At 72.8% G+C, this 57,671-nt stretch carries 32 protein-coding genes and 31 pseudogenes (1 of these 63 running past the window's edge); 34 read left to right on the top strand and 29 right to left on the bottom strand.

The window, feature by feature from the left end; translation table 11 throughout:
- From FF86_RS54230 to FF86_RS54220, 3 genes and pseudogenes are all read right to left on the bottom strand, one after another.
- On the bottom strand, positions 1-724 hold the 5' portion of the coding sequence (locus tag FF86_RS54230) for a branched-chain amino acid ABC transporter permease (protein WP_242419229.1). It extends 380 nt beyond the left edge of the window; only the first 724 of its 1,104 coding nucleotides appear in the window; its start codon is at positions 722-724; its stop codon lies beyond the left edge, outside the window.
- Between the two features lie 96 nt (positions 725-820).
- Positions 821-1,630: pseudogene (locus FF86_RS54225) on the bottom strand (branched-chain amino acid ABC transporter permease); the annotation flags it as partial.
- Between the two features lies 1 nt (position 1,631).
- Positions 1,632-1,807 (bottom strand): hypothetical protein (locus FF86_RS54220; RefSeq protein ID WP_242419228.1); only part of this gene is annotated, 176 nt, incomplete at its 3' end.
- 168 nt (positions 1,808-1,975) lie between these two features.
- Here FF86_RS54220 and FF86_RS21245 point away from each other — a divergent pair.
- Positions 1,976-3,211: an ABC transporter substrate-binding protein gene (locus FF86_RS21245; RefSeq protein ID WP_044886561.1), complete on the top strand. Its 1,236-nt coding sequence runs from the start codon at positions 1,976-1,978 to the stop codon at positions 3,209-3,211.
- Between the two features lie 161 nt (positions 3,212-3,372).
- Here FF86_RS21245 and FF86_RS67330 read toward each other — a convergent pair whose 3' ends face one another.
- Both FF86_RS67330 and FF86_RS67325 read right to left on the bottom strand, forming a co-directional pair.
- Entirely contained in the window at positions 3,373-4,323 is a 951-nt protein-coding gene (locus FF86_RS67330; protein WP_396229985.1) for a S8 family serine peptidase, read from the bottom strand.
- A 19-nt stretch (positions 4,324-4,342) separates the two neighbouring features.
- The coding region (locus tag FF86_RS67325; protein WP_396229982.1) for a protease pro-enzyme activation domain-containing protein at positions 4,343-5,007 on the bottom strand (665 nt) is incomplete at its 3' end.
- Positions 5,008-5,232: 225 nt separating this feature from the next.
- Here FF86_RS67325 and FF86_RS21235 point away from each other — a divergent pair.
- The gene (locus FF86_RS21235) at positions 5,233-5,676 is read left to right on the top strand and encodes an SRPBCC domain-containing protein (protein ID WP_052681231.1); all 444 of its coding nucleotides are present in this window, start codon (positions 5,233-5,235) and stop codon (positions 5,674-5,676) included.
- A 147-nt stretch (positions 5,677-5,823) separates the two neighbouring features.
- Here the strand turns inward: FF86_RS21235 and FF86_RS21230 are convergent.
- The 3 genes and pseudogenes from FF86_RS21230 to FF86_RS54215 form a co-directional block, all read right to left on the bottom strand.
- Positions 5,824-7,673, bottom strand: a 1,850-nt coding sequence (locus FF86_RS21230) for an ABC transporter ATP-binding protein (RefSeq protein WP_242419227.1), incomplete at its 3' end; no start/stop codon positions are given.
- 44 nt (positions 7,674-7,717) lie between these two features.
- Positions 7,718-8,909: pseudogene (locus FF86_RS21225) on the bottom strand (ABC transporter ATP-binding protein); the annotation flags it as partial.
- A 1-nt stretch (position 8,910) separates the two neighbouring features.
- Positions 8,911-9,451: ABC transporter transmembrane domain-containing protein (locus FF86_RS54215; RefSeq protein ID WP_242419222.1), on the bottom strand; the 541-nt coding region annotated here is incomplete at its 3' end.
- A gap of 1,967 nt (positions 9,452-11,418) precedes the next feature.
- Here FF86_RS54215 and FF86_RS21215 point away from each other — a divergent pair.
- Complete coding sequence (locus FF86_RS21215; RefSeq protein ID WP_044886564.1) at positions 11,419-11,835, top strand: ferritin-like domain-containing protein; 417 nt, start codon at positions 11,419-11,421, stop codon at positions 11,833-11,835.
- Between the two features lie 118 nt (positions 11,836-11,953).
- On the opposite strand, the gene FF86_RS21210 is transcribed toward FF86_RS21215, so the two are convergent.
- Entirely contained in the window at positions 11,954-12,343 is a 390-nt protein-coding gene (locus FF86_RS21210; protein ID WP_044886565.1) for a YccF domain-containing protein, read from the bottom strand.
- A 324-nt stretch (positions 12,344-12,667) separates the two neighbouring features.
- Here FF86_RS21210 and FF86_RS21205 point away from each other — a divergent pair, with 324 nt between their 5' ends.
- The 8 genes and pseudogenes from FF86_RS21205 (at position 12,668) to FF86_RS33505 (ending at position 22,171) form a co-directional block, all read left to right on the top strand.
- Positions 12,668-14,068, top strand: a complete 1,401-nt coding sequence (locus FF86_RS21205; RefSeq protein ID WP_044886566.1) for a cystathionine beta-synthase — start codon at positions 12,668-12,670, stop codon at positions 14,066-14,068.
- Between the two features lie 9 nt (positions 14,069-14,077).
- Positions 14,078-15,059: pseudogene (locus FF86_RS21200) on the top strand (cystathionine gamma-synthase); the annotation flags it as partial.
- A 1-nt stretch (position 15,060) separates the two neighbouring features.
- A partial coding sequence (locus tag FF86_RS54210) for a PLP-dependent transferase (protein WP_242419221.1) occupies positions 15,061-15,268 on the top strand: 208 nt, incomplete at its 5' end.
- Between the two features lie 1,714 nt (positions 15,269-16,982).
- Positions 16,983-18,086: a carbohydrate kinase family protein gene (locus FF86_RS21190; RefSeq protein ID WP_157866966.1), complete on the top strand. Its 1,104-nt coding sequence runs from the start codon at positions 16,983-16,985 to the stop codon at positions 18,084-18,086.
- 110 nt (positions 18,087-18,196) lie between these two features.
- Positions 18,197-18,406 carry a hypothetical protein gene (locus FF86_RS21185; protein ID WP_011602017.1) on the top strand — a complete coding sequence of 70 codons (210 nt, stop codon included), beginning with the start codon at positions 18,197-18,199 and terminating at the stop codon, positions 18,404-18,406.
- 348 nt (positions 18,407-18,754) lie between these two features.
- Positions 18,755-19,075, top strand: a pseudogene (locus FF86_RS54205) (NADPH-dependent FMN reductase); the annotation flags it as partial.
- Position 19,076: 1 nt separating this feature from the next.
- A pseudogene (locus FF86_RS54200) lies at positions 19,077-19,306 on the top strand (NADPH-dependent oxidoreductase); the annotation flags it as partial.
- A 2,574-nt stretch (positions 19,307-21,880) separates the two neighbouring features.
- Positions 21,881-22,171: a hypothetical protein gene (locus tag FF86_RS33505; RefSeq protein WP_128423344.1), complete on the top strand. Its 291-nt coding sequence runs from the start codon at positions 21,881-21,883 to the stop codon at positions 22,169-22,171.
- 458 nt (positions 22,172-22,629) lie between these two features.
- On the opposite strand, the pseudogene FF86_RS54195 reads toward FF86_RS33505, so the two are convergent.
- From FF86_RS54195 to FF86_RS54180, 4 pseudogenes are all read right to left on the bottom strand, one after another.
- Positions 22,630-23,028 (bottom strand): annotated as a pseudogene (locus tag FF86_RS54195) (DNA alkylation response protein); the annotation flags it as partial.
- Between the two features lies 1 nt (position 23,029).
- Positions 23,030-23,547 (bottom strand): annotated as a pseudogene (locus FF86_RS54190) (acyl-CoA dehydrogenase family protein); the annotation flags it as partial.
- Position 23,548: 1 nt separating this feature from the next.
- Positions 23,549-23,829 (bottom strand): annotated as a pseudogene (locus tag FF86_RS54185) (acyl-CoA dehydrogenase family protein); the annotation flags it as partial.
- 1 nt (position 23,830) lies between these two features.
- Positions 23,831-24,372, bottom strand: a pseudogene (locus tag FF86_RS54180) (DNA alkylation response protein); the annotation flags it as partial.
- A gap of 1,939 nt (positions 24,373-26,311) precedes the next feature.
- Here FF86_RS54180 and FF86_RS54175 point away from each other — a divergent pair.
- The 6 genes and pseudogenes from FF86_RS54175 to FF86_RS21145 all read left to right on the top strand — a co-directional run.
- Positions 26,312-28,857: pseudogene (locus tag FF86_RS54175) on the top strand (diguanylate cyclase domain-containing protein); the annotation flags it as partial.
- A gap of 1 nt (position 28,858) precedes the next feature.
- On the top strand, positions 28,859-29,425 hold a 567-nt coding region (locus FF86_RS54170), incomplete at its 5' end, for a GGDEF domain-containing protein (RefSeq protein WP_242419220.1).
- 181 nt (positions 29,426-29,606) lie between these two features.
- The gene (locus tag FF86_RS21155; protein ID WP_044886571.1) at positions 29,607-30,599 is read left to right on the top strand and encodes a ribokinase; all 993 of its coding nucleotides are present in this window, start codon (positions 29,607-29,609) and stop codon (positions 30,597-30,599) included.
- A gap of 21 nt (positions 30,600-30,620) precedes the next feature.
- Positions 30,621-30,913: pseudogene (locus FF86_RS64275) on the top strand (hypothetical protein); the annotation flags it as partial.
- 1 nt (position 30,914) lies between these two features.
- Positions 30,915-31,139: pseudogene (locus tag FF86_RS54160) on the top strand (response regulator); the annotation flags it as partial.
- A 329-nt stretch (positions 31,140-31,468) separates the two neighbouring features.
- The coding region (locus FF86_RS21145) for a histidine kinase (protein WP_242419219.1) at positions 31,469-31,963 on the top strand (495 nt) is incomplete at its 5' end.
- A 24-nt stretch (positions 31,964-31,987) separates the two neighbouring features.
- Here FF86_RS21145 and FF86_RS54155 read toward each other — a convergent pair.
- From FF86_RS54155 to FF86_RS54130, 9 genes and pseudogenes are all read right to left on the bottom strand, one after another.
- Positions 31,988-32,334, bottom strand: a pseudogene (locus tag FF86_RS54155) (response regulator); the annotation flags it as partial.
- A 1-nt stretch (position 32,335) separates the two neighbouring features.
- A pseudogene (locus FF86_RS54150) lies at positions 32,336-33,183 on the bottom strand (ATP-binding protein); the annotation flags it as partial.
- Position 33,184: 1 nt separating this feature from the next.
- The coding region (locus tag FF86_RS54145) for a PAS domain S-box protein (RefSeq protein WP_242419226.1) at positions 33,185-34,027 on the bottom strand (843 nt) is incomplete at its 3' end.
- A gap of 86 nt (positions 34,028-34,113) precedes the next feature.
- Positions 34,114-34,702: pseudogene (locus tag FF86_RS67320) on the bottom strand (FAD-dependent oxidoreductase); the annotation flags it as partial.
- 1 nt (position 34,703) lies between these two features.
- Positions 34,704-35,023, bottom strand: a pseudogene (locus FF86_RS67315) (FAD-dependent oxidoreductase); the annotation flags it as partial.
- 1 nt (position 35,024) lies between these two features.
- Positions 35,025-35,589: FAD-dependent oxidoreductase (locus tag FF86_RS67310; protein WP_396229981.1), on the bottom strand; the 565-nt coding region annotated here is incomplete at its 3' end.
- Positions 35,590-35,954: 365 nt separating this feature from the next.
- A pseudogene (locus FF86_RS54140) lies at positions 35,955-36,197 on the bottom strand (phosphatase PAP2 family protein); the annotation flags it as partial.
- A gap of 1 nt (position 36,198) precedes the next feature.
- A pseudogene (locus FF86_RS54135) lies at positions 36,199-36,285 on the bottom strand (hypothetical protein); the annotation flags it as partial.
- 1 nt (position 36,286) lies between these two features.
- On the bottom strand, positions 36,287-36,763 hold a 477-nt coding region (locus tag FF86_RS54130; RefSeq protein WP_396229980.1), incomplete at its 3' end, for a phosphatase PAP2 family protein.
- Between the two features lie 533 nt (positions 36,764-37,296).
- Between FF86_RS54130 and FF86_RS21125 the strand changes: the two genes are divergently transcribed.
- Positions 37,297-38,055, top strand: coding sequence for an SDR family oxidoreductase (locus FF86_RS21125; RefSeq protein WP_044886575.1), 759 nt, complete (start codon positions 37,297-37,299; stop codon positions 38,053-38,055).
- Positions 38,056-38,080: 25 nt separating this feature from the next.
- Here the strand turns inward: FF86_RS21125 and FF86_RS21120 are convergent, their stop codons facing one another.
- Positions 38,081-38,410, bottom strand: a complete 330-nt coding sequence (locus FF86_RS21120) for a hypothetical protein (protein ID WP_242419218.1) — start codon at positions 38,408-38,410, stop codon at positions 38,081-38,083.
- A gap of 411 nt (positions 38,411-38,821) precedes the next feature.
- Between FF86_RS21120 and FF86_RS54125 the strand changes: the two are divergent.
- Together FF86_RS54125 and FF86_RS21115 are read left to right on the top strand one after the other, a co-directional pair.
- Positions 38,822-39,094, top strand: a pseudogene (locus tag FF86_RS54125) (short-chain dehydrogenase); the annotation flags it as partial.
- A gap of 1 nt (position 39,095) precedes the next feature.
- On the top strand, positions 39,096-39,772 hold a 677-nt coding region (locus FF86_RS21115), incomplete at its 5' end, for an SDR family NAD(P)-dependent oxidoreductase (RefSeq protein WP_242419217.1).
- A gap of 251 nt (positions 39,773-40,023) precedes the next feature.
- Here FF86_RS21115 and FF86_RS21110 read toward each other — a convergent pair.
- The gene (locus FF86_RS21110; protein WP_044886577.1) at positions 40,024-40,938 is read right to left on the bottom strand and encodes a TIGR03854 family LLM class F420-dependent oxidoreductase; all 915 of its coding nucleotides are present in this window, start codon (positions 40,936-40,938) and stop codon (positions 40,024-40,026) included.
- 207 nt (positions 40,939-41,145) lie between these two features.
- Positions 41,146-42,396 (bottom strand): thioesterase domain-containing protein, encoded by a 1,251-nt coding sequence (locus FF86_RS21105; RefSeq protein WP_044886578.1) that lies wholly within the window; start codon positions 42,394-42,396, stop codon positions 41,146-41,148.
- A 488-nt stretch (positions 42,397-42,884) separates the two neighbouring features.
- Here FF86_RS21105 and FF86_RS54120 point away from each other — a divergent pair.
- The 7 genes and pseudogenes from FF86_RS54120 to FF86_RS54095 all read left to right on the top strand — a co-directional run.
- Positions 42,885-43,268, top strand: a pseudogene (locus FF86_RS54120) (hypothetical protein); the annotation flags it as partial.
- 2,538 nt (positions 43,269-45,806) lie between these two features.
- On the top strand, positions 45,807-46,970 hold the full coding sequence (locus FF86_RS21090; RefSeq protein WP_044886603.1) for a TAXI family TRAP transporter solute-binding subunit: 1,164 nt from the start codon (positions 45,807-45,809) through the stop codon (positions 46,968-46,970).
- A 104-nt stretch (positions 46,971-47,074) separates the two neighbouring features.
- Positions 47,075-47,182, top strand: a pseudogene (locus tag FF86_RS62925) (hypothetical protein); the annotation flags it as partial.
- 1 nt (position 47,183) lies between these two features.
- The coding region (locus FF86_RS21085) for a serine/threonine-protein kinase (protein WP_242419215.1) at positions 47,184-48,667 on the top strand (1,484 nt) is incomplete at its 5' end.
- 208 nt (positions 48,668-48,875) lie between these two features.
- Positions 48,876-49,287 (top strand): annotated as a pseudogene (locus FF86_RS54105) (protein kinase); the annotation flags it as partial.
- Position 49,288: 1 nt separating this feature from the next.
- Positions 49,289-50,296: pseudogene (locus tag FF86_RS54100) on the top strand (protein kinase); the annotation flags it as partial.
- A 1-nt stretch (position 50,297) separates the two neighbouring features.
- Positions 50,298-50,909 (top strand): annotated as a pseudogene (locus tag FF86_RS54095) (serine/threonine protein kinase); the annotation flags it as partial.
- Positions 50,910-50,927: 18 nt separating this feature from the next.
- Here FF86_RS54095 and FF86_RS21075 read toward each other — a convergent pair.
- Positions 50,928-51,905: a helix-turn-helix domain-containing protein gene (locus tag FF86_RS21075; protein WP_242419225.1), complete on the bottom strand. Its 978-nt coding sequence runs from the start codon at positions 51,903-51,905 to the stop codon at positions 50,928-50,930.
- 422 nt (positions 51,906-52,327) lie between these two features.
- Here FF86_RS21075 and FF86_RS54090 point away from each other — a divergent pair.
- The 7 genes and pseudogenes from FF86_RS54090 to FF86_RS21050 form a co-directional block, all read left to right on the top strand.
- Positions 52,328-52,781 (top strand): annotated as a pseudogene (locus FF86_RS54090) (class I SAM-dependent methyltransferase); the annotation flags it as partial.
- Position 52,782: 1 nt separating this feature from the next.
- A pseudogene (locus FF86_RS54085) lies at positions 52,783-53,099 on the top strand (class I SAM-dependent methyltransferase); the annotation flags it as partial.
- A 684-nt stretch (positions 53,100-53,783) separates the two neighbouring features.
- Positions 53,784-54,251, top strand: a pseudogene (locus FF86_RS64270) (OmpA family protein); the annotation flags it as partial.
- Position 54,252: 1 nt separating this feature from the next.
- A pseudogene (locus FF86_RS54075) lies at positions 54,253-54,341 on the top strand (OmpA family protein); the annotation flags it as partial.
- A complete protein-coding gene (locus FF86_RS21060; RefSeq protein ID WP_044886586.1) occupies positions 54,338-55,213 on the top strand; it encodes a hypothetical protein in 876 nt (291 codons plus the stop codon). The pseudogene FF86_RS54075 and the gene FF86_RS21060, both read left to right, overlap by 4 nt.
- Positions 55,214-55,575: 362 nt before the next feature.
- On the top strand, positions 55,576-55,904 hold a 329-nt coding region (locus FF86_RS67305; RefSeq protein WP_396229977.1), incomplete at its 5' end, for a hypothetical protein.
- A gap of 65 nt (positions 55,905-55,969) precedes the next feature.
- Positions 55,970-57,046, top strand: a complete 1,077-nt coding sequence (locus FF86_RS21050; RefSeq protein ID WP_044886587.1) for a hypothetical protein — start codon at positions 55,970-55,972, stop codon at positions 57,044-57,046.
- Positions 57,047-57,324: 278 nt separating this feature from the next.
- Here the strand turns inward: FF86_RS21050 and FF86_RS54070 are convergent.
- From FF86_RS54070 to FF86_RS54055, 3 pseudogenes are all read right to left on the bottom strand, one after another.
- Positions 57,325-57,438: pseudogene (locus FF86_RS54070) on the bottom strand (HNH endonuclease signature motif containing protein); the annotation flags it as partial.
- Between the two features lie 36 nt (positions 57,439-57,474).
- Positions 57,475-57,537 (bottom strand): annotated as a pseudogene (locus FF86_RS54060) (hypothetical protein); the annotation flags it as partial.
- Positions 57,538-57,544: 7 nt separating this feature from the next.
- Positions 57,545-57,671 (bottom strand): annotated as a pseudogene (locus FF86_RS54055) (HNH nuclease); the annotation flags it as partial.

The raw sequence follows: 57,671 nt of genomic DNA, 5'->3' as shown, positions 1-57,671 counted from the left end.
CGCCGAGCCCGGCAACGCGGTCCAGCGCCGTGAAGGCCAGCCCGCCGGGGGCGAGCAGCCCGCCGGCCAACGCCCCGCCGACGCTGGTCACCCCGCCGACGGCCGCGATGGCAAGGAAGAACAGCGAGGCGGTGACCCCGAACGAGTCGAAGGACAGCCGGCCCTGGCCGTACCCGATGAGGCAGCCGCCGAGGCCGGCAAGCGCTGCGGACAGCGTGAATGCCAGCACCTTCGTCCGGCGTACATCGATCCCGGCCGCGGCCGCCGACCGCTCGTTGGCCCGCACCGCGAGCATCCGCCGCCCGAGGTCGGCGGTGCGCAGGCGGGCCACACCGTAGCCGCCGGCGGCGAGCACGGCCAGCGCCAGCAGTCCGTACTGGACCCGGGGAAAGCCGGCCCCGGACAGTCCGAGGTCCAGACCGAAGATCTTCGGATTGGGCACGGACGAGCCGGCGAGCCCGCCCGTGATCAGCGGGTTGCCGAACACCGCCTCCTGGATCGCGACCCCGGCGACCAGCGTGATCAGGGCCAGATCCACGCCGCGCAGCCGGCGCGACACCACCCCGAGGAACAGCCCCGCGACCGCGGCCGCGAACGTGGCGATCAGGGGGGCGATCGGGAAGGGCACGCCGAGCTCGCCCTCCAGCCGGGCCAGCAGGAAGCCGGCGACGCCGGCCAGCGACATCTGCGCCAACGAGAGCTGGCCGACGTAGCCGGTCAGCACTACGAAGGACAGGCACACCACGGCGCCGGCGAGGCTGCGTTCGAGCCCGAGCCGCCAGGAGCCGGTGAGCAGGAGCAGCGCGACCACTCCGACGGNCACGCCGAGCAGCAGCCCGCCGAGCGGGCGCCGAGCGGGCTCGACCACGGGCAGCGGCACCGACCCGACGGCCCCGGCCGCGCGCCCAGGGATCAGCGTCCCGCGCCGGCCCGCCACGGCGAGGACGAGGATCATCGGCAGCAGCGCCCGCAGCCCCGGCTGGTTGAGCCAGCCCACGTCCTGCTGCAGCGGGAGCAGGAACCCCTGTGCGACGCCGAGGCCGAGCGCACCGGCGACGGTCAGGCCGAACGAGGACAGCCCGCCGAGCAGGGCCGCGGCGAGCGCGGGCACGACGAACAGCGAGTAGCTCGTCGGGTTCAACGCGCTGATGGGGGCGACCAGGATGCCGGCCAGCGCGGCGAGCACCGCCGCCAGCATCCAGTTCGCCGCGGCGATCCAGCCCGGCCGGCGGCCGAGCAGCGCGGTGGTCTCCGCATCGTCGGCGACGGCCCGGGTCGCGAGGCCGAACATGGTCCAGCGCGACATCGCCCACAGGCCGGCGGCGGCCACGACGACGAGGCCCGCCAGCAGCAGCCGGTCACTCGGCACGGTGACGCCGAGCAGGTGCAGCGGCGACTGGGGCAGCACGGGGTCGAGGAAACGGTTGTCCGAGCCGAACTGAACGACGGCGACGGCCTGCAACGCGATGGTGAGGCCGACCGCGGCGACGACGGTCATCGTCGGCTGGGCCCGCCGCAACGGCCGGAAGACCAGCAGATAGGACGCCAATGCCAGCAGGGCAGCCATCGCAAGAGAAACCGACAATGCCAACCCGAACGTGGGGGTGTCGGTAAGATGAATTCGCGGCGGNAATCCGACGACAGGCAGGACGAGATCACCGACCTCGCGCAGCTCGGCATACTGATAAGTGGCGTACATGGCGAAGGCGCCGTGCGCGATGTTGATGACGCCGGAGGCTCGGTAGGTGAGCACGAGTCCGAGTCCGAGCGCCGCGTACACCGCACCCGGGCCGAGGCCCAGCAGCATTGCAGCTACATAGGTGGTCACGGGGCTCCCGAGCACATGTCCAACGTCGAAGCCGACGGACGGGCGGCAGGTCGGAAGTGTGGGCGAGCGGTCACCGAATCACTCCCGTCCCGCCGGCCGGCGGTCTCACCCAGGAACCGGGTGAGTTGGAGTGTAGCTTGAACGCCCGTGAGACAAGCTTCCCGCGTCCTGCTCGCGTTCTCCGTCGCCCTGTCCGTCGCCATCGCCGGCGCCGGCTGCACGAGCCAGCGCGGTGGCTCGTCGGGTGGCGCAGCAGCCGGCGCCTCGGCGACCCACCTGACCGGGCCACCGGTGACCCTGGGCTTCGTCACCATCGAGAACAGCACTCTTGGGTCATACCCGGAGCCACGGCGGGCGGCGCAGGCCGCCGTGAACTATGCGAATGCCGCGCTCGGCGGCGTCGGCGGGCGTCCGCTGCGGCTGGCGACCTGCGCCACCGATGGTTCCCCGGAATCCTCTCAGAACTGCGCCAACCGGCTGGTCGCGGAAAAGCCGATCGCGGTGGTCGGCGGCGTCGATTTCGGCACGCAGGCCGCGATGCCGATATACGAGGCGGCCCACATCCCCTATGTCACCGGTTCCCCGCAGCTCAGCGGGGAACTCGATTCCAAGAACGCGTTCGCGCTTTCCGGTGGCTCGGTCGCGGAACTGCTCGGCCTCACCGACTACCTCACCGCCACCCGGCACATCCGCAGCGCCCACGCGTTGTACGTGGACCTTCCCGGGCTGCTCACCGCCGCCATCAAGGGATCCCAGAACGTTCTGCGCAAGAAGGGTGTGACCGACGTCCGACTGATCACCGAGAAATCTGACGCGGCGGACTTCGCGCCGGCGCTCACCCAGGCCGCCGCCGGCAACCCGGACGCCATCATCGTCGTGTTCCAGGCGGCGGCGTGCGCCCGGATCGTCCAGGCCGCGGCGGCACTGAACATCCGCAGCGACATCTACTTCGTCGGCGCCTGCGCCACACCCGCGGTGCCGCGGGCCGCGGGTGGCCGCACCGACCACCTCTACTTCGCCTCCAGCTACCTCCCCGTCGGATCCAGCGGCGGGGACGCCGACACGGTGGCCTACCGCAAGGCCGTGCCGGAGGCGGACCGTACCTCGGCGTCACAGGGCGCCTTCTCGGCCGTGCTCGACCTGCGGGTACTGCTGGCGAAGACCCCGCAGCCGACCTCGGACGGCCTGCTCACCGCGCTGCGCGCCACCCACGACCAGCCCAACGTCATGGCCCACCCGTACACCTGCGACAACAAGCAGATCGACATTTTCCCGGCCATCTGCAACACGGGCATACGGCTGCTGCGTTGGAAGGACAACTCCTTCTCCGACGTGACCGGAACCTGGCAGGACGGCCGCCAGCTCATCACCCTGATCAACTGACCGCCCCGCCGCTCAGGGTCGGAGATGACCGAATTGCAGGAGGTTGTGGACGGATTCGGGCAGCCGAACGGCTGACAACCTCCATGCAATTACCCGCCAGGCTCGGCATCTCTGGGCAGTTCCCCTGATGCCGGGCCTGGCGACTCGCGGAAAGGGCGCGGTCAGGCGAGGCTCTTGGCCTGGGCCCAGGCCCGGACCGCCTTCGCGGCCCTGGCGTTCGCGCCCGTGTGGGTGCCGCCCGCCCAGGTGGCGACGGCGGACCACAGCGCCCTGTCCGCAGCGTCCACCGCCTGCGTCGGCGGGGTCGTCGGCGGCGGGGGCGGAGTCGTCGGGGGCGGGGGCGGAGTCGTCGGGGGCGGGGTCGTCGGCGGCGGGGGCGTCGGGCCGCCGACCGCGGTGAGCAGCTTCGTGCCGACCGGGCTGCCGAGGCCCGATGCCGGGTCCCACCCGGAGCGCGCCTGGTAGCCCTGGTTGTCGCCGGCGGTGACGTCGGTGAACGCGGCGGGATTGGCGTAGGCCACGGCGGCGAGGTCCGCGACGGGGGCGCCGGTAAGCTGCGCGAGCCGGGCGACGAGTCCGGCGAGCAGCGGCGCGACGGCGGAGGTGCCGCCGACGACCGCCGGCTGGCCGTCCACGACGATGCGGTAGCCCGTCTGCGGATCGGCGTTGCCGCTGATGTCGGGCAGGCCGCGGTAGCGGCCGACGGCGGCGGGCTGCCAGGCCGGCCGGGTGAACGTCGCCGAGTAGCCGCCGCCGGTCGCCGAGTCGGCGCCCTCGTTCCACACCACCTCGCTGGCCCGGGCGCCGGCGGCGTCGATGGTCAGCTTCGTGCCGCCGCAGGCGATCACGTTCGGCGAGCCGGCCGGAAAGTCGGCGACGAGCCGGTCGGTGGCGTCGTCGGCGCCGGCGTCCCCGGCGGCCGCGAGGACGGTGATGCCGGCGGCGCGGGCGGCGGCGAACGCCTGGTCGTAGGCGCGCATCGCCTGCGCGGTCCAGGACGACTCGGGGCCGCCCCAGCTAATGCTGATCGCCGCCGGGCGGGGGGTGGCGGCGGCGGCCGCGTTGATCGCCGCGAGGAAGCCGGCGTCGGTGTTCGGCGCGAAGTAGACCACCTGGGCGGCGCCGGGGGCNACGGCCCCGGCGACCTCGATGTCGAGCAGCACCTCGCCGTCGGCGCCGTCCGGATCGCCGCCGGGGACGTTGGCGGCGCCCTGCACGCCGACGGCGGACACCGTCGGGGTCCGCAGGCCCAGCCCGCCGAAGTAGGTGTCGAGGTCGGCCTGGCCGAACCCGCCGCCGAGCTCGATGACCGCGATGGTCTGGCCCTCGCCGGTCGCGGCGGGGAAGTCGTAGGCCCGCGCGACCTGCAGGGCGGTCAGGCCCTGCCGGGGGGAGGCCGCGGGCTGGAAGCGTGGCCGGGCGGCGGGACGCTCGTCCAGGCCGAGCACGGCCACGACCCGGTCGTCGAGCTCGTCGGGCAGGCCGAGGTCGCCCTCCCGGCCGCGGATGGTCCGACCGCCGGAGTCGTAGAGGGCCAACGGGGTGTCGAAGGCCGTGCGCGCGCGGGCGGCCGGGCCCCGCAGGCGGACGGTGCGTGCGGGCTCGTCGACCTCGGCGACGTCCAGCCCGGCCCGCCCGGCGAACGCGCGCACCGCGGCGACGTCGTCCGGGGCGGCGCGGAAGTCGTCCGCGGTGGCGGGGCGCAGCACGACCGTGACGTCGATCGGCTGATCGTCGGGAACCGGCCCGACGGGCGTCCCCAACGATGGTCGGTACGAACCCTGAAGGCGGCCCATGAATCCTCCTGACCTGCGGTAATCGACCGGAGACCGACATTCGGCGCGCAGGCGTCATTCCCCTGCTTCGGCCCGTACACCGTCGTGCCGCCGATCGGGCCCCGAATGGCCCGAAGGTGACCCCCGTCGGCCCCTTGCCGCCGCCCGGCCATCTCCGGAGGATGGGAGCGGACGCCGCTCCAGTCCGTTACGCACAGCGAGCGCGCACGCAGTCGGGAGAGACCGATGGAGAAGGTGTTCGAGATCTACATCCGCACCACGGCGTGCCGTCTCTGGGCCGCGATCACGGCGCCCGACACGAGCGTCACCCGTGACCTGGGCGCGCGGATGACCTCGGACTGGACCCCCGGTTCCGGCTTCGAGCTGCGCCACCCGGGAACCGGGGCGCGGCTCGGTTCCGGCGTCAACCTGGAGGTCGTACCGCCCCGGCGGCTGGTCCAGCGCACGGTCGCGCTGTGGAGTGACGACGTGCGCGACGCGGGCATCACCCGCGTGACCTGGGCCATCGAGACCGTGGGCGATGCCTGCCGGCTCACCGTCGTGCACGACCAGATCCGCGACGGCGCCGACCACGACCTCTACAGCGGGTGGCCCTCGACGCTGTCCAGCCTCAAGGCGCATCTGGAGACCTGCCGGTCGCGGGCCGGCCTGCCGGCGTCCGCGCGCTAGCTCTCCCGCGCGCTCGCTTCTCCCGCGCGCTAGTCCTCCCGCGCGCTGGATCTCCCGCGCTCTAGATCTCCCGCGCCCTAGATCTCCACGGCGGCCTCGGCGAACTGCGACTGGTAGAGCCGGGCGTACGCGCCGCCCGCGGCGAGNAGGCCGGTGTGATCGCCCTGTTCGACGATCGCCCCGTTCTCCATCACGAGGATCGTGTCGGCGTCGCGGATGGTCGACAGCCGGTGGGCGATGACGAAGGCGGTCCGGCCCGCCCGCAGCGTCGACATCGCCTGCTGGATGAGGACCTCCGTGCGGGTGTCCACCGAGCTCGTGGCCTCGTCGAGGACCAGGATCAGTGGTTCGACCAGGAACGCGCGGGCGATGGTGATGAGCTGCTTCTCGCCGCCGCTGACACCGGTCCCCTCGTCGTCGAGCACCGTGTCGTAACCGGCCGGCAGGGTGCGGACGAACCGGTCGACGTGGGCGGCCCGGGCCGCCGCCACGACCTGCTCACGGGTGACACCCTCGGCGCCGTAGGCGATGTTCTCGGCGATGGTGCCGCCGAACAGCCAGGTGTCCTGCAGCACCATGCCGATCTGGGCGCGCAGCTCGTCGCGGGTCATGGCCGCGATGTCGACGCCGTCGAGGGTGATCCGCCCCGCGGTCACGTCGTAGAAGCGCATCAGCAGGTTGATCAGCGTCGTCTTACCCGCTCCGGTGGGGCCCACGATCGCGATCGTGTGGCCCGGCTCGGCGATCAGGGACAGATCCTCGATCAGCGGCTTGTCCGGCTTGTAGCGGAACGCGACGTGCTCGAACGTGACCCGGCCGCGCAGCCGCTCGGGCCGTGCCGGCGCCTGCGGGTCGGGCTCCTGCTCGGCGGTGTCCAGCAGGTCGAACACCCGCTCGGCGGAGGCCACCCCGGACTGGACGAGATTCGCCATGCTGGCGGCCTGCGACAGCGGCTGGCTGAACTGGCGCGAGTACTGGATGAACGCCTGGACGCCGCCGATCGACAGCGCCCCCGAGGCCACCCGAAGCCCGCCGATCACGGCGACCAGGACATAGTTGAGGTTGCCGATGAACATCATGGCCGGCTGCATGAACCCGGAGATGGACTGGGCCCGCCAACTGGCGGTGTACAGCTGCTCGTTGTATTCCTGGAAGGTCCGCGCCGATTCCTCCTGACGGCCGAACGCGCGGACGAGGGTGTGCCCGGTGTACATCTCCTCGACGTGGGCGTTGAGCCGGCCGGTGATCTTCCACTGGGCGACGAACTGCGGCTGGGCGAGCTTGCCGACTCGCGTGGCCACCACGACCGACAGCGGCACCGTCACCAGCGCGATCAGGGCGAGCAGCCAGGAGATCCAGAACATCATCGCCAGCACGCCGAGGATGGTCAGCCCCGAGACGACGATCTGCGACACGCTCTGCTGGAGGCTCTGACCGAGGTTGTCGATGTCGTTGGTGACCCGGCTGAGCACCTCCCCGCGCGGCTGGCTGTCGAAGTAGCGGGTGGGCAGCCGCGAGATCTTCCGCTGCACGTCCTCGCGCAGCTCGCCGATCACCCGCTGGATCGCCAGGTTGGTCAGGCGGGCCTGCAGCACGCCGCAGATCCCGGCGAGGGCGTAGATGATGGCGACCCACAGCAGCACCGTGCCGATCGCGCCGAAGTCCATCCCGCGGCCGGGGGTGACGTCCAGCGAGGCGAGCAGGTCGGCCTGGGTGCCGTGCCCGGCGGCCCGCAGCGCGGCGACGTTCTGCTCCTTCGTCGTCCCGGCGGGCAGCCGCCGGCTGAAGATCCCCGCGAACACCAGGTCGGTGGCATGGCCGAGCAGCCGGGGTCCGGTCACGGTGAGCCCGACGCTCACCGTCGCCAACCCGACCGCGACCGTCAGCAGCAGCCGCTGCGGCCGCAGCAGGCGCAGCAGCCGCCGGCTCGAACCGGCGAAGTCCGCGGACTTCTCGGCGGCACCCTGACCGCCGAGGAAACGCGCCGGCCCGGCCATCGGGGCCGGGCCGCGGCGCGGTGCCGGGGTCGGAGCGGTCCCGCTCACGCCGCCTCCTGTTCGGTGAGCTGCGAGAGCACGATCTCGCGGTAGGTCGGGTTGTCGGCCATGAGCTGGTGATGGGTGCCCACCCCGACCACCTCGCCGCCTTCCAGCACGACGATCTGGTCGGCGTCGCGGATGGTGGCCACCCGCTGGGCGACGATCACGACGGTGGCGTCGGCCGTCTCCCGGGCGAGTGCCGCGCGCAGGCGGGCGTCGGTGGCGTAGTCGAGGGCCGAGAACGAGTCGTCGAACAGGTAGATCTCGGGGCGGTGGACCAGCAGCCGGGCGATGCAGAGCCGCTGGCGCTGCCCGCCGGAGACGTTCGTGCCGCCCTGCGCGATCGGGGCGTCGAGCCCGTCCGGCATCGCCTCGACGAACTCCTTCGCCTGCGCCGTCTCCAGGGCCCGCCAGAGCTCGTCGTCGGTGGCGTCGGGCTTGCCGTAGCGCAGGTTCGACGCGATGGTCCCGGAGAACAGGTAGGGCCGCTGCGGCACGACGCCGACGGTGCGCGCGAGCACGGCGGGATCGATGTCGCGCACGTCGACACCGTCGACCACCACGGCGCCCTCGGTCGCCTCGGCGAGCCGCGGGACGAGGCCGAGCAGGGTCGTCTTCCCGCTGCCCGTGCTGCCGATGACGGCGGTGGTCTGGCCGGGGCGGGCGGTGAGGCTGACGCCGCGCAGCACCGGATCCTCCGCCCCCGGGTAGTGGAAGCCCACCCCCCGCAGCTCCAGCAGCCCGTGGGCGCGCAGCTCGCGCACCGGGTTGTCCGGCGGCCGCAGCGAGGAGTCCGTCGCCAGGACCTCCTGGATGCGCTCGGCGCAGACCTCCGCGCGCGGGATCATCATGAACATGAACGTCGCCATCATGACCGACATGAGGATCTGCATGAGATAGCTGAGGAACGCGGTCAGCGCGCCGATCTGCATGTGGCCCGCGTCGATGCGGTGCGCCCCGAACCAGAGCACGGCCACGCTGGAGAAGTTCACGATCGTGAGCACGAGCGGGAACATCAGTGCCATCAGGCGGCCGAAACGCAGCGAGACGTCGGTCAGCTCGGCGTTGGCCACCCCGAACCGCTGCCGTTCGTGGTCGTCGCGGACGAAGGCCCGGATGACCCGCAGCCCCGTGATCTGCTCGCGCAGGATCCGGTTGACCGTGTCCAGACGTTCCTGCATGGCCCGTCCGAGCNGGCGCATCCGCCGCACGATCAGCGTGATGATGACCGCGAGGATCGGGACGATCACGACCAGGAGCAGGGACAGCCCGGCGTCCTGGTTCACCGCGAGGATGATCCCGCCGATGCACATGATCGGCGCGGAGACCATCAGCGTGAAGCTGAGCAGCACCAGCATCTGCACCTGCTGGACGTCGTTGGTCGCCCGGGTGATGAGCGAGGGAGCACCGAAGCGGCCGACCTCGCGGGCCGAGAACGCCTGCACCCGGTCGAACACCGCCCCCCGCAGGTCCCGCCCGATCGCCATCGCCGTGCGCGCGCCGAAGAAGACCGCCGCGGCCGCGCAGACGAGCTGCACGATGCTGACGCCGAGCATGAGTGCGCCGATGCGCAGGATGTAACCCGTGTCGCCGACCACCACCCCGTGATCGATGATGTCGGCGTTCAGGGTCGGCAGGTACAGCATGCCGATCGTCGAGACCAGTTGCAGGGTCACGAGGATCGCGATGGGCCGCCGGTAGCGGGCCAGATGCGCCCGCAGAAGTCGGATGAGCATGCGGTCCCTCTCGTGNGGCGGCGATACCCGGTAGACCATGGCGTCCCGCAGCCGTCACGGAGACGCCGAGCAGGCCTCCCACCGTCATGACGGCCACGGCGGGCGGCGACCCCCATGATCCACCGCCGGGTGCCTGGGTGACGGGACAGCGGTCGCACGCTCCGCCTGACGGCAGGTGACGCGTCATGGACGCGTGGCGACCTTACGGCCTCAACCCAACGTCAGGTCAAGGCGTTTCCGATCGAGCGCGACCGCCTCGCGATCACCGGCCGGCGGCCCGCCGGCCGACTGCCGGCCCCGCGTGCCACGCCCGGCCGCGACCAGGGCCCACCGAATTACCGCCGGCCGCCGGGCGGATTTCATTCCGGACCGGAATTCTTGGGCGGAAGGTGCTTCCCGGGGCCGCTTTGACGGCCGGCGATACCCCGAGTCCACCCAACCGCCCCGGAAGAGCGATGATGATCGCTGCCGGAGCCGGATCCTCCGCATGCCCACGGCAGGCAGGCCCGACGGTAGCGCACCGGGTCCGACGCCGGCCGCCGATACGCGACTTCGCCCCATGCCCCCCGACTCCGCCGGCAGAGTTGTCGATGCAACAGATTTCGGCGAAGTGGCTCAACGAGCCATATTATTCCGGCCCGGGAGCACCGGACCAGGACAGTTGACACCGGAGCATGGGCGCGCGTAGTCGTAGGTGCGCAACCACCGGTCCATGGCGGAAAGGAACCGATAGTGTCAGGGCGAGCTGCGCGTCGACCGATGCCCGGGGCGCCGCCCCCCGGGGGACCGGACACCGATGACCCGTAGTGACGTCGCAGGGGGAATGGAGGCCGACGCCAGTTCGCTCGCAGGCGNACCGTCACTACAATCGGATGGACTGTCGATGNCTCTTTCCNGTGCTCGCCCTCGAGGACCAAGACCCGAACTCGAGAACAGCAGTCAGCTCACACTGCTGCACCATCTTCATGAACTCAACCACCCTTACCGGGTGAGTTACGAGATGGTGGTGCGGAAAGTCTGGTCCGACAGCGAGGACATCAAGATCCNGCGCGCGCGGGCACGCGATCTCAGCCGCCAGTTCCGGGGCGAGAAGCAGATCGACTGGAACGTCATCGAGAACTACGTGGAGCTGCTGTATCCGGAGGATCAGTCGCAGCGGACGGCGCAGCTCGAGCGGTGCCGGCCGCTGCATCTTCAGGCGTTCGGGCCGCCGGGCGACTCGGACGCCGACCGGGTGTCGGACGGGGCCGTCGATCCGGCCTACGTCGCCGACCTCGAACGGCAGCTCGTCGAGGCCCGCATGCGAGCCGCCTTCGCCACCGCGCTCCTGGTGATCGTCCGTTCCGAGAACGCGGTGCTCCGCGGGAAGAACGCGCACTTCGGCTGGTTCCAGACCCGTGGGCCGGCCGAGGAGTCCGAGCGGATGCCGGGGGCGTCGACCGAGTCCGGGGATCCGGCCACGGCGCCGATCCAGCGGCGGCAGGGCCACCGCGGAGGTCATCACCACCGCCGGGACCGGCCGATCGTCGCGTTCAGCGACCTCGTCGCCGAGCAGCCGAGCCCCGCCGGCTGGAGCGCGCCGGGCCCGCTGCCCTACCCGGCGGAGAACGCCCTGCACTCGGCCCCGACCGGCCCCACCCCCGTGATCGAGGCGCGCCAGCGACGAGCCCCGGAGGCCACGCGCGCCGCCGCCGCGGACAATGCCCGCGGGCGCCGGGTCGCCAAGGCGTCCGGCGCCGAGCCCGACATCCTCGCCGGGCCGGAACGCAAGCGCCGCGGCCGCGGCCGGTGACGGTGCGCCGGCTACCGGCGGGCCGGCCCGGACCGGCCCGGACCGGACCCGTCGGGGTTCCGGACCGGCCACGAGGTGCCGTGGAGGCATGACCGACCCGAGAACGGGCATCCCGCTCAGACCGCCCGGACGCGTCGTCCCGGCGGAGTACTTCAGACAGGGGAGGCCACAGGGCATGGATCGGGAGACCTTCGTCAAGCTGCTCAACGACGACCTCAGCTCCGAGTACCAGTCGATCGTCCAGTACATCCAGCACGGCGCGGTCATCACGGGCGCCGAGTACCTGAACGTCGCCGACGAGATCAAGCGGCACCTGCCGCAGGAGCTCAGCCACGCCCAGATCCTCGCCGAGCAGATCTCCTTCCTCGGCGGGACGCCGACCGTCGAGGTGTCCCAGGTCCACCCGTCGAGCGGGGCCCAGGAGGCGCTGCGGGACGATCTCCGGTTGGAGTCCGAGCAGCTCGACCGCTACCGCGAGCGTTTCGGCCAGGCCAACGAACTGGGGCTGGCCGACGTCGCCGAGGCGCTACGTCCCCTGCTCGAACAGACCCAGGAGCACGTCCGCGACCTGCAGGCGGCGCTGGGCCGCTGAGCGGGACGGCCGCGGCGACCGAGCCGGCGGCACCGGGCCGACGCACGCACCGGCCCGGTGCCCCGCCCCGCCGCCGGGCCACCGCCACGCCCCGCCGCGCCGCGCCCCGCCGTGCCGCTCAGACGGGGACCGGGCTGTCCACGTCCACGATCTCCTTGCCCAGCGGCATCAGCGACACCGGGATCAGCTTGAAGTTCGCCAGGCCGAGTGGAATCCCGATCACGGTCAGACACAGCGCGATCCCGGTGGTGAGATGCCCGAGGGCCAGCCACCAGCCGGCGAAAATGATCCACAGAACGTTGCCCACCAGGGACGCCCCGCCGGCGTCCGGACGGTCGACGACCCGCCGACCGAACGGCCACAACGCGTAGTTGGCCATCCGCAGCGACGCGATGCCGAACGGAATGGTGATGATGAGAATGAAGCAGATCAGCGCCGCCAGGGCATAACCGATGGCCAGCCAGATACCGCAGAGCACAAGCCAGATGACGTTGAGCAGGACACGCATTCGCCCACCCGCACTCTCTCCCGGAATCGGGACCGGTCGTCGCCGAGGCCCGCGGGCGTCGGCCGCAACGCGGGCGGATGTCGCCTGGGGAACTTTACCCACGGGATGCCGACCTTTACCCCACGTGGCACGAGTTCACCAGCAGACCCCGGCGGATCCGGCGGGTGGCGGGCGGCGGCGGGTCCGACTCGCTACCGTCGACGGCAGTGGCCCGGGCACGGCAGGGTCCGGGCATCGCCCGACCGGCCCGGGCAACACACGACCGGCCCGCGCAACACACGACCGGCCCGCGTTCCCGACCGCAGCGATAGGTGGATGACCGGTATGCAGGTGTACGACCACGTCGTCGACCTCGTCGGTGACACGCCCCTGGTCCGGTTGACGCCGGGGATCGCCGAGACCCCGGCGCCGGTGCTGGGCAAGCTCGAATATCTCAATCCGGGCGGCTCGGTGAAGGACCGGGTGGCGCTGACGATGGTCGCCGCCGCCGAGGAGGCGGGTCAGTTGCGTCCGGGCGGCACCATCATCGAACCGACCAGTGGTAACACCGGGGTCGGTCTGGCGCTGGTGGCGGCGCGGCGGGGCTACCGGTGCGTGTTCACGATGCCGGACAAGATCAGCGAGGAGAAACGGGCGGTCCTGCGCGCGTACGGCGCGGAGGTCGTCGTCTGCCCGACGGCGGTGTCTCCCGACGATCCCCGCTCCTACTACGAGGTGGCCCGTCGACTGGTCCGGGAGACCCCGGGGGGGTGGAGCCCGGACCAGTACTCCAACCCCCACAACCCGGCCGCGCACCAGGCCACCACCGGGCCGGAGATCTGGCGGGCGACCGACGGCCGCGTCACGCACTTCGTCGCCGGGATCGGCACGGGGGGCACGATCAGCGGCGTGGGGCGCTACCTCAAGGAGGTGTCCGGCGGCGCCGTGCAGATCATCGGTGCGGATCCGGAGGGGTCGGTCTACTCCGGCGGCAGCGGGCGGCCCTACCTGGTCGAGGGGGTCGGCGAGGACATCTGGCCGACGACCTACGACAAGACGGTCGTCGACCGGGTGGAGGCGGTCAGCGACCGCGACTCGTTCCTGATGACCCGGGAGCTCGCCCGGCGGTGCGGGCTGCTGGTCGGCGGGTCCTGCGGGCTGGCCGTGGTGGCGGCCCTGCGCGTCGCCGCCGGTCTCGGCCCCGACGACCTCGTCGTCGTCCTGCTCCCCGACTCGGGCCGCGGCTACCTGTCGAAGATCTTCAACGACGAGTGGATGTACGAGTACGGCTTTCTGGAGCCGCCGTCGAACGGCCCGACCGTCGCCGACGCCCTGCGGTACAAAAGCGAGCAGAGCCACCGGAGCGGGCAGGCCGGCGGCCCGCCCGACCTGGTGCACGTCCATCCGGACGAGACGGTCGGCGCGGCCATCTCCTACCTGCGCGAGTACAACGTCTCGCAGATGCCGGTGGTTCGTCACGAGCCGCCGCTGCGCGCGGCCGAGGTGGCGGGCTCGGTGATCGAGCGTCACCTGCTCGCCGCGGTCTTCGCCGACCGGTCCGCCGTCGACTCTCCCGTGAGCGATCACCTGTCCCCGCCGCTGCCGATGGTGGGGGTCGGCGAGCCGCTGTCCAGGATCGTCGCGGTCCTCGGCGACGACCCGGCGGTCCTGGTGCACGACGAGGGCAGCCCGGTCGGCATCCTCACTCGCGCCGACCTGCTCAGTTTCCTGGCCGTGGCGCCGTAGCGTGGCGTCATGAACACCGACGAGTTCGCCGACGGGTTCGCCGACGGGTTCGAGACGATCGCGATCCACGCCGGTCAGGAGCCCGATCCGGGCACCGGCGCGGTGGCCCCCCCGATCCACCTCTCCTCGACGTTCGCCCAGGACGGTGTGGGCGGCCTACGCGGCGGCTACGAGTACGCCCGCTCCGGGAACCCGACCCGCACGGCCCTGGAAACCTGCCTCGCCGCGCTGGAAGGCGGCCGCGTGGGCCTCGCCTTCTCCGCCGGCATGGCGGCGACCGACACGCTGCTACGGACGGTGTGCCGTCCCGGCGACCATGTGATCATCCCGGCCGACGCCTACGGCGGGACCTATCGGCTGATCGCCCGCGTCCTCGGCGAGTGGGGCGTCGAGCACAGCAGCGTCGACCTCACCGATCTGGAGGCGACCCGGGCCGCGGTCCGCCCGGGCGTGACCCGGCTGGTGTGGTGCGAGACGCCGACGAACCCAATGCTGACGATCGCAGACATCGCGGCGCTCGCGGCGCTCGCCCACGACGCCGGCGCACTGCTCGCCGTGGACAACACGTTCGCCTCGCCCTACCTTCAGCAGCCGCTGGCCCTCGGCGCCGACGCCGTGGTGCACTCCACCACGAAGTACCTCGGTGGCCACAGCGACGTCGTGGGCGGCGCCATCGTGGTGAGCGATCCGGAACTCGGCACGCGGCTACGTTTCCTCCAGAACGCGGCCGGCGCCGTCCCCGGACCGTTCGACTGCTGGCTCGTACTGCGCGGCATCAAGACGCTTCCCGTGCGGATGGACCGGCACTGCGCCAACGCCCGCCTTATCGCCACCCTGCTGGCGGCGCATCCGGCCGTCGCCACGGTGTACTACCCGGGCCTGCCCGGTCATATCGGGCACGGCATCGCCGCCAAACAGATGCGCGACTTCGGCGGGATGGTCTCGTTCACGCTGCGGGACGGCCAGCGGGCTGCGGTCGAGCTGTGCGGGCNGACTCGACTGTTCACACTTGCCGAGTCACTCGGCGGGGTGGAATCCCTGATCGAGCATCCGGCCAGCATGACCCATGCGTCGGTCGTGGACTCGCCGCTCGCCGTGCCGGCGGAGCTCGTGCGGCTCTCGGTCGGCATCGAATCGGCCGACGACCTCGCGGCCGATCTGCGGCAGGCCCTGGACGGACTTTCGGCCCGTTCCACTTAGCTCCACCGCGGGCAGGCGGGCGGCAAATCCGGTGCACAACAGCACCACGGTGGGGGAAAACGGCTGACGAAAGTCCCGAAGTGAGCGCCGAGCCGACATAGCGAACCTTAAACGGTTATCGTTGGCTTACTGAGTTGAGATCCTCGGGCGGAGAACATCATGGCTGCACGTGCAGGTATGCCGTACACGTGCCGGGTCCGCCAGGTCGCGACCGTCAGGAGTGCCGCATGGACGCCTCGACGGACCGCCGGACGCTCGTCACCTCGAGCGCGCTCGTCGTCGGTGCACTCATCGGTGTCGGTGCGGCCGACATGAGCTCCTCGGCGGCGGACAGCCGGGGGGCCCTGGAGCGGGTCGAGTCCACGCTGGAGACCCTCGCTCGCCGCTGGGAGACCACCCCGCCGGCGGAGCTCGTCGAACGGCTCGGCACCCTCGAGCACCACGCCCGCACCATCGGGCGCTGGCGGCTGGGCTCGGCCCTGCGCCAGGACTGGCTGCGGGCGCACGGCCGGATCCTCCTGATGACCTCGGTGGCCCAGGGCGACAGCGGACAACCGAGCCGGGCGACGATCGCGGCGCGGGCGGCGCTGGTCCTCGCGAAACACGTCGGGGACACCACCACCGCCGCCCACGCCGGAGTCGTGCTGGCCGAACTGGCGGCCTACTCCTTCGAGAGCACCTCCGACGGCCTGCGGCTCNCCCGGACCGCCCGGGCCGCGGCGCCGCACGCGCACACCGCGATCCTCGCGATCACCACTGAGGCGCACATCATGGCCGCCCGGCACATGCCGACGGACGGCATCGTGGCCGTGCTGCGCTCGGCGGACTCCATCGCCGCGAAGCTGCCTCAGGGTTCGTTGGGCTACAGCCTCGACGGCATTCATCCGGGTTATCTGCCGACATTCGGGGGTGCGGCGCTTGTCGCCGCGGGCGCTGTGGACGAGGGCCAACAGCGGCTGGGTGAGGCCGCCGATCTGTTCGGTCGCTCCCGGGCGTCCGGCGCGCTCGCCGCCGTGTGCCTCTACCAGGCGTCGGCGGCGATGCGGTCACGCGATCTGGACGAGGCGGAGATTCTGGCGACGAGGGCGCTGGCCGCCTCGGCGGTCCGGCCGAGCAGTTGGTTGTCGAACGGAATTCTTTCGCTCGCGAAGCGGGCCAGAGGCCAGGGAGCGGACTGGTCCGGACTGGTCGCGCAGGCAGCGGAATGGTCGCCGGTCTGACCGCCGACGGGCCGACCGGGCCGCCGCCGGGCCAGGCCGGTTCGCAGTCCACGGGCGACGACCAGGCCGGCCAGGACGACGACCAGAACGACCAGGAACGGAAATATGTCGGAATGAAGCATGACGTTCGACGGACCGAGGTGCACGGATTTTGATGGTGCAATGTTCGGGACGATCGGCAACGGTGGCGGGGTCGCCCGCGCGGCGACAGGATAGGGAATAGGCACGGCGGTACGTTATCGGGTGGCCGACAATGACGTGCAGGTCGGGGCACGACAAAAGTTCCGAGCGGTCCTGCGCATACTCACAAAAGGGTCCGACCGGGACAGGAGAGGGCCACGAAGAAGGCCGTACCAGCCCACACCCGGGTTACACCCCAGCTCGGGACGCCGGGCTCATCCGCGGTCTGAGTAGCCTCTACTCCCGGGGGCTTTCGCACCGACTGCACGGCATCTGCACGCCGTAGCCGGGGCCGGCCGGCTAACGTGAGCCCGGTGAGCGGGACGGGCGTGGTGGTCGTCGGCGGGTTCTGCCTCGACTGCATCGTCACCACGGACACGCTGCCGGCCTGGGGGGACGATCTTCGGGTCGACGCCGTGCGGACCCGGCCGGGCGGCAAGGGCCTGAACCAGGCGGTGGCGCTCGCCCGCCGCGGCGTGCCGGTCCGCGCCGTCGGCGTCGTCGGCGGGGACACGACCGGCCGTGAGCTGCTCGCGGCGCTGCGGGCCGAGGGGGTCGACCCGGCCATGATGGCGGTCCGTCCCGCCGCGGCGACACCGGTCTGCGTGGTGCTCGCCCACCCGGACGGCCGCACCGCGTTCCTCTGCCGCTGGGCGGAGGCGGTCGAGCTCACCCCCGGCGACCTGGCCCCCGCCCGGGAGGCCATCCGCTCCGCCCGCGCGGTCATCGTGACCTTCGACCCGCCGCCCGCGACCGTGCGGGCGGCCGTCGACCACGCCCTGGCGGCCGGCACGGCGCTGGTCGTCCATCCCGCGCCGCCCGAGCGGTCCGCCGCGGCTGCCCTCGTCGACCTGCCCTGGGACCGGGTGAGTGCCGTCACCCCGAACGAGCAGGAGGCCAGGCTGCTGCTGGCAGCGGCCGGCGATCCGGCGGCCACCGGCCCAGGGGCGGAGCTGGCGGCCGCGTTCGGCCGTCGGTTCGCGACGCCGCTGGTGTGCGTCACCCGGGCGGAACACGGGGTCGCCGTGTGGGACGGCACCCGGGGATGGGCCCGCCCGGCCCATCCGACGACCGTCGTCGACACCACCGCCGCCTCGGACGCGTTCACCGCCGCGCTCACCCACGTCCTGTTCGCCGGCGACGCCGCGGACACCGACGCCCGCTCCACGGACACCGACGCCGCGGACACCGACGCCGCGGACACCGACGCCGCGGACACCGACGCCGCGGACACCGACGCCGACGCAACCCAGCCCCGCGCGCCCGCCTCGGCCACCCGGCCACCCGGCCTCGTCGAGGCCGCCGTCGAGGCGGGCCTCGCCGCGGCGGCCTGGACGGTCCGCCACCGGGGCGCGCTCGATGCGCTGCCCCGCCTCGCCGGTCCGCCCGGACGGGCGCCGGCCGGCCCGCTCCCCTGACCCCCGAAGGGGTATTCCGGCATAAAGCCTAACCGGACAGGTGCGTGTAGGTGGGCTGATAGCGGGTAATCCTGCGACAGTCAGGTATCACCCCCGTTGAAGGAGCAGTCATGGCCACCCGGGTTGGGACCCGAACCAGCAGCATCAGCCTCGGTACGCTTCTCTATCTCATCGTTGGAGTGGTCATCACCGCGAGCCAGGACTACTGGAACTTCACGGACTGGGACGGCCACGCGTTGAGCAGTTTCTTCACCGCCCTCGTCGCGACCCTGCTGTGGCCGCTCGCCATCTTCTACACTTTCGCCCTCCACACCCGCTGACCGCCGCGCGGCATTCGAGGGAGGCGGACGCGCTCTTCCCGCCTTCAACCAGCGCCAAACCAGGCATTTCCTTACCCCCGCCACATCCGGCCCCGGCACCGATGCCCGGGCCGGATCGGCATGCCCGCCGCGCGGCCCGATCCGGCCGGTCCGCCGGGTGGCCCGAGGGCGCCACGAGTGACGCAACAAAGCGGCCATCATCGAGTAACTGTCCGGGTTGATGCAGGCCCGACTGTTGCCGTGTACCGATGAATCGCGGATAGACTGCGGCCGGCCGACACCGGGCACAGCCGCCGTCGGTTCCAGCGACTCGCGGGCAGGCCCGCAATCGGACAGGGAGGCAGCCCGATGGAACCGTGCCGGATCGTCAGCGTCGTGGGGAACCCGAAGGCGGCCTCCCGGACCAGGCAGGTCGCGGAGGCGGTGGCCGGCCGCGTCGCCACCTCGCTGGCCGCGAGCGGCTTCGAGACGTCCGCGGAGGTCATCGAGGTCGGCGAGCTGGGTGCCGGCCTGCTCGGCTGGGGCGACCCGACCGTCGGGGCGGCTCTGGCCACCATCCGGGCGGCCGACGTCCTCGTCATCGCCACGCCCACCTACAAGGCGACCTACACCGGGCTGCTCAAGCTGCTCCTCGACCAGATCGGCGGCGGTGAGCTCGCCGGCCTGCCGNCCATCCCGGTCCAGGTGGCCGCCGCGCCGCAGCATGCCCTGGCCGTGGAGGTGCATCTGCGCCCCGTGCTCGTCGAGATCGGCGCGGCCTGCCCGACCACCGGGCTGTTCGTTCTCGACTCGGCGCTCGCCGAGCTCCCCGCGCAGCTCGACGCCTGGGGCTCGGTGAACCTCCCGGCGGTGAGCGCCCTCGTTGCGGCCCGACGCGCGGTGGCGGCGCCGTCCGCCTGACCACCGGTCCCGGCCGGGCCGTCGATCAGCACCCTGCGGCGCCGATCATGACCAGCGACGCGGAAACGTCCGCGGAGCAGCCCGCACCGACTCCCGGGACCTCGGGGTCGACCCGCACCTGCGGCAGCGGCCCGATCACCTCGCCGGGCTGCGCCGACGCCCGACCGGCACCCGACGCCGCCGGACCCGCGGGCCGCGCTCCGGCACCGCTCCCGGCGGAGCCCCCGCGGGAGCCCGCTGCGCCCCGCCCATCGGGAACACCACTCCCATCGGGAACACCACTCCCATCGAGAACACCACTCCCATCGAGAACAGCAGGGTTGTCGAGAACAGCAGGGCTGTCGGAGACTGAGCCGGACCTCGCGGCGGATGTCGACCCGGGACCNGCGGTGGGCCGGCCCTGCCCCCGCGTGCGCGGGGTGACGCCGGCCGGATCGCTCGATGCGGTGCCCGCGCCCGCCGCCGACGCTCCCCCAGTCATGGCCGGGCCCCGAGACCCGGCGCGCGGCGCGGCTCCCTGCGCCGCGGTGCCGGCGGGGGCGCCGACACCGACCGGATAGGCCGCGGCGCCCGGATACCCGCCGGCTCCCGAATACCCGCCCGTTCCCGCGTACCCGCCCGTTCCCGAATACCCACCAACCTCCGAATACCCGCCCGTGCCGGGGTACTCGCCGTCCAGGCCCGCGGCGAAGCGCTCCCCGTCCTCGTCCTGGTCGGCGTACCCGCCCCGGCCAACGCGGGCGGGATCGCCGGCGGCCAGGCCGTTCCCGTCGGGCGCACCATCCCGAGACAAGGCGGGATACGTCGGTGCGGCCCGTCCGGAGCCGTCCGCGACGGCGGCACCGCCCGCGGTGTCGGGTGAACCGTAGATCGACGCGGGGAACGATGGCAGCGTCGGCAGGGGGGAGACCGGCGCACCGCCCGGCTGCCAGAGCGGGTTGTCGCGCTGCGGCTGGTGGCCGAGACCGAGCCGGGTGTCGGTGGCGCTGGTCGTCTGGAGCCGGACGTCGTCCCCGCCCGAACCGGCGGGGGCGGAGAAGCCGAAGGCGGTGACGGCGACCGTGAAGCCGCTGGCCGCGACGGTCAACCCGCGACGCCGGCCGGAGATGCGGGCCCAGCCCACCCGCCCGCGTAGGGTGCCGGCGATGCCGACGAGCATCACCGCGACAGCGAGCAGCGCCATGGCCATGGCGAACACCGACATCAGGCCCCCAGGTCGCATCGTCTCCACGAGAGCCCGAACCGTAACTCACCTAGAGTAGTACTACCGATACCATGAGCGTCGTGTCGGTGTGCCGGGGCACCAGCCGACGTCCTATGGACGCGACGCGGCGCGATCCGCACCCGCCAGGCCGCAGGATGCGTGGCGCGGTTCCGCGGTCAGGGAACACCTTGATCGGCGGAGCTGGAGTCGGAGCCGGGGTCGGCGGCGTGGTGCGGTTCCGCGGAACACCATGATCAACAATGTCGGGCTCGGGCCGAGCATGCCGTACCTCACCGATCACGTGCAGATATGAAGATCGGCCCGAGGCAGGCACCGGCCAACACGGTGCTCCCGTACGCCAGTCCTTGATCACAAGTAGATACGCACCCTAACGTCGCACGATCAAGCCCGCGCGTTCGGAACCGGCGGATGCGCCGGCGGCCGTGCCGATTTCCCCGCCGGAGGAACCTCCNGTGCCTGTATCGGAGCCACCGCCAACACCACCGGACTCACCTGCGCCACCCGACCCACCTGCGCCACTTGCGCCACCTGACCAGCCGGACCCGCTTTCGCCGTCGCTCCCCGCGTCGGTCGGCGCAGGTGGGGGCGTCGGGCGGGCGGTGTAGGTGGGGCGGTTGCCGTCGCGACGGGAGGTTCCGCCCGAGGACCTCGTGGTGGACGGACCGTCGGTCTCGTCATCGAACCCGCCGGGCGGGGAGCCGTTGCTGCTCGGCGGAATCGGCTGGGGACGCGCCGAGGCGCGTGGCACTGACGAGCTGGCGGTGGGGCGACGCGTCCCGCCGGAGGATTCCGTCACGGGCTTGCCCGCCTCGGAATTGCCCGCCTCGGAATTGCCCGTCGCAGGNTTTGCCGTCACGGGCCGTCCTGCTGCAGGTCTCCCCGTCGTGGGCTTACTCGGTGCAGCAGGCTTGCTCGGTGCGGGCTTGCTCGGTGCAGCAGGCTTGCTCGGTGCAGGCTTACTCCGTGCGGGCTTGCTCGGTGCGGGCTTGCTCACGGGCTTACTCGGCGCAGGTCTGCTCACGGGCTTACTCGGCGCGGGCTTGCTCACGGGCTTACTCGGCGCAGGTCTGCTCACGGGCTTACTCGGCGCGGGCTTGCTCACGGGCTTACTCGGCGCAGGTCTGCTCGTTACGGGCCTTCTCGGCGTAGGTCTGCCCGGCACGGGTTTGCCGGGGCCCTCGGACTCACCCGCCCCGCCGGACCCGTCGGACCCACCCGAACCGCCGCCGGATCCGGAACCGCCCGAGCCACCGGACCCACCCGATCCGCCCGAACCGGAACCACCGGAACCACCGCTTCCGGAGCCCCCGGAACCACCGGAACCGGAACCGGAACCGCCGGATCCGGCGGTGTTGCCGTTGCCGGTCGGGGTCTGGCCGCCCCTGGGCCCGGTGGGCGTCGAGGGTGCGGTGCCCGACCCGCCGCCGCGCGGGGGCGAGCTGGTCCGGACGACCGTGCCTCCGGGGCGTGCGGGGGAGGCGGCCGGCGGCCGATCCGTCTTCGGGGGCTGGCGGGTGGTCCCTCGCGGCGGCGTGCTCGCGCCGCCGGCGCGCTGGGGCTCGGCGGGCGCGCGGGGCACGCCCGCCACCAGGCCCGGGGTTCCGGTCCGCGCCCGGCTGGACGGGGTGGTCCGCGGGTAGTTCGAGCCGCCCGGCGCGCGGCCGGTCGTCACGTCATCGGTGGGCTGGGCATAGGCCTTGTCACCCCTCATCGCGTCNGGCTGCACCTGGGCGTCCGACTGCACCTGGGCGTCCGGCTGGCCGCCGCGGCCGGGCGTGGCCGAGGCCGAGCCGGACCGGGGCGGGACCAGGAAGACGCTGTTCGAGGCCGGATCGTGATCGCTGCCGTCGCCGGTCCCGACGCCGTGCGTCGCGAGCAGCCCGAACGCAACGAGAGCCACCGATCCGGCGCCGGTGACAATCCCGGCCCGACGGCGATCGGGGATCCATGCCCACTCGGCCTGTCCGCGGAGCAGACCGAGAACTCCTGCAATCAGTATCAGCCCGGCAACCGCCAGGCAGAAGTACATCATGGAAACCCCCCGGGCGCAGTCGCCTACCAGGCTAGGGGCGATCCATCGCTATTCGTCGCAAGGGAATTACAAAGAGATTCCGCTATCATCCTGCCCGTGACGGATATCACCGACCGAATCGGTAGTGGTATCCACCGAAGCAATCCGGTCGAGGATACCTGCGACATCAACCCCCGACGGCAACGTGCCGAAAGCGAGACCCCCGTCACCGGCCATCCGGCTCGCACAGAACGCATCCGCAACGGCGGGCGGCGCATGCCGAACAAGCAGAGAACCCTGCATAACGAGCGCCAACCGCTCGACCACACGGCGCGCGGCGAAGGGATCGGCCGCCGCTCTCGGCAATTCCGCGCGCAGCCGGTCCCAGGCCCGATCGAGCCGGGCGTCCGCGCCGCGGGCCGCCTCGATCTGCACGGACAGCGCGTCGAGGCCGTCCGGTTCACGGTCGAACGCCCGGAGCACGTCNAGCGCATTGACGTTGCCGGAGCCCTCCCAGATCCCGTTGAGGGGCGCCTCCCGGTAGAGCCGAGGCATGCCCGACTCCTCCACGTAGCCGTTTCCGCCGAGGCATTCGAGGGCCTCCGCGGCCACGCCCGGCGCCCGCTTGCACACCCAGTACTTCGTCACGGCCGTCGCGAGGCGTTTGAACGCCTGTTCGTCGCGGTCGCCGCGAGCCGCCCGGTCGACGGCTCCCGCGACCCGCAACACCAAGGTGGTCGCCGCCTCGGATTCCAAGGCCAGATCGGCCAGCACATTGCGCATCAGCGGGGCGTCGATCAGCCGGGTTCCGAAGGCCCGCCGGTGGCGCACGTGATGCGCGGCCGCCGTGACCGCGGCCCGCATCCCGGCCGCGGACCCGAGGCTGGCGTCGAGCCGGGTCATGGCCACCATTTCGATGATGACGCGAACCCCACGCCCCTCCGCACCGACCAGCCAGGCGACGGTGTCGTCGAACTCCGGTTCGCTGCTGGCATTGCTGCGGTTNCCGAGCTTGTCCTTCAGTCGTTGAATGCGAAACGTGTTACGGCTGCCATCGGGAAGCACCCGCGGAACCCAGAAACAGGACAATCCGCCGGGCGCCTGCGCCAGGACCAGAAAGACGTCGTTCATCGGCGCGCTGGTGAACCACTTGTGGCCCCGTAGCCGGTAGGTGCCATCGACGGCCGGCGTCGCCGTCGTCGTGTTCGCCCGGACGTCGGAGCCGCCCTGCTTCTCGGTCATGCCCATGCCCGCGAGCAGCCCCGCCTTACCCTCCGGCGGACGCAGNCCCGGGTCGTAGATCCGGCTGGCGAGCAACGGCTCGTATCTGGCCGCGAGATCGGGCGCGGCCCGCAGCGCCGGGACCGCAGCGTAGGTCATCGACACGGGGCACAGGTGGCCCTGCTCGACGGTGCCCCAGACGAGGATGTTCGCCGCCCGCGCGACGTGCGCGCCCGGGCGCGGGTCCGTCCATGGCGCCCCGGTCAGCCCCTCCCGCACGGCCACCTCGAGCAACGCGTGCCAGGACGGGTGGAAGTCGACCTCGTCGACGCGGTTGCCGTAGCGGTCGTGCGTGCGCAGCTCGGGCGGGAACCGGTCGGCCTCCTCCGCCCACCGCCGAGCCTGTTCGGTGCCCGCCAGCCGGCCCAGGCGGCGCAGGGCGTCCGCGTGCCAGCCGGCGCCCTCCCGGACCAGCGCCGCCAGCAGCGCCGGATCCGCGGACGCGTCGTGGCCGACCAGCGGCGGCGGCTGGTTCGTCACCTCATGCGTCCGGCCGGGAGACGACCGCGGGGCCACGGTGGGCCGCTGCGCCTCGATCGACGAGCTCATCGCCACTCCTCATCTCGCACACCGCTGCGGGCCCCCTCGGCGGCGGGAGAGCGGCGACGGGAGACCCGGCGGCCGGNACGCCCTCCGGCGGCGGGTCTACCCGATCCCGTAAACGAGAACAACATATTGGCTGCCGCCACCCGACGGCCACCAGAGAAACCGCCCTCCCGGCGGGATATAACCGCCTTCCGGACAATTCGCGGCCCATCTTCGGAGGCCGGATCGCGCATTTACAGGACGGCCGGACCGCGATGGATCGAAGCACCGGGAACGGACGCGGGCGGGCGGGCGATCCACTCCGGCGTCGCCCGCACGGGGCGGGCGGACCAGGGCACCCGCCCGCCGGCACGGGGCCGCCTGCACGGGCCCGCCGCGGAGCGAGGGCGTCGGGCCCGAAAGGATCCTCGACGGAGGCTCAATGCACGCCGTGATCCTGTGATCATGCTGTGCGATGCTCGAACGGGCTAGACCTCCCGGGTGCTACGGAGAGTCCCAAGGAACACCGAAAGTAACAGCGACCCTGCCAGCACGATCGCGAGCGGTGGCAGCATCACGACAACAATTCGCCGCCAGCGCAATACTTTACGTCACGGTCGAACACCCAAGGTTGACGCTACCAGGACCAACTCTCGTCGTGATCGACGGAAAGTATCTGTTAGACAACTGTCCGTATCCACCATTCCGCCGGCAGAGAATCCGAACCGGCGGACCGGCATGCGCGGACACGCGTCCCATTGCTGCGCGCCGCACACGCGCGGGCCCGGCCGATACCGGATGCGCGGCGGCCGATGAAACTCGCGGCGCGGATACTCGTATGCTCACCCACAACCGGGAGGATTCGTCTCCCGGAAATCAGAATACGTTTACTCACGGTGAGATCCGTCGAGTCCGGGCAGCGTTGTCGGGCGGGGCGCGAAAGATGATCAGAGGTGGCCGGATCGGAGGGCGACGATCACTCGGCCGCGTCATGGCCGTGATCGCGGCCCGCCGCAGGCCGGCCCGCCGCAGGCCGGCTCCCCGGCGGCGATTCCTCTCGCCGCTGGCCATCCTGCTGGCCATCCTGGTGCTCGGAACCCTGGCCCTCCATGTGGGCGCCAACCTGCTGCACCGGGAGGAGGCGTCGCGGCTGGCGGCCCGGGCAGGGCTCGTCGAACGCCTCGCGCAGTGGGAGTCCGACGCCGACGCCCCCACGGGGCTGTCGGCCGCGGTCGCGCGCGTCCCCTTCCGGCCGGACGACCGCGCTACCAACGCGAGTCTCCTCCCCGGCCTGNAGCTCTCACCGTCAGGCGACGTCGCCCGGCTGCTGGCCCTGCTCGACCGGGCCGGCACCGTCACCGCCGCGTACCCGTGGGGCAGCGCCGTGGCCCCCCGCGACCTCGGCCCGGNCCTGTCGTCGGCGTGGGCCGGCCGGGGCGCCGTCTCCCCCGTCTTCACGCTCGCAGGCGCGCCGGTCCGCGCCACCGTGGTGCCGATCGGATCGCCGCGGCCCTGGGCCGTCCTGGTGGCCGTCTCCACCCAGGAGATCAACCTTCGGCTCTCGAGCGGCATCGCGACCATGCTCGGAGCCGGCAGCGGCAGTGTGTCGACGATCGACCAGAACGGCGTCCCGATCGCCTCCACCGACTCGGCGCTGCCCGGCCGGCGGATCCTGTCGGCCGCGGAGCTGCGCCCCTCCCATGCCCCCGGCGGCGGTCCGCGGATCTGGCGCACATCCGGCCCCGGCGGGACGATCATCCACATCACCGCGCCGCAGCCGGCGACCGGGTATCTCACCTACTTCCAACAGCCCACCGAGTCGCTCTACGCCGACCTGCGGGCCAGAGGCGACCGGCGCAACCTGACGCTGCTGGCGGTCGCACTGACCGGCGTGCTGTGCATCGTCTTCCTCGGGCTGCTGCGCGAGGCCGCCGCCCAGCGAAGCCGGACGGGGCTGCGGGCNCTGTTCGCGGCGGCGCACGACATCGTCCTCGTCACCGACCCGGCCGGCCGGCTCACCTTCGTCAGCCCGGCCATCGTCCCCCTGCTCGGCCACCCGGACGAACCCTGGTTGGGACGGCTGGTGACCGAACTGGCCCATCCCGACGATGCCGCACGGTTGCTGCGCCTGGTCGAGAATCCGACCGCGGGATCACTGCTCGACGTCCGGCTCACCCGGGCCGCCGGCACCGACCGCTGGTTCGACGTCGCCGCGCGCCGGCTACCGCAGCGCGCCGGCGCGCCCGAGGTCCTCATCACCTGCCACGCCGTCGGCAGACGCAAGCGGCTGCTCGACCAGCTCGGCTACCAGGCCGGCCACGACGTGCTGACCGGGCTGCTCAACCGGTCGACCTTCGAGGAGGAGCTCGCCACCGCCACCGCAGGTTCTGCCACCTCTGCCCCATCTGCCACCTCTGTCCCATCTGCCACCTCTGCTCCATCTGCCACCTCTGCCGCGTCCGCCACCTCTGCCGCGTCCGCCGCCTCTGCCGCGTCCGCACGCCCGGCCGGTTCGATCGCGGTCCTGTTCGTCGACCTCGACCGGTTCAAGCAGGTCAACGACACCTTCGGGCATGCCGCCGGCGACCAGGTGCTGCAGACGGTGGGCATGCGGCTACGTTCCGAGCTCGGCCCGACGGACGCCGGTGGACGCTTCGGCGGCGACGAGTTCGGCATCCTGCTACGCGACACCGACGAGTCCGCCGCCCGGGCGGTCGCCGCCCGGATCATCCGGGCGGTGGGTCAGCCGATCCTCGTCGACGGGGACGAGGTGCGGGTCGGCGCGAGCGTGGGGCTGGCCCTGGCGGGTGCCGGCCCGTGCCGACCCGAGCGGCTGCTGTGGGCTGCCGATCAGGCGATGTACCGGGCGAAGCAGGTCGGCCCTGGGCGATATGCGGTGGCGCTACCGGGCCCGCCCGGCTCGGTCGGAGAGCCCGGGGCCGTCGAAGAGCCCGGGGCCGTCGAAGAGCCCGGACTGGTCGGGGCGGACGCCGCGGAGTTCGCGATCTCCGAGCCGCTCGTGGTCGAGCTCCTCGACGGCACCGCGGACGACCTCGATCCCGCGCCGGCGGGGCCGGCGTCCGCCGTGGCCCCGGTCCCGGCCGAGCCGGCCGGACCCCGCCCCGGAACCGAGCCCGGGGAGATGGCCGACGGCGCGGCGGCGGCGTCCCAGCTCGGGCCGCGGGGTCGGTTGAACCCGGGGCGGCTGTCCCGGCAGCGGCGGACCAACGTCCGCGCCCACCTTTCCCGGGCGTTCCCGCTGCTGGTCCTGGGCGCGGTGATCCTGACCACCACCATGGTCACCCTGGAGATCGAGAACGCCAACCGGCGGCGAGCCGAGGCCCAGCGGGTGGCCGACAGCGATGCCCTCTCCCTCCGCCTCGCCGGGTTCGCGGCCGACCTGAGCCGGCCCCGGCATCTCATCGACCCGGTCTCCCGGCTGCCCTGGTCGCTGACGGACCCCACGGCCGACGCCCGAACGCTGGCCGCCGTCGCCGGGCCGAGCCTGTCCATGCCGGGCACCCTGCTCGCCCTCGTCGACCTCGACGGCCACCCCCGGGCGGTCCAGCCGCCCGGGGCGGCGGTGCCGTTCCCGGCGCACAGCCGGATCTGGGCGTCCGTCCGCGACGGCGGACTGAGCTTCCCGGTCCTCGACGAGGCCGGCGGGGCCCGGATCTACAGCATCGTGCCCGTCCGGCGCGCCGGTCGCAGCGCCGCGTTCCTGGTGCTGGGCCGGACGCTGCACGGGTCGCCGGCTGCGGAGATGGCCCGCACCCTCGGGCGGGGAACAACCGCGGCGGCCGCCGGCGCGGCCGCCCTGGACCTCGGCATGACGATCAGTGTCGTCGACGAGCACGGCCGGGTGGCGATGTCGAACGACGCCGCCACGGTCGGACGGACCGTCGTCGACCCCGGCGAGCTGCGCCCGATCACGCCCGGGCACAGCCGGCGCGTGACGGTGCGGGACAGCCGCGGCGGCGGTCGCGTCGCGGTGGCCACCAGGATCCCCGCGAGTCCCATGCCGGCGTACCTCGTCGTGCGGCGCGACGGCCGAGGAGCGGCGGAGGGGCCGCGGCCCAACCATGCCCTCAGCGACCTGCTGCTCGTCGCGATCGTCGTCGTCACCGTGGCGGGGCTGATGCGCGCGATCCTGCGGGAGGACCAGGCGATTCGGCGCGACGGCGCGCGGCTGCAGACCCTGCTGCACGAGTCGCACGACATCATCATCAACCTCAACCGGGCCGGTTTCCCGACATTCATCAGCTCCGCGATCGAGAGCCTGCTGGGTTACCCGGTCCAGACCAGGATCGGGCTGCCCCTGCTCGAGCTCGTCCATCCCGAGGACCGGGACTGGATGCGGGGCTTCCTCGACGAACGGCTTCGAGGTAACCCGGCGTCGTTGCTGGACGTCCGACTGTGCACGGCCGACGGGGGGTACCGGTGGTTCGACATCGAGGCCACCGCCTGGCGGGCCGCCTCCGGGCCGGGCTACCTGGACGGCGGCCTGCTNCTGACCTGCCACGAGGTCGGGGAGCGGCGCCAGCTCCAGGAGCAACTGCGGCAACGGGCGACCCGCGACCCGTTGACGGGACTGGCGAACCGGGTAGCACTCACCGAGCTGCTCGACCACCTCACCGAGCAGCGGTCGCCCTTCGCGATCCTGCTCGTCGACCTCGACCGCTTCAAGCCCGTGAACGACACCTTCGGCCACCAGACGGGCGACGACGTGCTGCGCATCATCGCGGCCCGGCTGACCGAGGTGCTGCGGGCCCAACCGCCGGACGGCACGGTGTTCCGTCTCGGCGGCGACGAGTTCGTCATGGTGCTGCCCGACGTCGACGCCGATGCCCTGCGGCACATCGCCCAGCGGGTACGCGAGACCGTCGCGGCCCCGATCCTCTCGGCCGGCCACGCCATCGTCGTCGGGGCGACCGTGGGGCTGGCGTCCTCGCGCGCCGTCGGTGGCGGGGCCGAACCGCGCGATCCCGACCTCGTCGTCCGCCACGCCGACGCAGACATGTACGCGGCGAAGCGCGCCGCCCGGGCCCAGCGGGAGATGTTCCCTGCCACCCACTGATCGGCCGACCACTGATCGGCCGACCACGAATCGACCGACCACGAATCGGCCCCGTGCCCAGGTCTGGGCGGTACCCGGCCGTCCGGCCCCCGGCCGCGGCCCGGCTCTGCCACGATGGACAGGCCCGGCCGTCGGCGACATCCAGGCGGCACGCCGGTGACCAGGTCGCGGGAGGCGCGCGGTGGGACGGGTCGTGGTGGTCGGCTCGACCAGCATGGACGTGACGGCCCGCGCGGATCGCATCCCCGGGCCGGGCGAGACGGTGATCGGGAGCTCCGTGACGCTGTCCCCCGGCGGCAGGGGCGCCAACCAGGCCGTGGCGGCCCGCCGGCTGGGCGCCGAGACGGTCATGGTGGGCGCTGTCGGCTCCGACGGTTTCGGCTCGGCGCTGCGGGAGTTCCTGCGCGGCGAGGCGGTCGACGTCACCCCGCTGGCGGTCGTCGCCGGGCCCAGCGGCACGGCCGTGACGACGGTCGACGAGACCGGCGAGAGTGTGATCGTCATCGTGCCGGGCGCCAACGCCACCGTGTCGGCGCGCGGCCTGGATGCGCTGCGGCTAGGCCCGGGTGACGTGGTGCTGTTGCAGAACGAGATCCCCGCGTCGGTGAATGCGGCCGCACTCGACCGCGCCCGCGCCGCGGGCGCCCGAACACTGCTGAACGCGGCCCCGCACCGGCCCCCCGCAGCCAACCTGGTCACCGAGGCCGACCTGGTCACCGAGGCCGACCTGGTCACCGAGGCCGACCTGCTCGCCGCCGCCGACGTGGTCCTGGTCAACGAGCACGAGTTCGCGAGCCTGGTCCCGGCCGCCGTCGGCGTCGGCTCGTTGCCCGGACCGCGGGCCCTGGTCGAGGTGCGCGGCCTGCTCGCCGACGGCGCCGGACCGAACGACAACATCGTCGTCACCCTCGGCGGCGCCGGGGTGTGCGCGCGGATCGCCGGGACGGTCGTCACCCTCGCCGCGCGGCGCGTCCCGGTCGTCGACACAGCCGGGGCCGACGACTGCTTCTGCGGGGCGTTCGGCGCCGGCCTCGCCGGTGGTCTGCCCGCCGCCACCGCCCTGTTCCACGCCAACCTCGCCGCCACCATCGCCGTGCAGCGTCCGGGCGCCGGCCCCGCGATGCCGACCTGGGCGGAGCTCGACGACCTGTTGACCGGCGGCGGCGGCCCATAAGGACCGGCCGGTGCAGGGGTGATGCGGCTCACCCGCCGCCCGCGGCCGCGGCTACGGCGCAGCCGGCCGGCCCCACTGCCGGCGAGAGTCGGCGGGAGCCCCTGGTGCCCGACCGGTTACCGGTACCGTTGCGGCGGAGGGGACGTGTGCTGGGCGGATGCGGCGGCTGAGGCTGGTGGGGAAATGGACGCTCCGACGGCGCTCGTCGTCGATGACAACGAGATGCTGCGCGCGCTGCTGGGCCGGATCCTGTGCGCGGAGGGGTTCCGGGTGAGTGCCGCGGGCTCCGTCGAGGAGGCGTTGCTGCTCGACGCNGCCGCCCACGACGTGCTGCTCATCGATCTGCGGCTCGGTGGCCGCTCGGGCGCGGATCTCATCGACGAGCTGCGCCGGATCGACCCGGCCGTCACGGCGCGCTGCCTGGTCCTGACGGGTGCCGCCGGGCTGGATCCGGTGCCGGCTGGTCTGCCGGTGGTGACCAAACCGTTCACCGCCGACGAGCTGATCGCCGCAGTTCGCGAGGTCCTCCCAGCGGACCGGNCACACGGAGCCGACCGGGCACGCGGAGCCGACCGGGCANGCGGAGCCGACCGGGCACGCGGAGCCGACCAGGAACACGGAGCCGACGGCGGGTGACGGCACAGACCAACGGCGACGAACCGGCGACCGCGACGCAGACCGCTCCGGCGCGGACCCCGCCCTGCCCCGTCCCCCGCCCGCCGGGACCGGACGGCTCCCCGCCCGCACCGGCGCTCGACCTGCTCCACCTGATGGTCGCCCTGCAGGAGCGCGGGCACCGGGCGCTGGCCGAACGACTGCACGACGGCCCTATGCAGGAATTCACCGCCGTCCTGCTCGAACTGGCCAGNGTCCGGCGGCGGCTGGCCGGCGACCTCGCGGACCGCGTCGCCGGGATCGAGCACCATCTGCGGTCCACGACGAGCGCGTTACAGCTACCGCCGGGCGCCTTCCGCCTCGGCTACGACGCGCGCCGGTCCCTTGCGGCGGGGTTCGCCCTGCGGATCGCCGGTCTGCTCGTCCACCGCCTGGACACCGATCTCCAGGTCGACGACCACCCGCCCACCCGCGCGGAGATCTCGGTGGTGCTGGCCGCCGCGCAGTTGCTGCTGATGGCGAGCGACCCGGTGGGGACCGGCGAGCATGCCTGGCTCGCGGTGCGCTCCGCGCCGGCCGCGGTCGACCTGCGGCTGCGGGTCCGGCCGGGCGGGTACGAGCCGCCCGCGGACGCGGCGCGGGCCGCACGGCTGCGCCCGGTCGCCGACCTGCTCGGCGTCGAGCTGCGCCACGACCCCGCCAACGGCGGCTGGAGCGCCGCGCTCCGCCTCGACCGCCCCAGCACCTAGCTTCGGCACCCAGCCCCGCCTCGATCAGTTCTCGACCGGGTTGTCGAGGACGTCCCGCACCTTCGCCAGCAGCATCTGCTCGGAGAACGGTTTGCCCAGCAGCGTCAGTCCCGGATCGAGGGTCCCGTTGTGCGCCAGCACCGGGTAGGCGTACCCGGACATGAACAGCACGCGGATGCCCGGCCGGTGCCGGCGGACGAGCGTGGCCACGGTCCGGCCGAGGACCTGCGGCATGACGACGTCGGTCAGCAGCAGATGGATCTCGGTGGGGTGACTCACGGCGAGTTCGACGGCGCGGTGCCCGTCGGCGGCGGTGATGACCTGGTAGCCGTTGCGGGCCAGCAGACGCCGGGTGACCTCGCGCATCGCCCNCTCGTCCTCGACGACGAGAATGGTCTCGCCGCCGGTGAGGATGGCCCCGTCGAAGATCGGTTCGGGAGTCGCGGCGACGCTGTCCACCGCCGGCAGCAGAATGCTCACCGTGGTCCCCAGGCCCACGTCGGAGAAGATCTCCGCGTGGCCACCGGCCTGGGTGATGATGCCGTACACGGTGGCCAGGCCGAGGCCGGAGCCCTCCCCCTTGCGCTTGGTGGTGAAGAACGGTTCGAAGGCGCGGCTGACCGTCTCCGGGGCCATGCCGCTGCCGCTGTCGCTGATGCGCAGGTTGACGTGCCGGCCGGCCTTCAGGCCGGGCCGGTCGCCGGCGATGTCCTCGTGGACGAGGATGTTCGAGGTGTCGATCGTGAGCTTGCCGCCGCCGGGCATCGCGTCGCGCGCGTTGACGGCCAGGTTGACCAGCACCTGTTCGAGCTGACCGGCGTCGGCGAAGACCGGCCAGGGATCGGCGGCCGGCAGGGTGATCAGCTCGACGTGTTCACCGAGGGTGCGCCGCAGCATCTCCTCGATGTCCCACACGACGTCGTTGAGGTTGAGCACCCGCGGTTGGACGACCTCCCGGCGGCCGAAGGCGAGGAGCTGGTGGGTGAGCTGAGTGGCCCGTTCGGCGGCCCGCTGGACCTGTTCGATGTCGCGGCGGGCCGCCTCCCACTGGCCGCCGTCGCGTTCGGCCGCCGTCGCCACCACCTCGCCGACGAAGGCGGTGTAGTTGATGATCACACCAAGCAGGTTGTTGAAATCGTGCGCGACGCCGCCGGCGAGCTGGCCGAGGCTCTCCAGCCGCTGCGACTGATGGAGCTGGGCCTCGATCCGCTTGCGTTCGGNCTGCGCGCGCAGGCGTTCCCGCTCCGCCTGCGCCTCCAGCCGGTCGGTCACGTCCCGGATCGCCGCCGAGACGAGCAGGCCGTCCTCGGTCTCCAGGGCGGACAGCGAGATCTCCGCCGGGAACTCACTGCCGTCGCGGCGGCGGGCGGCGAGCTGCATCTGGGCGCCCATCGGCCGCGGCCGCGGATCGTGGAAGTAGCGTTCGCGGTGCTGCGGATGGCGACTCCGGCCGGCCTCCGGCACGAGGATCTCCACCGACTGGCCGTGCAGCTCGTCGCGGCTGTAGCCGAACAGGCGCTCGGCCTGGGCGTTGACCAGCGCGATCCGGCCGTCGGACAGGACGGCGACGATGGCGTCCGGCGCCGAGTCCAGCAGGCCGCGAAACTTGGCCTCCGTCCGTTTGCGGTCGGTGACGTCCCGGACCGCTGCCGTGATGAGGAGCCCGTCCTCGCTCTCGATGGCCGACAGGGAGATCTCCGCCGGGAACTCGCTGCCGTCGCGGCGACGGCCGGCGAGCTCCATCCCCGCGCCCATCGGCCGCGGCTGCGGGTCGTGCAGGTAGGAATCGCGGTGGTGCGGGTGGAGGCGGCGGCCGGACTCGGGGATCAGGATCTCGACGGGCTCGCCGTGCAGTTCCTCTCGGGTGTAGCCGAACAGGCGCTCGGCCTGGGCGTTGACCAGCGCGATCCGGCCATCCGCCCGGACGCCCACGATCGCGTCCGGCGCGGCGTCCAGCAGGCCGCGGGCCAGGGAACTCGTGTTCTCATCCAGGTGAACCACCCCACGGGGTGAACATCGTGCTACAGACGGACAGATCGTAGCGCCGACGCCGGATTTCATCATCACCCACGCGGGTAGACCTCGGGCCGGTTTACACCAAAGGTGCAGCTAGACCGCTTTGGTGAGGGGGAGCGGTCGAGGGCCGGCCGTCATCGTTTCCGGGCGACGGCGGCGTAGACGCCCGCGTCGGCGTCGCTGGCCTCGGTCCATCTGCTGGCGCTGTCCGCGGAGGGGTCGGGACGGGCGACGCCGAGATCGGCCAGGACGGCCTCGGCGGCGCGCCGGCCGGAGTACAGGGCGCCCTGGATCGAGCTGGTGTCCCGATGGTCGCCGCACACGTAGACGCCGGACGGGGTGCGCACCGGCCGGCGCAGCACGCGCGGGCTGGTCATGTCGGGCAGCGCCCGCGCCACCGGGTAGGTGGCCAGCAGCGTCCACCCGGCGGTGTCGGCGCCGTAGAGGGCACCGAGGTGGGCACGCACGGCCCGTTCGCTGCCGGACGGCGCCGAGGCCGGCGCGGCCGCCGCGCTCGGGTCGGTCAGGTCGAGCGGACCCGTCGCCCGCAACGGGTCGGTGAGGTCGAGTGGACCGGGCGGCACCGCGGCGGCCGGGGCGTCCTCGGGCACGCCCAGCACCGAGGCGGCGATCAGCGCGGACCCCGGCGGCGCGTACGAGGGCGCCACCTCACTGAGAACCACCGTGTTGATCACCGGTCCGGTCCGGGACGAGCGCGCCGGGNGCCGGGCGTCGACGGCCCCCTCGACGACGAGCGCGCCGCGGCGCAGCGGCGGTTCGTCCGCCCGGAAGTAGTAGGTGGTCACGCCGTGCCAGGCCGGTTCGGCGATCCCCGGCACCAGCCGGGCGGCGGTGGTGCCGTCGGTGGCGACGATCACCGCCCTGGCCCGCAGCGACTCCCCGTCGCGGGAACGCACTCCGCCGCGGGTGACGATGTCGGCGGGGCAGTTCAGCCGCACCGTGCCCGGCCGCAGCCGGGCCGCGAGCTGGCGGGGCAGCGCAGCCATGCCCTCGGCCGGCAGCACCGGCGCCTGGCTGGCGAAGNTGCGCCAGACGAGGTGGAAGAACCGGGCCGAGGTCGCGAGATCCTCCTCCAGGAAGATGCCGCGCAGCAGCGGCGCGAGCACCCCGTCGATCGCGTGGGCGGACAGACCGCGGGCCCGCAGATCCTCTCGGGTGCTGCGCTCGGGTCCCGCGACCAGCGTCGACGGCGGCCGCAGGCGGTCGCGCGCCGTGAGGGCCGCCAGCCGGGCCAGGTCCGCAGCCCGCAGTGCCCGGCCCGGGATCAGGCCCGCGAGCGCGTCCGCGCCGCCGATCGGATCGCCGAGCACCACCGACCGGACGCCGTCACGCAGCACCAGCCCGCGCAGGAACGGCCGCGGGCGCAGCGCCGGCAGGTCGATCTGACGCCGGACCTCGGGGTAGGAGGGCAGCAGCACCTGAAAGCCGCGGTCCAGGCGGAACCCGTCCACCTCGTCGGTGCGGACGCGCCCGCCGACATCGTCGGCCGCCTCCCAGACCACCACGCCGAGACCCTGGTCGGCGAGCAGCGTGGCGGCCGAAAGCCCGGCGAGCCCCGCTCCCACGATCGCCACATCGGCCGTCTGCATGGCCACCACCCCGTGTCCGTGCGCCCGCGGTCGCGGTTGCTCCCGCCGCTCTACGTACCCCTGGCTACGGCCCTATCCCGCCGCCGGACTCCGGACGCGGTACCGGCACAGCCACCGGCACAGCCCCCGCCTCCGGCGACGATGCCGGCTGGTTCGGCGGCACGTCCGATGCCATCACGGTCGATGCCGNCACGGTCGACGCCGGCACGGTCGACGCCGGCACGTCCGATCCCGGTGCCGGTGCCGGGATCCGCAGGGGTGTCTCGTGCCGGTTCAGCCCGCGCCGGGCCCACCTGCGGTTGGCCTGGTCGAGCACGACGATCGAGAGCACCACCAGCGAGGAGCCCACGATGCCGTCGAGCCANTAGTGGTTGGCGGTGACGACCACGACCATGATGGTGAGGATCGGGTGCAGCACCATCAGCCACCGGGCGCGGTGGTGCAGGATCGTGATGACCGCCCAGGCCTCGAGCAACGACCACCCGACGTGCAGGCTTGGCATCGCCGCGTACTCGTTGGCGATCCCGCCGCTGCCCTCCCCGTAGGGAGAGGGGCCGTAGACCGCGCCGGTGTCGACGAGCGGCACGTGCAGCACCGACGGCAGGAAGNGGGGCGGCGCCAACGGGTACAACAGATGGATGATCAGCGCCAGGCCCGTGGTCATGATCAGAACGTTGCGGATGCGCGTCCAGTGCCNACGATGCCGGATGAACACCCACAGCAATAGTATGATGACCGACGGGAAGTGGACGAGGATGTAGAACCAGTCCGCGGCCCGGATCAGCAGGTGCGAGTGCAGCGCCAGCCGCTGGACGGCGACCTCGCTGGGCAGGTGCAGGAATCGTTCGAGCCGCCAGACGTCCTTCGCGGCGGCCAGCGCCGCCGGTTCCCGGCCGCTGGCCAGGTGGCGGCTGAAGCTGTATGTCCCGTAGAGCACGGCGATGAGCAGGAGCTGGCTGACGGCGTACGCCACCGCCCCGGCCACCCGGCGCGCCCGGGCGAGCGACCCCGCCGACGGGGCGGCGCCCGGGCCGATCCCGCCAAGCTGATCGGGCGGCGCGCTGGAGGTTCGCGGCAGCGGGCAGCCCAGCGTCCCCAGTCCGTGCCGGACCAGGGGCGAGCTCACCGCCGCGCGGCGGCCATCGGCCGAGTCCGTGGATGGGGCCCAGCTCATCGGTGTTCCTCCCAACGTCTCGCGNCCACCACGACGCGCCACGCCGATCGATCCGCGGTGGATGGTGGGCCCAACCCCCGGCCGCACCGGTCCCGCCACCCGCACGAGACCGACAACCATCGCGAACCGCCTGGTATGCCCTGGACCTACGGGCAGACCATCAGCCGACGCGAGCCCACCGGTCACCGTGTCGATGACGACTGTGCTCCTCCGAACCGCCGTCACGCCACGCGATATGCGCTGTCAGACATCCGCCACATGAACGGTCGAGCCACGACAGAGACGGTCGCGTCACGACACCGACGCACCTGAGGGACGCATCGGAGGGAGGCACTGTGACGGCTCCACCGCGATTTGACACTGTCAGCGTCGGATGTTCAACGCTCGGCCACAGTAGTGGTAGCTCCTCTGGCCGCCGGGGGGACTACCGGACCACGACACTTCGGACATCCCCACCGCTTCGCCGGGCGGCGCGCAGGCGGCCTGGGGCCTGGAGCCTGTAAGTCATTCGACAAGCACGAGGAGTGATGGTTATGTCGGAGCCGCGTACGCGCGGAGTGGCAGTCGTCACGGGTGGTGGCCGTGGGATCGGCGCGGCCTGCTCGGTCGCGCTCGCCCGGCTCGGCTGGGACGTCTGCGTGGGCTACCGGAGCGACTCCGCCGCCGCCGACCGGGTGGTGCGGGCGTGCCGGGAGCGCGGCGTCACCGCCGCGGCGGCCGCCGCCGACCTCGCGCACCCCACCGCCGTCACCGACCTGTTCGCCGCCGCGGACCGGCTCGGCCCGGTGACGGTTCTGGTCAACAACGCGGGGGTGGTCGCCCCCGCGGCCAGGATCGACGAGATGGACCACGCGCGGCTGCACATGATGTTCACCGTCAACGTCACCGCCGCCTTCCTGTGCGCGGGGGCCGCAGTGCGCCGGATGTCGACGCGCCACGGCGGGCCGGGCGGCTCGATCGTGAACGTCTCCTCCGCGGCCGCGCGACTCGGCAGCCCGGGGACGTACGTCGACTACGCGGCGAGCAAGGGAGCCCTCGACACGATGACGCTGGGGCTCGCCCAGGAGGTCGCCACGGAGGGCATCAGGGTGAACGGCGTTCGCCCGGGATACATCGACACCGAGATCCACGCCTCGGGCGGGGATCCGGATCGGGCGCGGCGGCTGGGCGCGACCGTGCCACTGGGCCGGCCGGGCCGGGCCGAGGAGGTGGCGGCCGCGGTGGCCTGGCTCTGCACGGCGCAGGCGTCCTACGTGACCGGGGCCGTGCTGGACGTGAGCGGTGGACGGTGACCGGGCCGCCGGCACCGCGGTGGGCTCAGCGGGCGCGCTCGGGGCGCAGGATCACCATCGCGTCGGGGTGGCGGCGGGTGTAACGCACGGCGGCCCGGCGGGGGGAGCCGGTGGCCCACTGGACGCTCCAGTCGACGCCGACGAGGTCGAGCAGCGAACGCAGCCGGCGTTCGAGCTCCTCGCGGGTCTCCTCCTCGGCGATCCGAGCGGCGCACATGACAGTCTCGACGCCGAAGGCGCAGTACACCCCCGCGGTCCACCTTGCCCAGCGGGACCAGCGATCCATCGTCGCGATGAGCACGAGATGGGCGTCGAGCCGCGCGGCGAGGTCAGCGGCCAGCAATACATCAGCCATATCCGACACATCCCCGAAGCGAACGCCGACCACCACATGACGTTCGGTCCGAACCCGGGGAGTGACTTCCGTTCGCTCTGCCCGTTCCACGTTTCCTCCCGCGAGGCTTTCCCCAGCGTCGTCGATCGACTGTCGGTGTGAACGGGATTGTCTCGCTTCACGGCCTGCGATGTAGGGGTAACCGACTCATCGTCAGTACCCCCTCTACCCGCAGATCATCTGTTCCGGATCGCGTTTGGGCGCGATGCCGGCAGCCCCGGCGGGGTAATACCGCCAGATGCCGGATCCGNACCGCCCGTCAGCCGCTCACCGTTCCCGGTTGATTGTGGCGGGCGAGACCGGAAAGGGGAAGACCTTGGCGGTACCGATGGGCCCTGGAGTGCTCCCACCAGTGGGCCGAACCGACCGGCCGTGACCCAGGAGACGCAGGCGATCACCTCCGGTACTCCCGGCGCGTCGATGGGCCTCACCTGCGACGCTTCCACCATGGCGAGACCGGGTCCGCCGGCGGTTCGCGGCGGGTCCGCACCGGCGGCCCACGGGTCGCGTGACGACCGCCGCCGGCACGACGGTGGCACCCTCGGCGCGAAGGAGCAGCAGATGTCGGTGTTGGACCGGTTCCGGCTGGACGGTCGGGTCGCGATCGTCACCGGGGCGTCCTCCGGTCTCGGGGTGGACTTTGCCNGCGGCCTCGCCGAGGCCGGCGCGGACGTGGTCCTCGGCGCCCGGCGGGTCGAGCGGCTCGAGGACACCGCGAAGCTGGTGGAGGCGGCCGGCCGGCGGGCCCTCGCCGTCGCCGCCGACGTGGCCGACCCGGCCAGCGCCGAGCGGATCACGGCGGCTGCGATGGAGGCCTTCGGCCGGGTGGACGTCCTGGTCAACAACGCCGGGATCGGGACGGCCGTGCCGGCCCTGAAGGAGACGCCCGAACAGTTCCGCTCCGTCCTGGACGTCAACCTCAGCGGCTGCTACTGGATGGCGCAGGCCGCCGCCCGAGTGATGCGGCCGGGCAGCAGCATCGTCAACATCTCCAGCGTGCTGGGCCTGACGACCGCCGGGCTGCCGCAGGCCGCCTACACGGCCAGCAAGGCCGGGCTGTTCGGGCTCACCCGGGATCTGGCCCAGCAGTGGACCGGCCGCCAGGGCATCCGGGTGAATGCGCTCGCCCCCGGCTTCTTCCGCAGCGAGATGACGGACGAGTACCAGCCCGGCTACGTCGAGACGCAGTTGACGCGGGTCCTGGACGGTCGCTTCGGGGAGCCGGCGGAACTGACCGCCGCGCTGCTCTTCCTGGCCTCGGACGCCGGCAGTTTTGTCACCGGGCAGACGCTCGTGGTGGACGGCGGTTTCAGCATCACGTGATGCGCCGCGGCGAGGAGCGCGTCCGTCAAACCATCCGTGTACCGCCGATCGGAGTCCGGATCGGTAACCGCCAACCGGGCCAGGAGCCGTCCGGGTTGTCCGGCAAGCCCGGATCGTCCGTAGGCAAGGTTCTCCGGGTCATCGTCATCCCGGACGGCCTCGCGTTCTTGACACGGAGTCCGTTCTCCGGACTGAGTCGCGTTTTCCGGATGGCGTCGCGGTTCCGGATGGCGTCGCGGTTCCGGATGGCGTCAGTTCTCAAGTGGCATCAGTTCGGCCGCGAAGGAATCGAGGAAGCTCGGCCAGCCGTCCGGCGTCGTCATCGGGTGGACGACGAACTTGCTCACCCCGGCGGCGAGGTACTCGCCGATCAGCTCTCGCGCCGCGGCCCACCCGACCGGCATGAGCCGCGCCGGATCGACATCGGGGTAGCGCCCCCGCAGCGCCGCCAGCGAGTCGGCGGCCGGCGGCGCGAAGGCGACGCGCAGGCTCAGCCCGAAGTGGTCGTCGTCGATCCGCCGGCCGGCCGCCGCAGCGGCCGCGTTGATCTCGGCGATGCCGGCCGCCGCCTGCTCGGGGCTGACCATGCTCGCCAGCCAGCCGTCGCCGAAGCGGCCGATCCGACGCAGGGCGGCCGGGGCCGCGCCGCCGAGCCAGATGTCCAGCGGTCGGGTGGGCAGCTCCCCGATACCGACGTCGGTGAAGTCGAAGAACTCGCCGTGGAAGGTCACCCGCGGCTCGCGCAGCAGCCGGCGCAGGACATCCAGGGCCTCGTCGAACACCTCGCCTCGGCGGCCCGCCGTCGGCGCGGCCTGGGCCCCGGTCCGCCCCGGGGGAAGCGGGTAGGCGGGCCGGTCGGCCGGCCGGCCCGGGGCGAGGCCGAGCACCGGCAGCACCCGACGCGGGGCGAGCAGCGCCAGCGACGCCAGCTGCTTGGCGAGCAGCACCGGATTGCGACCCGGCAGCACCGCCACCCCGGTACCGATCTTCAGCCGGCTGGTGCGGCCCAGGGCGAAGGCCATCCCGGCGAGCGGGTCCACGGCGGGCGTGGAGAGCTGCTCGGACAGCCACAGCGAGTCGATCTCGAGCTTCTCGAGCCGGTCCACCAGGGCCGCGAACCCGGCCGGCGCGACGCTGCCGAAGCCAATGCCGATCCGGACCTTCATCGGTTCTCCATCCCGGCCCGGGATCCGTCGACGCCCGAGCCCTCGCCCCATAGTGGGCGCTGAACGAGCGACGTGGGTCACCTTTGCGGGCGCGGGTCACCGCCGCGGGCACTGCGCGGGCCCCGAGTCCGCCCGACGATGGGCGCCCGGCGGCACCGAGCGGTCACGGTCCCGCTGCCCGCACGCTTCGTGTCGGACAGCAGGCGCTCAGCGAGCGGCGGTGTCGATGCCCGGCACGGCGGCGAGATCCGCGCGCAGACCGGCGACCACCTCGGTGATCAGGGGCTGGCGCAGGACCGCCCGGTGGTCACCGAGGATGCGTCGGATCGATGCGGGACCGGTGAGTACCCCGCGCCAGGCCTCGATCTCGTCGTGGTCGTCGGCGAGCCAGACGACCGTGCGCCCCTCATAGGTATGCGGGCGGTAGGCCATCGTGAGGATGCGGCCCTGGTTGTGGAAGATGTCGTAGCGGTGCGTCCCGCGGAAGCGGACGACCCCGGCGAGCGGGAGCTCGACGAGCTGCCGCAGCCGGTCGGCCACCACCCGCGGGCTCAGCGCGGGGCCGTCGTCGGCGGCGAGCGGCCCGGGGCCGGCCGAGCTCGGGATGTCGGCCTGCCGGTCCGGATGCCGGCCCTCCAACTGGCTTGTCGGGATGATCGCGCCGGTGCGGGTCAGCCGGGCGGTGCCCGGCAGGTAGGTGTCGATCAACGCCAGCAGGCCGACCTCGTGGCCCGCCCGCCGCAGCAGCCGGGCGACCTCGAGCGCGATCAGGCCGCCGAACGAGTGCCCCACCAGCAGATACGGGCCGACCGGCTGCAGCAGCCGGAGCTCGGCCACATGCCGGCGGGCCGCGGCCGCCACCGACCAGTCCGGGATGCCGCGCTGTTCGAGAGCGTGCGCCTGCAGGCCGTAAACGCGGCGTTCGGCGGCGAAGTGCCGGGCGAACGGCAGCAGGGCGATGGCGGGTGCGCCGGCCTCGGGGAAGCAGAACAGCGGGGTGCCGGGCGCGGCGGCGGTCAGTGACACCACGGTGGGATGGCGGTCCGCCTCGCCCTGCTGGGCGGCCCAGACGGCGGCGAACCCGGCCGGCGTACGGGCCGCCACGATCTCCGACACGTCCAGCGCCACCCCGAACTCGTCGCGCAGGATCGCCGCGAGCTCGCCCGCGGCCGCCTCCCCGCCCGGGGTGCCCACGACGTCCTCGTGCGGGCCGGTGGCGGCGACCCCGAGCACGCGGGCCCACAGCAGCGTCGCGGCCATCTCGTACGGGCCGTCCCCCGCCGGGTCGGCGGCCGGGACGGGGCCGGTGGACCGTGCGGACGCCGGGACGTCCCCAGAAGCCGGGACGACCTCGGAAGCCGGGACGTCCACGAGCGCCGTGCCGACATCGGCGCGGTCCGGACTCGGTGACGAGGAATCGGGCAGCCGATCGGCCGCGGACGTGCCCAGCAACGACATCACCCCACAGGACTATGCGAAGGCCACATTGAACACCAATGCCGGACTAGCCCGACACACCCGTCGGTGCCGTCCGGTGCGGCGGCGTTCCCTGCGCCGCGCCACCGTGCGCGACCGGCCTCCGCGACCCCCGCGACCAGCAGGCGACCCGGTCCCGGGCGGTCAGGCCGGCCCCCGCGCCGCGGTGCGGCGGGCCGCCCGGTCCCGAGTTGCCATTGACGCCAGCGGGCCTCGGCGTTCACCGTGGAGACGTGGGTGATGTGGGCAAACCCGAACGGATCGTCGAGGACGAGCCGATCAGCTTCCCTGATGCCGAGCCGTTGACGATCCCGGCCGTCCCGGCCGCCCCCGCNCCGGAACCAGAACCGGAGCCGGTGCCCGGGTGAGCCTGCTCGGCTGGCGCCAGTGGGCGGTGGACGGCCAGGGGCAGCTACGCCCGGCCTGGACGCCGTGGTCGCCGTTCCCTCCGGGCATGCTGCTGTGGCGGNCCGACGGCATCACGCAGGCGCGCTGTCTGCGAACGAAGCGGCTCGACTCAACCACCGCCAGCGAACCTTGGCCGGGGCACGACCGGGTGCCGGACGAGCACCGGGTGCCGGACGAGCACTGCCTGTGCGGCCTGTACGCCTGGCGCACCCCGGAGATCCTCGCCGCGGCGCGCCGGCCTCGTTGGACCGCGCTGCCCTGCGTGGTCGGCGTGGTCCGGTTGGGCGGGCGGATCATCATCGGCGAGCGGGGTTACCGCGCGGAACGCGGCTATCCCGTCGCCGTGCTCGACCGCCACGGCGTCGTGTCCACCGGCTACGCCATCGCGAGATATCGCACTTTTTCCGCCCTCGTCGCCGAGTGGACGCCATCCGGGCCCGAGGCGANGGGCATCGATCGAATCGCCGGATGAATCCGGCCAAATAACGCGCCACCGCGGCCGATGTGCCGCCAGCCGGTCGGGACGCTCCCAGGAACGGGTATCTCCTGCGGGACCACTCCCACCAACGCCGGTCACACTGCGCACCTAATCCAGTGCGTTTTGCTCCTAATGGAGGTAGCCGGGGCGGATATCGTCGGCAACGTCACGCATCCCGACGAGTGCGGGCAGCACGTCGGGCCGCGGGGCACGCGAGGGGGGGACCGTCGTGACCAGCTCCGAGATCAGCAGTACCGGAACCCCGCGAAGGGGAGCTCCGAAGACCAGCAGCCCGCGGACCGCGGCTGCCGGCGCGTATCCGATGGTCACGCCCGCCGGGCAGCGGCAACTCTCCACAGCGGACGCCCGCGACCGGGGGCGGNTGGTGCCGCTCGCGGTGGCGCTCGGCTACCTGATCCTGTCCGTCTGGATCTTCCGCGCGAGTTGGCGACATCTCGGGGAGGTCACCTACGGCGGCAATGACGCCTACCTGTTCTCGTGGTTCCTCGGTTGGACGCCGCATGCGTTCGGCAGCGGGCTCGACCCGTTCCTGACCCACCGCATCAACTCCCCCGCCGGCGCGAACATCCTCTGGAGCACGCCGGTGCTGCTGCTCGGCCTGCTCGCGGCGCCGATCACCCTGCTCGGCGGTCCCGTGACCACGCTGACGGTGCTGCTCACGCTCGCCCCCGTGGTCAGCGGCCTCGCCCTGTTCTGGGTGCTGCGCCGCTGGGTCCGCGACGGCCCCGCCGCCCTCGCCGGCCTGCTCTACGGTTTCGGGCCGTACCTGATCGGCAGCTCCTACGGCCACCTGCACCTGGCGTTCGCCCCGTTCCCGCCGCTGGTGCTGCTGCTGCTTGACGACCTGGTCGTCCGCGGCCGCAGCCCGCGGCGCACGGGGATCCTGCTGGGGCTCGCGGCGGCCGCCCAGGCCCTCATCGGCGAGGAGATCCTCGCGACCTCGGCGCTGACGGCGGCGGTCGGGCTCGTGGTCCTCACCGTCCGCAACCGTGCGGTGGCCCGCGAGCGGCTGGGCCCCGTGCTGCGCGGTCTCGCGACGGCCGCGCTGGTGGCCGCCGCCCTGCTCGCCTGGCCACTGGGCGTGCAGTTCTTCGGCGGGCAGCGGGTCCATGGCTCGATCCAACCGTCCGGCATCGCCGTGACCGACCTGTGGAGCTTCGTCACGCCGACGCCGCTGCAGGAGATCGCCCCGGACCTCGCCCTGCGGCACAGCCTGCGCTTCACCGGCAACGCCGTCGAGGTGGGCGGCTACCTGGGGATTCCCCTGATCCTGCTGGCGCTGGCCGCGGCGGTCCGCGCGCGCCGCCACCCGCTCGTCGGCGTCCTCGCCCCCGTCGGTCTGGTGATGGCGGTCCTCTCGCTGGGCGATCACCTGCACGTCGATGGCCGCGCCACGGCGATCCCGCTGCCCTGGCTGGTGCTCGAACGGGTGCCCGTGCTCCACAACGCCCTGCCCTCACGGTTCGCGCTGTACGTGATGATGTGCGCGGCCGCCCTGACGGCCGTCGGCCTGGACCAGATGGCCGAGCGGGGCCGGCGCGCCACCGACGCGGCGGGTGTCCCGCCGGTGGACGGCACGTTCCCGGACCTGTACAGCCCCATCGCCGGTCGCGGTCGGCATCAGGCGGCCGGCCGGCTGGGGCAGGCCGGCGGATCGAGGCCGGCCGAGAAGGCGGGGCAGGCCGGGAGGGCGGCTGGATGGCGCGTCCGGCTCGCCCGATCGGGCACCGCCCTGGTGACCGCCGGGGCGCTGGCCACGCTCGTGCCCGCCCCGTTGCTCACCACGCCGGCCCATACTCCCGCGTTCTTCACCGGCGACGGGGTGCGGCAGATACCGGCGGACGCCACCGCCCTCGTCGTCCCCTACCCGCATCCCCAGCAGGCGCAGGCGATGCTGTGGCAGGCCGAGGCGGACTTCCGCTTCGTCATGCCCGGCTGCTACTGCACCGTGCCGGGGCCGACCGGCCGGGCCTCGTTCCACGGCCCCGGCGACGCCCTGACCTCCGCCCTCATCGACATCGACAACGGCACGACGACGGCGGCGGCCGTCTCCGGATCGCCCCAGGTCCGCGATGCGTACGAGCGGCTGTCCCCGGACGCGGTCGTGCTGGGACCGGCCCGCCAGCCGGCCGAGCTGCGTGCGCTGCTGGGCAGCCTCGTCGGCCACCCGCCACGGCACGTCGGCGGGGTCGACCTGTGGTTGCCCGCGGGGTGACCTGCCGCGGGCACCACCCGCACCGGCGCCCCGCACCGACGCCACCCGCGCCGATGTCGACCGCGCCGATGTCGACCGCGCCGATGTCGCCCAGCGGACAAGCCGAGCCGCCGGGAAGAATCGCCGCCCGGAAGGTTTTGGCGAGAAGCTGACCGAAGGACGGACAATCGCGCCGCCCGGCCGGGAACCTGCGACGACGATTCCTCTACGATTTCCGCATTCCGCGACCACGGTTGTCGGCGGCCAACAGTCCAGAGCGGAGGACGCGTGGTGTCGACGGAGCAACCGGCGGGCCATCGGCCGGAACGGCTGACCCGACGCCAACGCGGCGCCGCGGGCAGCGTCGTCGTGCTCGCCGTCGCCGTCGCCGCCGTCCTCGCCGCGACATCCGCGCGTTCCTCGGCGGTGGACAGCTGGCCGCCCGCCGGCCACTCTGCATGCAGATCCGTGCAGATCTTCACCGGCAGCGTCGGTTCCCCGTACAACCAGTTTGCCCGGGTGCTCCGTGCCCGGCTGGCGGCGGCGCCGGAACACTTCGACGTGGACGTGGTGGAGACGGCCGGTTCGACGGAAAACATCTACGACCTGGAATCCCCCGAGCCGCCCCGCTGCGGGCTGGCCATCGCCCAGCTCAACACCACCGTGGACGCCACCGAGGGGGTGAACCAGTTCGACCCGACCCGCGGCGGTCACCCGGTGGCGGGCCTGCGCACCCTGGGGCCGGTGCACCGGGACCTGCTGCACGTGATCGTCCGGGACCGCCCGCTCGGCCCCGACGACCGGCGGGTCGACCAACTGGCCGACCTGTGCCACCGGACCATCGCGGCGGGCCGGCCGGGCTCGGGCGTCCGCCAGATCGGCGACGTCCTGCTGCGGGTCGGGTTGCCCGACTGCCACCCCGACCTCGACGACTCGTCCATCGACGACGCACTGCGGCGGCTGTCGGGGGGCACGGTGGACGCGGTCATCTGGGCCGGCGGCGCGGGCACCCGACAGATCAGGACCGCCATCGCCGCCGGTGCCCGGCTGCGCCTGCTCGATCTTTCCGAGTTCCGGGCCCCGATCACGAAGGACTGGAACACGTTCTACGGCAACCGGCAGCACTTCTACGCCGGCGAGGTGTTCGGCGCCGGCAGCCTGGGCCCCACGGACTACGCGGGGATCCGCCAGATCCAGACCGTCACGATTCCCAACGGCCTGATCGCCCGCACCGACACCGACCCGGCGCTGGTCCGCCGGGCGACCGCCGAGCTGTACCGGGACCAGGGCGACTACGAGGCGGCGCTCTGGGGCACCAACCCCACGCACCGGCGTATCCCGGATGCCCTGTCCATTTACGAAGGGCCACTTTTCTGCTATATACCGCTGCATCCGGCAGCCGCGGAATACTACCTTAGGGAATTCCGGCGGGTACCGAGCTGCGGGACGACCTGACGTGACCGGAACCCGCAAAAGCATGGTGCCCGAAGGCGGGACCGCNGGAGACTGGGGCTAGAGGACACACCGTGCTGAGACCACTGACCGACACCGACCCCCGGATGATGGGGCCGTACCGCCTGCACAACCGCATCGGCGCCGGCGGCATGGGCGTCGTCTACCTCGGGTTCGCGGACGAGGATCGGCCGGTCGCGGTGAAGGTGCCGCACNAGGCGTACGCCAGCGATCCGGAGTTCCGCGCGCGGTTCCGCTCGGAGGTCACGGCCGCGCGGCACGTCCAGGCCAGCACCGTCGCCAGGGTGATCAACGCCGAGGTGGAGGGCTCGCGTCCCTGGCTGGCGACGGAGTACGTGCCGGGCCCGACGCTGCACGCCGCCGTGCTGGAGCACGGCCCGCTCGTCGACCGGCATCTCGACAACCTCACGATCGGGCTCGCTGCCGCCCTGGAGGCCATCCACGACGCCGGGGTGGTGCACCGCGACCTGAAACCGGCGAACATCGTCATGTCCTGGGCCGGACCGAAGGTCATCGACTTCGGTGTCGCCCGCTCGGCCGAGTACACCGGCTACACCCAGGCCGGCGAGCTGGTCGGCACGATCGCGTGGATGTCCCCCGAGCAGCTCGACGGGCAGACCGCGAGCCCCGCCGCGGACATCTTCGCGTGGGCCTGCTGCGTGGTGTTCGCCGCGACCGGGCGTCGCCCGTTCCGCGGCGAGACCCAGGAGATCGTCGCGCTGCGGATCGGGGCGGCCGACCCGGATCTCGACGGCACCCCCGATCGGTTGCTCGACGCGGTATCCCGCTGCCTGGCGAAGGATCCCGCGCAGCGCCCCCCGGCCGGCGAGCTCGTCCGGTTGCTCACCCGCCGGCTCTCCCGGCCCGCGACCGCCGACCACGGAACGCCGACCACTCCCTCGCCGACCACTCCGCCGACGCCCGACCCGCCGACGCCCGATCCCCGGACGCCCGACTCGCCGACGCCCGGCCCCCCGACACCCGGCCCGCGAGGCGCCGAGGACCGCGGCGCGGATCACGACGAGACCCGGTTGGCGCAACCCGGGCCGCCGCCAACCCCACCACCCACCCCGCCGCCACCCATCCCGTTGCCACCACCGGCCCCCTCGCCGGCCCCCGTCCGATCCCCCGCCGCCAACCAGGCGGGCGGTGATCTTCCCGTCCGGCCGGCCGCGCCCACGGTGGTCCGGCTGCCGGCCGTGCCGAGCGGGATGCTGGTCGCGCTGCTCGCCGCCGGCGGGCTCGTCGGCGCGTTCGGGATCTGGGCGGCGGGTACCGCCCGGGCGGGCCACGCGGTCTTCGGCCCCGCGGCGGCCACCGTTACCGGGGCGATCTGCGCCCAGATGCTGTTCCTGAGCAACCGGGCGATCGGTGCCGCGGTCACGGTCCTGGCCGCCGTCGCCGGGTCCGGCGGTGGGGTGCTGCTGGCCCGAGCCCTGGATGTCGACGAGCCCGGCCGGGTGCTGCTGTCCGTAGCGGTTGCCCTGGTCGTGGCTGCGGCCGGCGCGTTCGCCATGCTGCCGCCCCGGCCGGCCACCACCGGCGCCCGGCCGGGGGTGGCCGCAAACCCTGCCGCCGCGGGTCCGGCGCCCGACCCGAGGGCGTCGGGGCAGGACCCGAGGGCGTCGGGGCAGGACACCGACGACGCCGGGCGCTCCCTGCTGCGCCCGGCGCCCTGACCGGCGGCGACCGGCCGGGACGGGCGCTGGGGACGGTCGCCGCCGGCGGCGACCGCGCCGCGGGTGACCAACACCATGGCGACACGATGAAGACGCAGATCAGCATGGGCATGCCGATCGGCGCAAGGCGGCGGTCCGGCGCCGGTCGTGATATTTCGGTTCACCTGGGAAGCTGGCCTGCGACAATGAACGAAGCCAAGGGGGTGTCGTGGCTGCCGTTCCGGTAGGCAACCGCGTGGTGGCGGGCCGATACCGACTCGTCGCGCGTCTGGGTGCGGGTGCGATGGGGACAGTCTGGCGCGCCTTCGATTCCGTCCTGGAAACCGAGGCGGCGCTCAAGGAGATCGAGTTCGCCGGCGGCGTCGCGGGCGCCGAGCGGGCGGACCGGGTCGAGCGGGCGTTGCGCGAGGCGCGGCACGCCGCCAAGCTGCGCGGCCACCCCCACGTCGTCACGATCCTCGATGTCGTCCTCGAACACGGCCTGCCCTGGATCGTGATGGAGCTCGTGCCGTCCCGGTCCCTGTTCGAGGTCGTGCGCGACGACGGCCCGTTGCCCACCGCCGAGGTCGCCCGGATCGGGATCGCGATGCTCGACGCGCTCGTCGCCGCCCGCGATCACGNCATCGTCCACCGCGACGTCAAGCCGTCCAACGTGCTGATCGGGACGGACGGCCGGGTCGTGCTCACCGACTTCGGCATCGCCACCGGCGACGGCGATCCAACGCTCACGGTCACCGGCGTGCTGGGAACCCCCCTTTACATGGCCCCGGAACGGCTCGACAACCGGCCGGCGACCTTCGAGGCGGACCTGTTCAGCCTCGGGGGCACGCTGTACTACGCCGTGGAGGGGCACCCGCCGTTCGAGCGGGACAGCTTCGGCGCGATGCTGGCCGCCATCCTGCTTCACCCGCCCGCCCCGACTCGGCGGGCCGGCGCCCTCGGCCCGGTGCTCGACGGCCTGCTGGCGAAGGACCCCGCCCAGCGGCCGACTCCGGCCCGGGCCCGGGAACTGCTCGAGCAGGCCGCCCGCTCCTGGCCGCAGCCCGGGGTGAGCGGCGGGGACGCCCTGTCCTGGCACCTGCGGTATTCCGTGCCGCCCGGCGGGAACGGCGACGCGCCGGGCCGGTTCACCGGTTCGCTGCCGGAGGTCTCCGCGGCTCCCGGCTCGCTCCGCGCCGCAAACCCCACCAGCGCGGGCGGGCCGGGCGGCGGTCTCGACGACTGCGACGAGGCGACGCGGGTGGCGGGCCGCACCAGCCACCAGCCGCCCCCCGACCTGCCGCCGACGCGGTTCCCCGAGCCACCGGATGCCACCCCCGGTGCCGAGCCGGCGATGGCGGATCGCCCGGCGGCACCGGCGGAGCTCACCGCGGTGGAGCAGGACGGCGCGGTGCTGCTGCGCTGGGCGCCGTCGGTCACCCCGGGGGCGTCCTACCGGGTGTCACGGGTGCTGGCGGACCCGTCCGCGCCCAACGGCCGCCGCGAACGCAGCCTGGGCATCACCACCGGCACCGAGCTGTTCGACGCCGGGGCACCCAGAGGCGTCCCGCACTGGCACGAGGTGGTCGCGATGGTCGGCGGCGCCTCGGGCCGACTGCGCTCGACGCCGGTCCGCACGCCGACCCGCACNCTGCTGCCGCCGGTCACCGCGCTGCGGGCCAGCATGACCAATGACGCGGTCGCGCTGTCCTGGCGGCCCATGCCGGAACGCGACGAGGTGATGATCGAGCGGACGTTCGCCGAGACCTCGCCGCTGTCGGGGGCGAAGCGCCGCTTCCGCGGCGCCGGCGGCTACTTCCTCGACGAGGACACCGCGCCCGGCGCGATCTACCGCTACCGGGTCTGGGCGGCCGGGCCGGACGGCTCGGATGCGCTGGCCCCCTCCGGGGTGGCTGAAGTGGTGGTCCGGGTCGTCGCCCGCCCGCGGCCAGTGCTGGACCTGGAGGCGCGCGCCACGCTCGGCGGGACCGTGCTGGGGTGGACGACCGTGCCCGGCGCCATCGTCCGGATCTACGCGACGGAGGCTCCCGAGCAGGCCGGACTGGCCGGAACCGGCCCGTTCGGACCAGCCGACCACGAGGTCGGCGTGGGCTCGCTGGAGGGCCGGGCCCGCTTGGTCGGAGAAAGCCGCCGCGGACGCCTCGTCGACCGGCAGGCGATCGGCACGGTCGTCTACACGCCGATCACGATCGCCGAGGACCGGGCCGTGATCGGCGCGGCGGTCAGTCACCGCGAGGTCTGACCGCCACCGAGGCCGACGTCAGTCAGGCGGGCGGCCGCCGGTCAGCGCCGTGAGCCGGGTCGTCGCGAACAGCAGTCGGTCGACCATGGCCGCGCGCCGGGCCGTGTCCAGGGTCTGGGCGGCAACCAGGCCGAGGGCCACGGTGACTCGACCGTCCCGGCCGAACACGGGCGCGCAGATCTCCCCCACGGGCCACGACTTCGCCTCGTCCGGGTCCAGGACCTCGTAGTCCCGCTCGGCGAGGGTCCGCAGCAGCTCGTCCCGCTCCCGGCGCGGGCCCGGGTCGGTCGGCGCGTCCGCGACCTGGTCGACCACGTCGCGCAGCCGCCAGCGCAACGCGTCGTCCGCCGTCACCGAGTAGCCCCGTTCCCGCACCACATCGATTACCCGCCGATGCCGGCACGCCGGCTCCCCCGCCCGGGTGGGGTCCACCGGCGCGACGTTCACCGGCGCGACGTTCACCGGCGCGACGTTCACCGAGGCGGTGTCCGTGCACGCGGCGGGGGCGCAGGTGGGGCCTGCGGCGGCGAGCCAGGCGTCGACGGCGGCAGGGGGCGCCCAGGCCAGGTGCACGGCGCCGACCGGCGGGCGTAACGGCAGCGTCTGGCCGACCCGCATGGACAGCCCGAACAGGGTGGAGCGGGGGACACGGGCCAGGACGAGCAGGTTGCCGGCGAAGGTCGTGGTCGCGAACGTCTCGAGGTCGAGGTCCGCGGTCAGTGACTCCAGCTCCGCACGGGCCAGCCGCGCCAGCCGCGCCCGGTCCCCGTCGGCGGCGGCGACCGCCAGCGCCGAGGGGCCCAGGGCGTACGTGCGGTGCCCGTCGTCGCGGTGGACGAACCCCTGCTCGACCAGGGCGAGCAGCATCGCCTGGCAGGTGCTCTTGTCCATGCCGACGGCCCGGGCCAGCTCCGAGAGCGAGTAACCGGACTCGCCGTGGCCGCCGAGGAAACTCAGCAGGCGGCCGACCCGGACGGCGGACCCGGACGGCTTCACCGCCACCGTGCNGACCTCACCACCGCGACGCCGGCAGCCACGGCCACCCCACCCGTACGCGCCCCACCCGTACGCGCCCGACCCACAGCCACCCCGCCTACAGCCTTTCCGCCAGCCTCTCCGCCCACCGCCATCGTTCCGACCTCGACCGTTCCGACCTCGGCCGCTCCGACCTCGACCGCCACCAGCGGACCTCCCCATCGTCAGTGATGTTGCGGGATGACCGGGATCATCCCCCGACCGTGCCAGTCGGGCCAGCCACCGCGGGGCGTCCGGGCGCACGCGGGCCGCCCCGCGGCGGGGGGTCACGCCGGTGGCGGCCGCCCCGGCGGGCGCCACCGCGCGGCCGGATGCCAGCATGAACCACCGTGGGCAGTCCAGAAAACGACGCCGCGACCAGCGGCACGATCGACAGCGCAGACATGATCGACAGCGCAGACACGAACAACAGCGTGGGCACGATCGACGGCACCGGCGGCGGTGAGCAGCCACCCGCCTACGGATACCTCGACATAGATCCCGAGACAGCCCGGCGGGCCAGCCGCATCTACTGGGACGACGCGGCCGCGGACTACCAGGCCGAACACGGCGCCTTCCTCGGTGACAGCGACTTCTGCTGGAGCCCCGAGGGGCTGCGCGAGTCCGAGCTCCGGCTGCTCGGGGACGTGGCCGGCCGCACCGTCCTGGAGGTCGGTTGCGGCGGCGCCCAGTGCGCGCGGTGGCTGCGGCGCCAGGGTGCCCGGGTGGTCGGCTTCGACCTGTCCGGCGGCCAGCTCGCCCAGGCCCGCACCTACGCGGCCCGCACCGGCATCGAGGTGGCGCTGGTCCAGGCCGACGCGGTCGCGCTCCCGTTCGCGGACGAGAGCGTCGACGTGGNCTGCTCGGCGTTCGGCGCGGTCCCGTTCGTGGCCGACAGCGGGGCGGTGATGCGGGAGGTCGCCCGGGTCCTGCGACCCGGCGGGCGCTGGGTGTTCTCGACGACCCATCCGTTCGTGTGGTGCCTGCCGGACGATCCGGACGAAAACGGGCTGCGGGTATTCCACAGCTACTTCGACCGGCGCGCCTACACCGAGCACGACGAGCAGGGCCAGGCGATTTACACGGAGACGCATCGCACGATCGGCGACCGGGTCCGTGAGATCGTCGCGGCCGGGCTGATCCTGCACGACATCATCGAGCCGGAATGGCCGGCCGNCCAGGAGCGAACCTGGGGGCAGTGGGGGCCGGTGCGCGGCGNGTACGTGCCCTCGACCTCCATCTTCGTCACGAGCCGGCCGCCGGCCCGCTAGTTTTCGCCACCCGGCAGGTGTGAGGGCATCGATGCCGGGCAAACCCTCCCCAGGCGTCACCGGATAGGCCGGAAATGACACGAAGACCGGCCCGGAAACCGACGAAAGGGAGGCATCACTATGAAGATTCTGNGTCGCATGCGGCACGAGGTTCGGCACGACGTCAATCAGGCGGACCGTTCCGCCGCCCGCGGGCTGCGCCGCCTACGCCGCCGGCGCAGCCGGACCGCCTCCACCACCACGACCACCGGCACCCGCTACTGATCGGCATCCCCTGCTGATCGGCACTCTCTGCTGATCGGCACTCCCTGCCGATCGCAGTAGCGGCGACGAACCCGGGCGACCCCGGGGTTCTGGGCGGGCGCCCGCCCAGAACCCCGGGGTCGTCTGCTGTCTGAAGGTCTCCCACCGGCGAACCGCCGCAGCCGGCGAACACGAACGGCGGTCGGCTCGGATGCGGCGAGCGAGGAACGCTCCGCTCAACGCGACGCCGCTTTGTCCCACGGTGCACACAACGCCCTAGGGCGCGGGGAGGTACCCCGATCGCCCCCGTTATGGTGAGCCCCGCATTCGCCGTTGGGGGCAGACCGTGTATCACGCTCACTCCGCACCCGGAGATGCCACGTTCAGGCGCGGCATTCCGGGGGTTCGCGCGTGCACGGGGGTGGCGCTCGCGCTGGCGCTGGTCGGCCTCGCGGCCGGGTGCTCCGCCAGCGACACCGTCTCGTTCACCCCTGCGCCGCACGCGACGCGGGTCGCGCCCACCGTCGAGGCCGACCCGTTGCCGCCGCTGAGCAAGTTCATCACCCAGCCGGATGGCAGCCAGGTGACGACGGTCAGCGCCGACTACCTGTTCGACTCGAACAGCAGCGAGCTGCGGGGGGAGGCGATGACCGCGTTGCAGCAGGTCCTGCCGGCGATCCGGGAGCATCCCGGCCCCATCTCGGTGATCGGCTACAGCGACGGGCTGGGGCGGACCGAGGACAACCAGAAGCTGTCGCTGGAACGGGCGAAGTCCGTCGAGGCGTGGCTGGCGACGCAGAACATCCCCAGCTCCNTGCTGGATGTCGAGGGCAGGGGCGAACAAGGCGCGCAGGACGGCGTCGCCGACGCGAGCCGACGCCGAGTGGAGATCGTGCTTCGATGACGTGCGACGTTTCCGCCGGTCCGCCGGTGACCCCGGGCGCGGCCGGGACGGGTGAAGCCGCAGCCCGGCCCCGGGGCCGAAGCCGGCGTCTGCGCGGCCGGCTGGCCGGGCTGGTGGCGGCGGCCATGCTGGCGACGCCGATGCTCGCCGCCTGCGACGGCGGCCTGCTCGGCACGTCCAAGGCGGACGGCCCGCTCGACTGCTCCAAGTACCAGGAGTCCACGCCCGCGGCCGGCGCACCGCTGCTGCTGGTACTGCTCGACGTGACCGACAACTCGGCCGCTACCGCGCAGCGCGTCGCGACCCGGGTCCAGCCCTACCTCGACACAGCACTGAAGAACGGCGCCTACATCCGGCTCGTCGCCAGCGGCGGCACGGCTATGACGTACTCGGACTGCTTCCACGGCGATCGGATGTTCCAGATCAAACGGAACAACAACCGGCGCGAGGAGAAGGACCGGGTCGCCGCCGCCAAGGCCCTCGGCACGGAGATCGACCACGTCGTCCAGACCGAGCGGGTCAGCGCGAAGGGCAGCGCCACAGGTCTGCTCGCCGGCATCAACGACGAGCTCAACACCGTCCGATCCACACCCGACGTAAAAGTCACCGATGTGACCGTCCTCGTCTGGAGCGACCTGCTCGGCACCGGTCAGGACTCCGACTGCCTCAACGTCGACGGCAAGAAGGCGTCCGCGCCCATCGCCGAGGCGCTGGTAAAACGGTGCTTCGAAACCCAGCAGATCACCGCGGTGGGCAACGACAAGGTCCGGTTCCTCGGGGTCAACGAGGGCGCGGCGGATCGGCCGCAGCAGGATCTCGCCCGTTACCTCAAGGGCGAGCTGTGTCGACGGATCAGCAGTGACTGCAGCTAGCTCCACCATCCCGACCATCCAGACTGACCCGACCATCCCGACCGACCCGCCCGTCCCAGCCGCTCGTCCGTCCGCGCCCGTCGCGGCAGCCCCCGAGCTCCCGGAGCACCCCGTCCNCAACCACCGCGGCACACACCACGCCGATCCATCCGAACCGCTGCTGGCCACGACGGCGCCGGTGGAACTCAAGCCGAGGAGACGACCGATGGGCGTTCTGCACGAGCCCGAGGACCAGCACTTCAGCCCGGCGCTGATGCGCTCGACGGTTGTGATCACCGGTTGCCTGGTCATGCTCGCGGTGCTGGAGATCTGGGTCTGGCTGACTCTGTCGTCCCCGTTCGCGAAGGTCTCCGTCACCGGANCAATGATCGTGACGGCGCTCAGCTTCTTCATCACCGGCAACACCTTCCGGCTGCGCGACATCCGGCGCCGGGTGGGCAACCGTGCTCGGGCCGGCCGGATCGCCCCGATCGACGCGCTGTCCACCCTGCCGCCGCGGGAGACGATCGCCCGCCGCTTCATGCTCGGCGCCGTCGGCGCCGTGGTCGGCGTCGGCACCCTCGTGCTGACCATGGTCTTCTCCGGTGACGAACAGCAGGGGGCGCGCGAGGCCATGGTCGCCTCGGTGCTCGGCATCGTCTGCGCCATGCTCTGCTTCGTCGGCGGCACCTTCGCTCGCCCCATTGACTGACCGCTCATCCCCATTGACTAAACCGCCCATCGGGACCGACATCGGAAAAGTAGGAGCCTGAAACGGTGCTGCGCAGGGGAAACCAGCCAGGGCGTCTGGCCAAGCAGCTCATCCGCCGGGTGGGAGACGCCGACATCGCGCTGGCGGGTGCGGAGACCCGCCCCAAGGTCCTCAAGAGCCTGGAGGACGCGGAGGTCCAGGAGGTCCGGGCCGCCGTCCGGGCCGACGGCCGGACCCTTGAGGAGCTGATCGCCGAGCTCCGGATGGAGATTGACTCTCGGGCCGAGCGCCGCGAGCGGCGAACCGAGCTGATCAAGAACAAGGTCGAGCAGGGCCGGTTGTGGCGCAGCGTCGGGGTGCAGGAGCGCATCCCGCAGATGGCGTTGGCGGGGCCGGCCCGCACGGTCGTCCTGACGTTGCTCGCGGCGCTGGACTTCTACGTGTTCGCACAGTCCTACGCGGTGCTCGCCGACGTCGGCGGCTACGGCCCGGAATGGTGGCTCGGCGGCCTGCTCGGCGTCGCCGTCTTCATCGCCGGGGTGGCGCTCGCGCACGGGATCAAGGCGTCCATCCTCGCCCGCGCCCAGAAGCAGATGCTCGCCGATGCCGACGCCGGCCGCTTCAAGATCGATCTGGACATCCGCGAGCAGCTCGTCGAGTCGAAGTCGTCCCCGCTGGCGCTGAGCCTGACTACGGCGATCTTCCTGCTGCTGTCGATCGCCGGGGTGCTCGTGCGCACGCAGGGCACGGCCGGCACGAGCACCGGCGGCGCGGTGATCCTGTTCCAGGCGCTGATCCCGCTGGTCGCCGTGGCGGTCGAGCTGTACCTGCACGACCCGACGGAACGCGACGAGCCGATGCCGAACATCGTCGACCGGCGGCTGGAGCGGCGCCTGGCCAAGGCCGAGCGCCGACTACGCATCGTCGCCGCCCAGGTCGAGGCGAAGGTGTCGCAGATCGAGAAGCTCTACCGGGTCGAGGAGGCCATCCTCGACGTCGAGCAGAAGGACATGGGCCTGCGCCACACCACCGACCTGGTGCTCGGCGGCGGCCACATCCCGACCGTGCCGACGAACGGGCGGGTCGCCGAGGTGGATCGCGACCAGCTGGAGAAGACCATCAAGATGGCCCGCCGGTCCTAGCCGGCCTCACCTCCCAGGATCACGGTGACCGGGTGGCCTTCCGAGCCTTCGACCAACCGCCTGGGCGGCCGGACCGCCGGTCAGGTGACGCTGGCGAGAAGGTCGGGTGGGTGGGTGTAGGGGTTGCGGCGTGGGCGTTGCGCCGGGTCGATGCGCCAGGGTGGGATGTAGGCGGGGTGTCCGNNGTCGGTGAAGAGGATGGTCCAGCCGTCGTGGTGGACCTGGCGGTGGTGGTGGCCGCAGAGCAGGACGAGGTTGTGNAGGGCGGTGANCCCGNNGTGTGTCCAGTGGATGACGTGGTGTGCTTCGCACCAGGAGGGTGGGCGGTCGCAGCCGGGGAAGGTGCAGCCTCGGTCGCGGGCGGCGAGGGCGCGGCGTAGGTGTGGGGGGACNACGCGGGTTGATCGTCCGATGTCGAGGGGGACGCNGGCGGGGTCGAGGATGATGCGGCTGATTTCGGCGTCGCAGGACAGTCGGGTGAGGGTGCTGTGNGGGAGNGGAAGCCCCCAGCTGGTCAGGGCGGGGTTGGTACCGCTGGCGAGCAGGGTGTTCCCGTCGATGGTGACGGTCAGGTGTGGGCGTACGCCGCCGCTGGCGGGGACGGCCGCGGCGCTCAGCGCGCGGG

The sequence above is a fragment of the Frankia sp. CpI1-P genome, assembly GCF_001421075.1.
Classification (GTDB): Bacteria; Actinomycetota; Actinomycetes; order Frankiales; family Frankiaceae; genus Frankia; species Frankia torreyi.
This window is presented reverse-complemented; position numbering and strand designations above follow the sequence as displayed.

Bases quoted from the DNA above. Each gene is read 5' to 3' on its own strand.
- FF86_RS21235 (WP_052681231.1), top strand. From the start codon at position 5,233: ATGGAGAAGGTGTTCGAGATCTACATCCGCACCACGGCGTGCCGTCTC.
- FF86_RS21215 (WP_044886564.1), top strand. From the start codon at position 11,419: ATGGATCGGGAGACCTTCGTCAAGCTGCTCAACGACGACCTCAGCTCC.
- FF86_RS21120 (WP_242419218.1), bottom strand. From the start codon at position 38,410: ATGGCTGATGTATTGCTGGCCGCTGACCTCGCCGCGCGGCTCGACGCC.
- FF86_RS21125 (WP_044886575.1), top strand. From the start codon at position 37,297: ATGTCGGAGCCGCGTACGCGCGGAGTGGCAGTCGTCACGGGTGGTGGC.
- FF86_RS21205 (WP_044886566.1), top strand. From the start codon at position 12,668: ATGCAGGTGTACGACCACGTCGTCGACCTCGTCGGTGACACGCCCCTG.
- FF86_RS21185 (WP_011602017.1), top strand. From the start codon at position 18,197: ATGGCCACCCGGGTTGGGACCCGAACCAGCAGCATCAGCCTCGGTACG.
- FF86_RS21060 (WP_044886586.1), top strand. From the start codon at position 54,338: ATGACGTGCGACGTTTCCGCCGGTCCGCCGGTGACCCCGGGCGCGGCC.
- FF86_RS21210 (WP_044886565.1), bottom strand. From the start codon at position 12,343: ATGCGTGTCCTGCTCAACGTCATCTGGCTTGTGCTCTGCGGTATCTGG.
- FF86_RS21105 (WP_044886578.1), bottom strand. From the start codon at position 42,396: ATGTCGTTGCTGGGCACGTCCGCGGCCGATCGGCTGCCCGATTCCTCG.
- FF86_RS21110 (WP_044886577.1), bottom strand. From the start codon at position 40,938: ATGAAGGTCCGGATCGGCATTGGCTTCGGCAGCGTCGCGCCGGCCGGG.